Source organism: Mesorhizobium sp. C120A, from assembly GCF_030323105.1.
GTDB lineage: Bacteria > Pseudomonadota > Alphaproteobacteria > Rhizobiales > Rhizobiaceae > Mesorhizobium.
Window position 1 is genome coordinate 4,309,190 of sequence record NZ_CP100476.1, and the last position, 57,044, is coordinate 4,366,233.

The following is a 57,044-nucleotide window of genomic DNA, read 5'->3' on the forward strand; positions in this document are numbered from 1 at the left end:
TCAATGCGAATTTCAACATTCATTCCTCCCTTGGTTGGAGTTGCGCCGCCATGCGCCGGCGGCGCAACCGGCGCTCAAAGCCCGTTGGCGCGGAACTTCCCGTCGAGGAATTTCTTCGCGCGCGGCACGTCGTCTTCCGAGAGATGCTCGATGATGACCGGGATGTTTGGGTGCTTTTCCGCCAGCCGCTGGAGATAGAGATCGTAATTCAGCGAGCCCAGCCCGGGCGCCGGCAGCTCGATCTCGCCGACGCCGCGGAACGTGTGGCTCTCCATCGCATCCTCGTCGCCGATGTCGGCATGCTTTTCCGACTTGTCGCTGCCCGAACGCTTGACGTCCTTGGCATGCGCGATCTTGATCTTGTCGGTCAGCGTATCGAACACCTGGTTCAGGATCTGGTCCATCCGGTCGATGTTGTGGGTTTCGAAATAGTTGGTCGGATCCATCAGCAGGCCGAGGCCCGGATGGTCGACCTGGGCGAACATCTTCACCGTCTCCTCGACCGAACCGACGACATTGTTGACATAGGTTTCGAGCAGGAACACCGCCCCATGGTCGTAAGCCGTCTGGGCAAGCTCCGAGATCACCTTGCGGCATTCCTCGAATCCTTCCTCGGTCTTGTTCCTGGGGTGATGCACCCAGTCGGATTCGGTGTTGTAGGTGCCGGTCTCCGAGATCACGTAGGGCGAGCCGAAGGCGCGCGCATTGCGGATGATTTCCTTGAGATAGCCGACGCGCTTGTCGCGCTCGACTTTATCGGGGTGGATAATGTTGGTGTAGCCCGACACGCAGCAGATCGGCAGGTTGTTGTCGCGGAAGACGTCGCGCACCTGCTTGGCCTTTTCCTCAGTGATCTGCCCGGCCGACAGATCGATATCCCTGAAATGCAGGTCGAGCTGCACCGTGTTGAAACCCAGCCCGCGGATCTTCTTTGCCGTCTCTTCGAGCCCGTACGGGAAATAGCCCGTGAAAATACCTGCCTGCATCATGATGTGAACTCCTCCCTAAGCGATTCAGTTGGCTGACTTTATCGATATCTCGGACAGCTTGACGGTGCGGCCTTGCGCCATCGAGCGGTAGCCGGCCTCGACCAGCGCCATCGTCTTGACGTTGTCGGCAACCGATAATGCCGGCGGCGCGCCTGTCTTTACCGCATGCTGCAATTGCTCCATCACGCCGATGAAGGCATGCGGGAACCACATCGTGTCCCAGCTCGGGCTGACCCACTTGCCATCCGTCGTCTCGGTCGAGGCATAGGTCAGCGTCGAGGCCACGCCTTTCGGCCAGCCGATCGTGCCTTTGGCGACACCGTTGGTGCCGTCGACGCGCCAGTTGATGTGCTGGTCGTCCAGATAGCCCTCCTGGCGCGGTCCGGACCAGACATCCTCCAGCGACACGGCGAGCACGCCGGAGGGAAAGCGCAGCGTCGAGACGGTGATGCCGTCGCTATGCTCGAATGTCGTGCGCGGGTCCTTGCGTGTCAGCGTGGTGATTTCCGAGGGATCGCCGAACAGAAAGCGCAGCACGTCGAGATGATGCACGCTCATATTGGCGAGCGTCAGCCGGTCGTAGTCCTGAAGGAAGGTCTGCCAGTGCGGGATCGCATGCATGTCGATCTGCGCGAAGACGATGTCGCCCAGCGCGCCGCTGTCGATGATCTGCTTCAGGACGCGCATCGACTGGTCGTAGCGCATGTTCTGGTTGACCGAGAGGATCTTGCCGGACTTTGAGGCTTCGTCGCGCAGCTTCACGGCTTCATCGACCGACAGCGCCAGTGGCTTCTGCGCCAGGATCGCCTTGATGTGAGGCTGCTTCAGCGCATGGCGGATCAGCGCCGGCTGCTGGTCGGGCGGAAAGGCAAGGTCGACGATCTCGATCTCGGGATTCTCGATCAGTTGTTCCGGCGTGTCGTGGACGGTCGGGATGTCCCAACGCGCGGCGACCTTCTGCGCATTGGAACGGGTCCGCGAGGCGATCGCCACCACGTTGAACCCCGCTTCGCGATAGGCTGCCAGATGGCACTCGGCCATGATCATGCCGGCGCCGATGCAGCCGAGCCGGTATTCGCTGGTGCGGACCTTCACGTCCGGCTCGAAGCCTTCGCTCGCCATGTCTTCCTCCCGAAATTCTGTTTTCGCAGCCGCGATCATCTCGCCAACGCGCCTCCGTCCTGCCCGAAATAATGCACCCGGGCCGGCTCGCAGGATATCGCTACCACCGCATCCGGCCTGATGTCGGGCTGGCCGCGCAGCAGCGCTTTCAGCCGCGCCTCCCCGGCGGCGAGCGTTACCACCGTGTAACCGCCAAGGGGCTCGACCTCGAATACGCGCGCCGGGCGGCCAGCGCCCCCGTCGACCCAGGGCCGGACCTTGATGTCCTCCGGCCTCAGCCCGATTTCGATCGCGTCGGCCGGAGCAGCGCGATCGTCGATGCTGACCGTGCCTTCGGCGGCCTCGATGCCACCGTCGCCTCGAACGGATTTGAGGATGTTCATGACAGGCGAACCAAGCAGTCGCGCCACATAGGTGTTCGCCGGGCGGTCGTAGATCTCGGACGGGGCGCCGATCTGTCGGATCCTCCCATTCTCCAGAATCGCGATGCGGTCGGCGATCGACATCGCCTCTTCCTGGTCATGGGTGACGTAGATCAGCGTCTTGCCGAGTTCGCGCTGGATGCGCTTGAGCTCGACGCGCGTTTCCTCGCGCAGCCGCGCATCGAGCGCAGAGATCGGGTCGTCCATCAGATAGGCGTTCGGGTCGCGCACCAGGGCGCGGGCTATGGCCACGCGCTGCCGCTCGCCACCGGAAAGCTGCGCCGGCGGCTTGTGAAGGATGTGGCCGATATGCAGCTTGGCGGCGACGTCGGCGACACGCTTTTCGATCTGGGCCTCGGCGACCTTGCGCTCGACCAGCGGGAAACGCACATTGTCGCGCGCGCTCATATGGGGGAACAGCGCCAGGTTCTGGAACACCATGGCGACATTGCGCTCGGCCGGCGAGACGGTGTTGACCGGTTTGCCGCCGATCAGGATCTCTCCGGCATCAGGCGTCTCCAGCCCGAGCACGAGGCGCAGGATTGTCGATTTGCCCGCCAGCGGCGGCCCGAAGAAGCAGAAGAATTCGTTGTCATTGACGGTGAACGAGGCGTCGTCGACGGCGAGCGTCGTGCCGTAGCGCTTGCTGACATTGCGAAAGACGATATCGGCCATGTCAACCTGCCTTCATCGCAATGCCGCTGCGGGCATCGAAGACACGCACGGACGATGCCACGGGGGCGACGACGGCAAGCTCGCCGATCGACAGTCCGACATTATTGTCGAACACCGCCTTCACGGCGGTCTCGCCATCGCCGAGATGGACGACGGTCCTCGCGCCGATCCGCTCGACGAAGCTCACCGGCATGGCGAGGCCCTGCCCGCTCTGCACCAGCGACACCTGTTCGGGCCGGAAGCCGTAAAGCACCTCGGAGCGCGATCCGCGCAAGGTGGCGGCCAGCGCATCCGGCAGCGTCGGCGTGACCCCCAGCGGCCCGAGATCGACCACCAGGCCCCGATCGCTCTCCGCCGGCCTCCCCCTCAGCAGGTTCATGCCCGGGGCGCCGATGAAGCGTGCGACGAAGACATTGGCCGGATTGTTGTAGACTTCCAGCGGCGTTCCCACCTGCTGCAGCACGCCGTGATCCATGACGGCAATGCGGTCGGCCATGGTCATGGCCTCGAGCTGGTCATGGGTGACGTAGACCATCGTCTGCCTGAACTGGCGCTGCAGCTGCTTGAGCTCGGTCCGCATCACCGCCCGGAAGGCGGCGTCGACATTGGACAGCGGCTCGTCGAGCAGAAAGATCGCCGGCTCCATGATTGCCGAGCGCCCGATCGCCACCCGCTGCAGGATGTTGACCGAGAGCCGGTCGGCCTTGCGGTCGAGCAGCGGCGTCAACTGCAGCAGCTCGGCGGTGGCGCCGACGCGGCGGTCGATCTCAGCTTTCGCCGCACCGCGCATCCGCGGCCCATAGCCAAGGTTCTGGCGCACCGTCATATGGGTGAAGATGGCGTAGTTCTGGAAAACGAAGCCGACGCCGCGGCGGCCCATGGGCACGCCGGCCATGTCGCGCTCGCCAAACAGGATCTTGCCGCTGGTCGGCTCTTCCATGCCGGCGATCATGTTCATCGTCGTCGACTTGCCGCAGCCCGAAGGCCCGAGCAGCGCCATGAACTCGCCATCGGCTACATCGAGATCCATGGTCTTCAGCGCCGTGAACTCGCCAAAGGTCTTGACCAGGTTGCGCAGCTGGATCGCGCTCATGCCGGCACCAGCCTTGCCCGCGCCATGCGCTTCATGGCGAATACGGCAACGATCGAAAGCACGACCAGGATGGCCAGCGCGATCGCCGCCACATAGCCCCAGATCAGGTCCTGCGTCGTGACCTTGTAGATGTAGACGGAGATCGTCTCCGTGGCGACGCCGGGGCCGCCGCCGGTCATGATGTAGAGCGTGTCGAAGATCTTGAAGTTCTCGATGACGCGGATCGCCAGCGCGATGATGATGATCGTCTTCATCTTCGGCAGCACGATGGTGACGAAGCGCTGCCACGGGTTGGCGCCGAGCAGGGTCGCCGCCTTGATCTGGTCCTGCGGCACGCCGACCAGGCCGGCAAGCAGGATCAGGAACATCAGCGGCGTCCACTGCCAGATGTCGGCGATGATCACCGCGATCAGCGCCAGCGTCGGGTCAGACAGCCAGGCGATGGTGACGCGGGAACCGCTGAGTGCCGACAGGATGTCGTTCAGCGGCCCGCCCGACTGGAACAGCATGAAGAACATGTAGCCGGCTACCGCTGGAACCACCATCATCGGCATCAGCAGGATCGAATAGAAGATCCGCTTGCCCGGAAAATCGTCCGCGAACAGCGTCGCCAATGCCAGGCCAAGCAGGAATTCGACAGGCACGCACAAGACCATGACGATGGCGGTGCGCCTCAGCGCGCTCCAGAAGCGCGCATCGGCGGCAAGGTCGGTGTAGTTGGCGAAGCTGTTCCACATCTCCCATGCGTTCCACCAGCCGAGGCCGGAGAGCGGCGACCAGTCGGTGACGCTGATGTAGAGCTGCATCAGCAGCGGGAAGACGGAGATGAAGAGCACCAAAACCTGCGCCGGCAGCGTCAGCCGGAATCCCAGCCGCGCTCCCTCGTCCCGCAGCTCGGGCTTGCCAAGCGCGGCCTTTGCGTCCTTTGAGACAGTCACGGTCACCGCGCTCATTGCTTGAGCGCGCCGAACGTCAGTCCGCGCACCAGATGGCGCTGGATAGCGATGCCCATGATGACCGGCGGCACCGCGGCGACAAGACCGAGCGCGGCCTTGGCGCCATAGAGCTGCCCGGTCATCGAGGAGGACAGCGAGGCCATGTAGACGGGGATCGTCACCCATTCACGCGTCGTCAGCAGCAGCGCGATCAGATAGTCCGACCAGTTGAGGATGAAGACGAAGAGGGCGGCGCTGGCCAGCGGTGCGCGCATCATCGGCAGCGTGATGCGCGTGAAGACGCGCAGCCGCGAACAACCTTCGACAAGCGCCGCTTCCTCGATCTCGCGCGGCATGTCGTCGAAGAAGGTCTTCATGAGCCAGAAAGCGAACGGCAGGGTGACGATGCCGTAGATCAGGGCCAGGCCAAACCAGCTGTCGGTGAAGTTCAGGAAGGCCCACATGATCATGACCGGGATCATCACCGCCATTGGCGGAAACAGCCTGAGCTGGATCAGCGCCAGCGGCAGGTTCTGGCCCGAGCCGAAACGCGACAGCCCGTAGGCCGCAGCCGTGCCCGCCGACATTGCGATCGCCGTGCCGAACACCGAAGACAGCAGCGACGACAGGATCGGCTTCAGCGCGGTGCGGTCGAGCGCCACGATCAGATTGTTGTTGGACTCGCCGAAGACGAACTGGAAATTGCCGAGCGTCGGGTTCTTCGGCCACCATGTCAGGTCGGCGCCGGTCGCCGACCATTCGGCGATCGGCTTGAAGGCCATCGACACCATCCACAGGATGGGCACCAGCGTCACCGCCATCGCCGCGAAGATCGCGGCGTAGCGGAATATCTCGAAGGGGACGGAACGCTTCATCTGGCTGCTTTGCTGGTGGCGTTGACTGCGGCGGGGAGGAACAGATGCTCTTCCCCTCCAGCGCTGATCCAGGGAGACGGATCAGCTGATTGGATCGAGAACCGTCGGCCAGGCCTCCTTGTTCGTCCTGATGGCTTCAAGCAATTTGTCCTCGCCGATGCGGCGGGCGATCTTCTTCCACTCCGCTTCCGTGTCGGCCATCGCCTGTTCCGCTGTCTTGGCCTTGGTCAGCGACGCCATCAGGTTTTCGTCCAATGCGTTGTGGAAGGCGGTGGCGCCGGGATAGTTGATCGTCGGCACCGTGCGGGCGACGGTCTCGCGCACCACGTCGATGTGGTAGGCGTGGTAGGTCTGGCGCACCAGCGGATCGGAGAAATCCGAGAGCCGGAACGGATCGAGATAGCCGCCCGGATTGGCGCTCATCCAGGCATAGATGCGGGCGGAGCCCAGCCACTGCAGCAAGAGGTAGGCGACCTCCTGGTTTTTCGACTGAGACGAGACCATGCCGGTCAGCGAGAACCACAGCACGGAACGGCTGATCAGCTTGCCGTCGACTTCGCGGCCGGGCGGCAGCATCGAGCCGATCTTGCCGGTGACGGCGGAATCCTTGTTGCCGGCATTGTCGAGGAATTTCGGCAGGTTCGAGAAGGCGCAGGTCATCGCCGCGCCGCCCTTGGCGAAATTTCCATACTGCTCCGGCCAGCCCCAGGAGATCGCGTCCGGCGAGTGATGAACGAGCGAGCCGACATATTCGTTGGTGGCGGCAATGCCGTGCTCGGAATTGATCAGCGGCTTGCCGTCGTCGCCGAACAGGAACTGATTGGGCGATGCCATCGAGACATAGCGCTGATACCAATTGGTGTAGCCCCAACCCTGGTTGCGCAGGTCGGTGGAGCCGAACAGGCCCTTGTCGGGCCGCTGGAAGAAGCCCGCGATGTCACTGTGCTGCTTCCAGGTCTTCGGCGGCGCCAGATCGTAGCCGAATTTGTCCTTGAACGCCTTCTGCTCGGCAGCGTCGCCGAACAGGTCGGTGCGGTAGACCCAGGTCTGGAAGTCGCCGTCCAGCGACACGCCATAGTTGGACCCGCGATATTTGTTGAGCAGCGACACGCCCTTGGCGCCGTCGACATAGCCGGTCTTGGGATCGTCCCATTCGGGCCTGTACTGGGCGACGAAGTCGTCGAGCTTGGCGATGCCGCCGGTCTCGGCGAGGTCGCCTAGCCGGTTCCATTCCGTCGAGTAGATGTCATAGGCCCCACCCTTGGTGGAGATGTCCTGCATCGTCTTGGTGAATTCCTGGCCGTTCGGCAGGCCGACGATCTCGATCTGGATGCCGGTTTCCTTTTCCCACAGCTCCTTGATCGACGGCGCACCCGCAGGGAAAGGCTGTGTGAGTTGGCCAATCGAGCCATCCGACAGGCCAAGTACGATCTTGGCCGGTGCCTTGCCAGCTCCCTTCAAGGCCTTGGCCGCCTCAACGGCACGGCCTTCCGGCGTGTCGGCGCCATATTGATAGCGCTCGGCGCCCTCGAAACCGGTGGGGCCGCCGACCATGCCTGGCGCCAGCGCGTCGGCCGCAAGCGCACGGCCGGGACGGATGAATTGCGGGGCGATACCTGCCGCGGCCACGAACACCGCCGCCTTTCCTCCGGACGCCAGCAATCGGCGTCGCGATATGCGGATCAGATCAGACATTGGAATTCCTCCCTCAGGGCCAATGTTTCCTCCACGAGCCCATTGAGGGATATTGACGGCAGCACCGGAAGGCTGTCAACATCATAAATACTCAAAATACATCGTAACACCGCAACTGCGGAGAAAATACGTCATGCAAAGGTCGACACACGGGCTCAATGCCTCGATTTGATGGGAAATCTGCCTTTCTGGCACGCGACTATCACGCCGGGCGACGCGATTTAGCCCAACCTCCTTGCGCATCGGCTAAGGCTCGATACATCATTTCCCATCAGAATCGCTGATGGCTGGCAGCTGTGGCCGTCGGACGGGCTAGCGGCATTGTGCGATCTGATGCATTGAGGAGATGAAGACGGTGCGTTCCACCTTGACTGACATAGCCCGGGAAGCCGGCGTTTCGGCCGCCACCGTCGACCGCGTGCTGAACAACAGGCCCGGTGTGCGGGCGCGCACGCGTGAGATAGTGCTCGAAATGGCGCAGCGCCTCGGCTACATCGCGGAGGGCCCGAACGGAGCGCCGCCCAGGCCCTCACCCGGAGAGGTCATCCGTCTCGACTTCGCTCTGCCGGCCGGAACCAATTCCTTCATCAAGATGCTGCATCGACACATCGAAGCGCAGGCCCTAGCGCGCCCCGATCTCGACGTCCACATCGCCACCATAGAGGGCTTCAACCCCGACCGGCTCGCCCGCCTGCTGCAAGAATTGCGTGGACAGACACAAGGCGTCGGCGTGATCGCGCTCGATCATCCAACGGTGCGCGAGGCGATCCGCTCGCTGTCAGCCAATGATGTCAAGGTGGTGACCATCGCCTCCGACATCCTGCATGTTCCGAGAGTGGCCTATATCGGCATCGACAACCGCGCCGCGGGGCGGCTGGCCGGCTATCTGCTCAACCGCTTCATGGGATCGGAACGCCCAAGCAAGGTGGCGCTGTTCGCCGGCTCGCTGTCCTATCGCGGCCATGAGGAACGCGAGATGGGATTCCGGCACATCTTGACCGAGGAGTCGCCCAATCTCAAGATCGTCGAGATGCGCGAAATGCTGGATGACCGAGAGAAGGCTTATTCGGAAGCATCAGCGCTTCTGGACCGGCACCCCGATCTTGCCGCGATCTACAATGTCGGCGCCGGCAACACCGGCATCGCTCGGGCGCTCAAGGAGCGTGGACGCGCCAAAGACATTCTCTTTCTCGGCCACGAGGTGACAGACGGCACCAAGGAACTTTTGTTGGATGGGACGCTCGATGCGGTCATAGATCAAAATCCGCGCGTCGAGGCGCGGGAAGCCCTCAACATTTTAAGCCACTCCGTCAGGCACCTGACCTATGAACCGCATCAACCACGACTTCAGGTGATCTTCAAAGAGAATATACCTGAAATCTGATCAATGGATCCGTGATCTTATCGCAAAGCACAGCGTTGGCGTCGCCACCGGTCACAAATACGAACGAGAGCCCGAATGATCTCGTCAAAGCCGCCGATCTGGCACTATTCCGTGCGAAGTCGGAGGGACGAGATCGGGTCGTGGTTGATGGTGCATGAGAAGGCCGTCGCCCGTTGCAACTCGGTCAGCCTTTCCGAACCTAAAAAGACCAAGTCCACTCATAGCACCGAGGTCGCGAACGATTGGGGCGAAGACGGTTCTGGATGTCGCCGGCACGAAGCCGACGAATGGCATACGCCCGTCCGTCCGCCACGATCACCTGAAGCATCGCCCCGATCAAAGGCGCTCGAGCAGATATGTTGCAGGCAACCTCGTGTGTTATACACGCACGCTGACTTTTTGGGTCGGACACGAGATCGATGGACCAGGAAACGCTTCTTGCCGCAGTCCTCTTAGCTGATGTCGTGGGCAGCACGCCACTCTATGAGCGGATCGGAGACGATGCCGCTCTACAGCAGGTCTCGGATTGCCTGGACACGATGCGCGAGATCGTCGCCAAGCACGGTGGTGATTTCATTTACTCGAAAGGCGATGACATACTCAGCCTCTTCGAGAGCCCGGAAATGGCGCTGAGGGCCGTCTGCCAAATTACCCATCAACTGACTAAAGGGCCGTTGAGCGCCCGTATCGGATTGCATTTCGGGGCGGTTATTCGCGCGCGGGGCGCGATATTCGGTGACGTTGTCAATGTCACCGCAAGGTTGTCCACCACGGCGAACCCCGGAGAGGTGCTGATCAGCCAGAGCTTCTGCGAAGCCCTTTCCCCGAGAAGCCGCAAGGGCCTGCGGCTCCTCGACAAAATGGCCTTGAAAGGGAAGCAAGAGTTCTTCGATGTCTATACCCTGTGGAGCGACGATGGGGCCCCCGGTACGCAGATCACCAGCCATGGCGCCACTACAGATAGACGCTCGGTCCTGCCGCGGCAGATTCATCTGGTCATCCGCTACAGAGATCAGCTGCGATCCTGTCGAAACGGCGAATCCGTGACAATCGGCAGATCGGCGGAATGCGATATCATCGTCGAGCTGCCCTGGGTATCGAGGCGCCACGCCGCCTTCACCATATTGAATGGCAGAGCTCGGCTTCTCGAACGAAGCTCTTCGGGCACATTTGTGTCCATGGGACTCGGCCATGAAGTATTCGTACGCCGTGAAGATATTGTCCTCTTCGGCTCCGGCGTCATCTCGCCTGGAGTGAAGTCGGCACTCGACGAAGCCCAGCTTCTTCACTACGAAATTGTCTCGGATTGACCCGGCCCGGCTACTAGCTCGACCGGTTTCGAGCTGGTTCGCTGGCGCCCTCAATGTCGCGCTGTATTCTTTGACAGCCATTGGAATCGACCGTTCATAAATGTGCCAAGGCCAATCCAGGAACGTCTGCTCTCGAAGTTGGGCTGCGAAGAGCTGACTTCCGTTTCCCTCGCTGAGTTCGACGGAGCCGCGGCCGGTGCATCTCCCTCGCAGGATGCGGAGTTCTACCTGCTCCTAGGCGACATTCTGCAGGTGGATGGCTTCGGCAGCAAGCTGGCCCGCTCGATCGGTGACGCGATAGGTCTTGCCGCGAAAAGGCCGGTGCGTGGGAATTGTGCTGGACTGTCGGCCAGACAATGAGCTGGCGACGGGAGCGGCCGGCTGAAGCGGGATGCCCGGACCAATTCCCTGCCCTGTGTCGCCTTGATATCCCTAGGTGCTGAAGGTCAGCACAGGCTGTTGCAGCCCGGGGTCGACGAACGCTTCATCAGACCATTGCGCCGCAATAGCTCCTCGACCACCTGCGAAGGCTCGCGATTGGGCTACCGTCACGAAATTGGCGCAGAAGCGCAGACCACTGACATATCGCGACGTCGAGATGGAGCTCGATGCCACCGTGTTTGCAGCACCGGGGAGATTCCTCTTGGGCCGATCGAGTTCAAGTTGGTGCGCCACATGCTCGAGGATCCTGAAAGGTGATCAGCCGTGATGAATTCATCGCAGCTGGCTGGTCGCTGAAAGCCAGTGTGAGCGCCCAGGTGGTCGACGTTCACATGAGCCAGTCGCGAAAGTTGTTGAAGCAGTCGTCGCAGAGTTGCCATTCGCACCGTGCGGCTTGCCGGCTATTCTCTCGAAGACACTGCGGGCTGACAATCTCGGCGGTTGGGTTCAGAAAGGTCGCTGCGAGACGCCGCAAGGGGACCGACCCGATGGGAAAGGTCTTGGCAGCTAGGGGACTTAGCGCCACCAACATTGCAGCCGTGGCGCTGCTCTAATCGAGGCGTATAGAACAAGCGACATGAGCGTGTCAGATTGTTTGCATTCAAACGACCTTTGCGACGTTATCCGTGCCTTCGCCTTGCTGGTGCCGGAGGAAATCATGACGTCGCCCGACAATTCAGTCGAACTCGTTCGCGACAAGAAGTGGACGGTCCGCATCACCGCCTACGGCAGCACCCTGACGTTTCCGTTCGAAGCAGAAAGCTATGCACGTTCTTATGCCGATGGTCAGGCATTCCGTCTCGGCGTTCAGGTGGCGGAACTGAAGCGATGCGGCTGACAACTTGTCGACGTGTTGGCGGATAGCCTGCATCGCGATCGGAACGAACGGGTCGCTGATTGCAGCCTCGCGATTTTTCCATCAAATCCCGCCTGCAATCTTGACAGCAACTCGGCAAAATCCCTCGCCGACTAGCGTTGTCATATGAGCTGGAGCTTTCCTCGCCGCCGGTGGTAGGCGGGATACGCTGCCGGGAGAGCCCTCTTTTCGCATAGACGAGAACCTTGTGCTTTTCCATCTCAAGGCTGATTGGCGGCTGGATGCGCGCGCCGTCTTTCATGTTCTGCCATCAGCCCGCGCGGAGCGTGGAATCAACGGCGGGGAAGCGGATGATGTTTCCTGTTTGCGCTCGCGTAGCGCAAGAAACGCTGCGAAGAGCATGATAGCCATGCCGATGATGTCGATCAGGCTAACCTCCTCGCCGTAGGTGATGATGCCAAGCACGACGGCAATGACGGGTGAGACGAAGGCAAATGCTCCGGCGCGCGAGGCGCCGATTTCGTGCAGGAGCCGGATAAAGAGAGTGTAGCCTATGAACGAACCAAACAGCACGAGGAACAGCCACCCGACCCAGGCCGGCCAGCCCCAATCGCCTTTTAGAGCCGCGGCCGCGCCTGGCTCCACAACGAGTGAGATGAGAATTAGGAATGCGCCCCCGAAAAGGGTGGTGAAGCCGGCGATGAAGTCCGATGAATATACCTCAAGAAGCGGCCGCGCGAGCACCGAACCCCATGCATAGATTAAAGCTGCCGACGCCACCGCTGTCATCGCCAGCAGCCGGAGCCCCCTGCCCTGCTGGTCTGCGTGTGTCCAACCAGCATAGGCTTCGGGCCCGAACAGGACGCACAGACCGGCCGCACCGAGCAAAATCGCAAAGAGCCTGCGGCCGTCATAGCGTTCGTCCCCCAGAAGCAACGCAAACCCAAGCAGCGTGACGGGGGTCAGCGAAAGCTCAAGAACAGCCGCGGTGCCCGTATCGACGTAGAGCATGCCCCAAAAGAGTGGGCCATAGCAAAGCGGAATCATGAACAACGTAACAACGAAAAGGCGCGGCCAACTCCTTTTGGCCACCCGTGGTAGAGCAGCGCCCCTTAGGCGCGTCGCACTTAGGATCAGCAAGCCGGCTACTGTAAAACGCGTGCCTGCGAACATCAGAGGCGGCACGGTGGCGATCCCTGCCTTGATACCGATCCACGTGGTGCCCCAGATCACACATAAAACCAAAAATGTCGCTGTGTTGCGGTTCATCGGAAGCAGCCTTCGCTGGGCGTTGTTGGTTCGTCGTAACGGCCAAAAGACGGTTATTTCGTTACAACGGCCTCTTGCCAATACGGTTCCGCCAACCGATGTTTCCGGGATGGATTTTGCGAAGACTATCGTCGACATGCGCATGGTTGGCGGTCACGCCTGCCTGGACTTCGTCAACACGGTCGACGCGCGACGCGATGTATGGGGCCCAGACCTCTTGCAGACCTATGCCGACCTGGTCGTCTGGGCTGGACGTGCCGATTTGATCGACGTCGATGAGGCGCGAGCACTGCTCGCGGAGGCTTCCGCCCGCCCGCTCCTTGCGGAGGCGGCATTGGAAAAGGCCAAGATTTTGCGCGAGGCCGTTTACGCGGCTCTCCAGGCCGAGGCGGCAGGCGCCCGGGTGCCGCACGATGCCTTGAAAATCGTGCGCGATGCAGTCGCCCTAGCCCTGCCGAAGCGCTCGCTTTTCCCGTCCGGCGACCGCCTCGCTTGGCAGTGGACCGACGCAGCCAGTCTAAACACGATCGGCCACCGCGTGGCCTTTGAGACAGCCGAGTTTTTGGTGTCCAGGAATGACCGCCGCCGCGTGCGCGAGTGCACCGGGCCGAACTGCGGTTGGCTTTTCATCGACACCTCGCGTGGCGGGCGCAGGCGGTGGTGCTCGGATGAGAGCTGCGGCACACGCAGCCGGGTAAGGCGCTTCAGGGCAAAAGCCGCAGGGAACATGGCTCCCAACTGCAAGAATTAGTATCTGACGCCAGGCTTGGATGACCAACGCAGCATAGTTAGCTTCACGCTATCCCTGTCGCTGTTTGTCCAACGAAGCTGGTCTCGCGAGCGACTGTGGCCAAGACTGTGGAGAACACAGCCGGCGCGGCAAGCCATCATCGCGTTCCAGAGCGGGTTGCTTCGGGGCCGCCTACCTCGCCACGCTTCGATCGGTCGATCTGCTCAAACTTGACGGGAACTCCGCTAGCCTGACGGCGTTTTTCTCAGTCCGAAACAAACAAGGATAGGTGCCATGGACTGGAACCGTGTCGAAGGCAATTGGAAGCAGGTAAAGGGCAAGGTCAAGGAACAGTGGGGCAAACTCACAGACGATGACCTGGACCGTATTGCCGGTAACCGCGATCAGTTGGAAGGCAAGATTCAGGAGCGCTACGGCATTGAGAAGGACCGCGCTCAGCGCGACATCGATGACTGGTATGGCCGGCAAGGCTGGTAGGTCGCCGGTTCCAAACTGAACTTGAAAAAGGGCTCCGAGAGTACGGCGCCCTTTTTTGCAGCGTTCCTGTCACCTTTTCGTGAGTCTCACGACAAGAGCGCTCACCGAGAGACGTGGAACCGCCAAAGGTGCCCGTCGTTATCTGGTTCTCGAAATTACATTGGGGGATTAGTTGGACAGAGACGACGCCTCAGCGATCGCAACTGGAGTTAGCGGGCTCGACTACATTCTTCGTGGCGGCTACGCCAGGAACCGCTCCCATCTGATCGAAGGGAAACCAGGTTCTGGAAAAACCACTCTTGGCCTCCAGTTTTTGATCGACGGCGCCAAGAAAGGCGAGACATGCCTTTACATCACTTTGTCAGAAAGCAAGCGCGAACTGCTCTCGGTTGCTGGCCGTCACGGCTGGGACCTGAAGGGGGTGCAAATTCTTGAACTTGTGCCGCCGGAGCTCAGTTTCGATCCGGCGCAGCTACAGACATTGATCCATTCCTCGGAATTGGAACTCGGCGAAACCGTGCAGTCTGCCATGGCCGAGATCGGACGCGTCAGACCGGATCGCGTGGTGTTCGATTCGCTCTCTGAAATTCGACTTTTATCGCAAGGGTCATTGCGGTATCGGCGCCAGGTGTTGGCATTGAAGAGCTTCTTCATGCTCAACAATGTGACGGTGCTTATGCTCGACGACCTGACGGCTGAGCAGGATGATCTCAATTTGCATTCGATCAGTCACGGCGTCATACGGATGGAGCAGCTGTCGCCCGTCTATGGTGGAGAGCGCCGGCGGCTACGCGTGATCAAAATGCGCGGGGTGCAGATCCGGGGCGGCTTTCACGATTTCGTAATTCGCCCAGGCGGCGTTATCGCCTATCCGCGGCTCGTTGCAGCCGAGCATGAGGTGGCCGAGCATGATACGCCGGCCATGAGCAACAACCGGATCGACACCCTGCTTGGCGGCGGGCTGGCCCGTGGTACCAGCACGATGCTGATGGGGCCGTCTGGCGTTGGCAAGTCTACCATTGCCTGCACCTATTGCTATGCCGCACTCGAGCGTGGCGAGCGTGTGCTGGTGCTGTTGTTTGACGAGACAAAGCGCATCTTCTTGGCGCGCGCCGCCGGGCTCGGCATGCACCTGGAGCCGTTTGCCGAGGACGGCACGCTGATGCTTGAATCTGTCAATCCGGCTGAGCTTTCACCAGGCGAATTGTCTTCGCGCATCCAAGCGGCCGCCGAAGAATCGAATGTGCGGATCGTCGTGATCGACAGCCTAACTGGCTATCTCAATGCCATGTCCGAAGAACAACATCTGGTGCTTCAGATGCACGAGATCCTCACCTATCTCAATCAGAAGGCAGTGGCGACCATCCTGCTGTTGGCCAATCACGGGCTGTTTGGGCAAACGGCAGCGCCGGTCGACATGACCTATCTCTGCGATTCCATCATGCTTCTGCGCTTCTTCGAGAACGCAGGTCAGTTGAGACGCGCGATTTCGGTTGTCAAGAAACGTGTCGGCCCCCACGAAGAGACGATTCGTGAGTTTAAAATCGGCGGTAACGGCGTGGCCGTAGGTGAGCCACTGGAACAATTCCGCGGCATCCTGATGGGATCTCCGGAATTTGAAGGCAAGCCGACAGACCTTCTGAGGGATAAGGCGCTGTGATGTCGTCCAGCCCCGCCGTTCTCGTGCTGGCGCCGCTTGGCCGTGACGCGAGGATCGCGGCCTCCATCCTGGCTACAAACCAGATTGCCTCGCGTGTGTGCGGCAGCTTGGAAGAGGCAGTGCCGCTTCTCGACGAGGCTCAGTGCCTTGTCGTGGCCGAGGAAGCCCTGCTCAGTTCCGATCGAACGCAGTTTGCGGCCTGGCTTGAAGCCCAACCCGCATGGTCGGATTTTCCGATCGTGCTTCTGACGATGCGGGGGAACGAAGTCGACACCCGGATGGCATTTCTGGACCGCTATCTGATCGTGCTTGAACGGCCATTTCTGGCTTCGAGCCTCGCCAACTCGGTGCGCTCCGCCTTGCGTGCCCGCGCCCGCCAGCGTGAGGTCCAGTCCTACATCGAACAGAAGCGGGAGGTCGCCGATCGGCAGAAATTGCTCATCCGCGAGCTGCATCACCGCGTCAAGAACACGCTGGCCAACGTTCGCGCCATGATGGGCGCGACGGCCAAGTCGAGCGGCAACGTCGATGATTTCGTACGCGATTTTTCAGCCAGGCTCGTTTCCCTGGCCCAGACCCATTCGATGCTTACCGACGATTATTGGCAGACTGCCTCCCTGCACAAGCTGCTCGAAAGCGAGCTTGACCACTATGAGACGCGCGACAGGCCGCGTATCGCTATGGAAGGCCCGAACGTAGCGCTAGTCGCCGACATTGCGGTCCCCGTCGGGATGGCTTTCCACGAACTGGCCTCCAATTCGTCGAAGTTTGGCGCGCTTTCGCAAACGGGAGGCCGCCTTGATGTCCGCTGGTCGTTAGGCGGGTCCGGCGATACACAGATCGTCAATCTTGACTGGCGGGAACGAGATGGGCCGAAAGTCGAGCAGCCCAGTCGCCGGGGGTTTGGCACGACACTTCTGGAAAAAGTCGTGACCGTGCAATGCAACGCAAAGATCGAATTGAACTACCATCGTGACGGCTTGCAGTTCACCATGGCCTTGCCGTTGCGAAACACGCGCCTTGTGCCGGCTTACTGAGCGGCAACGGAAAGGCAGGCTGGGCGCCGCGATCGGCATTAACTGAGCGTCACTCGGCAGGCTGGTCTAGCGCTCTGGCCGAGCCATCAGTTCCGAAAAGACCGCCTCTCGATCTCCCATATGCCTCTGCAACATTGCGAGAGCTCCAGCGTGGTCTATGCGGCCGACCTTGGTGATGAAGTCGAACACGTGCCGCGGCACTGTGACCCGGGTCATGCGTCCTAGACGAAACTTTGGGCTTTCCCGGAGCGCAGCTTTGTCGCCTTCGTGGTCACCCCCCGCCATTTTGCTCACGATCCTCGTTGATAGCCCGGATGGGCATCTGAATCATCTGCGACCCGTCGGGGTTCCGACTGGCGTCGTAAAAAAACAAGAGGCCCGCAGGCAGGCTCGATCGACGGTCAGCTATCCCGAACAGCAAACGAAATCACCCTCGCCTTTGGCCAACCAACTTTCGCCAGATCACCTTCGCAATGCCTGCGGCCCCAGTACGGTCGGACAGCCCGCGCCTCTGGCGGCCGAAGTGAGGCGCCGGGAACATACAACGACGGTCGTTGTTTCTCTGATCAGGAGGAAAGATAATGGCAGACGATAAGAGCAAGCGTGATTTTCGAGATCGCAACCGTGTATCAGTCGATGAAGATTATGAGGTTGGCTATTTCGCCAAACAGCATCGTATCACGCCAGAATAGGTCCGCGAGCTAATCAGAGAACACGGCAACGACCGGAAGAGGCTCGAACGCGAGGCAAGAAAACGGGCTGATATCGGCTGATGGTCGCGAAGCACTACGCGGCTTTCCGACGAGCGGGTTTGAAAGGCTCCCCGAGCGTGAAAACGTCTGGCCGGATGCCCGCCTCGACTTGCTTCCATGTGACCGGGTGGGCAATTGGGAAGCCGGGCCGCGCTCGCGGGGAAAAAGCGCCTATTGCGGTATTGCCCCGTCCGTTGCGGAGATAATCGAGAAAGATCCGGCCTCCTCGGGCTGCGGGGTCAGCTGACAACAGGTATCGGTCAGGATCGGTATCAACCAGACGATGGGCGAGCGACTTGGCCAGTTTCCGGGCGCTGTCATGGGTCATCTTCGCAACGAGCGGGGCCATCAAGTGGATGCCTTTGCCGCCAGTGACCTTTGGCCAGCTCTCCAAGCCTGCCGCTTCCAAGATGCCCCGTAGCGCCAGCGTGGCCTCGATCACAGCGTCCCATGGGACGCCTTCTCCGGGATCGAGGTCGAGGACGAGCCGGTCCGCATGTTCGATGTCGTCAATCGTCGCGTTCCAAGGATGAAGCTCAACGGCATCCATCTCGACCAAGCCAAGCAGACCATCCATGTCATCTATCCATACCCGAATGCCTTCGCCGCCTTCGCGCTTCTGAACGCGGAGCTGGTGCACGGACGCCGGTATCCGAGGTAGCGGTCCCTTGTGATAGAAGGTTGCGCCAGAGGCGTGGCGGACCAGCTTCAGCGGTCGCCGAACGAGATGAACTAGAGCTTGATCAGCGACCCGCCGCCAATAGTCTGCCAGCTCTTCCTTGGAAGGTGCGACGGCATCGGGTAGCAGCTGGAGAATGTTCTCGCGCGGGACGCCGTGTTGGCCTTCCGACCTCCGCTTGGAGGGCGATGGAGGCTTGGGCGGGATTGCCTTAAGATCCTCGCGTAGTCCCTTAAAGACCGCCTCCCGCAAGATGCCGCGGTCAGACACGCCACTGAATTGTACCTCGGCAAGAACGTCTGGTTTGACCCATGTCGCCTTGGGCTTCTTGATCGGCTCCGACAGCGGTGACTTGGCGACAACAAGCGGATTAAGCCGCTCCCTAACGCGCCGGGCTGCGTCCAGCGTATAGCCGGTCTGGGCCTTCCCGGCATAAAGCAGCCGGTCGCCCTCTCGCCTGCCGATGTACAACGATGCGATGCGGCGCGGCTGCGCGCCAAGTTTCTCGACGAAAGCCACGATTGGAAAAGTGTCGCTCTTGACACATTTGACCTTGACCCAACTGGTCTGGACGCCCGAGCGGTAGTGAGCATCCGCTCGCTTCGATACGATTCCCTCTATGCCCATCCGGCAGGCATGGTCGAACATATCCTTGCCGTTCACCTCCAGATGCTCGGCATAAGTCAGGGTTGGCTCGGTTTCGGTCAGCAGCTTCTTCAGCGCAGCCTTGCGCTTCACTAACGGTTGTTCCCGTAGATCACGGCCATCGAGGTACAGGAGGTCGAAAGCGTAGAGAGTCATCCGCAGCGAACTTGGGTTGCCCAGCTCCCGTTCCAGGGCTTGATAGTCCGGCAGGCCGGTGTCGCCCAGGACGACAGCTTCACCATCGATGATAGCGGATTTGACCGGCAAGCTTGCCGCGGCCTGAACAATCCTCTTGTAACGGTGGGACCAATCGTAGCCGCGACGCGTGAATGCTCGCGCCTTTCCGCCTTCAACGACCAGCTGCGTCCTGTAGCCGTCATATTTGATCTCGTGAAGCCAATCTCCGCCTTCGGGAGCTTTCTCGACCAGTGTGGGCGATTGGAACTCGATGAACGAAAGCCGGTCAATGGCACTGGTCATATGCTCGCGACTCCAGGAATCGCGACTCAAGCCCCAGCGCCCCTGTCGGTTCCGAGCCTTTTAGAAGAATTGCATCGCGACGATTGGTTATCCGCCTCACTTGTTGATGTGACGGCGCAGCAGTCTGATGTTGCGATTGTTCGCCTTAAAATAGACGTCGAAGATCGAGCCGAGAATTGGAACACTTCCTACGAGCGTATCCAGCAGCACGTTGCCTAGCATGCGGGCGACCAAGCCGTTTCCGGCACCGACGTTTCGAGCTCGCAAGACGATGTAGGCCGAGACAATGCCCGTCGCCGCATCTCCGAGTACGGGGACCAGACCTATGAGCGCATCCAGTCCAAAACAAATTGATGTGCCTGGAATGCGCCAGCGGGAATCGAGTAGCGCGGCCAATAGATCCAACTCGGCAAGTACGTTTGCTGTATGACCACCGTGACCGCCCTGCCCGATCATGCCAACTCGCGCGCCAGTACGATTTAGTATCTCTCCCTGATGGGATAGCCGTCACCTTAGATATCGCTTTGACCGCCTGAATTCGCTTGCGTCCTGTGCGATGGCACGTCGTCGAGCAAGGTCGTCTCACCGGAGCTTTTCGGCGCCTCAACGGGCAATTCACCAGTAGGCGTCATTTTGCTGACGGCCTCAGGCAAATCTCGCGTGATCCGGCTTATGAGCTCCTCGCGCGAAAGGCCGGTCTGCATCGAGAGGGAAGTCAGCGTGTCTTCGTCTATGGCTGCTTCCACCTCGCTTGGCTGGATCGGCTCGTTCGGCCCGGTGCCTACCCACGAATCGACCTTCGATCCGGCGCCTGCCCCTCTGAACCGGTCGAGAATATCGCCAAGCGCGGTCCCCGAAACGCCTTTTGAAAGCTGATCCAGAATCCCGCCTTGCGGATCATTTGGGTTGCGATCACCCGCTCCACGGATCATGTCGCCGATCTTGTCGCGATTTTGGTATGCCAAGACGCCGAGCATCGCGATCGCCAATTTTCCCAGGTTAGCCATTGGTACCTCCACTGTTCAATGGACAAGGGCTCAACATCACAAAAGTTCCGACCGGCGACGATCTAATTGAATAAGGGCTGGCGTATCGACACAGACGTGAGCGGTGCTGCCTAACCGGCTTGTTTCCGTTTGCGGTGCGGCTTCGGCCTCGCAGACGCTGATCGTGCAAAGCTCGTTGCCTGCCTGATCGCGCATGCGCACTAACCATCCGGTCATATCGTCATCGCCCAGATCAGCCAACAGGCCAATTCCGCAACGGATCGCTTCGGCGCGAGCGGCCTCAAAACTTGGCGTCTCGGCAGGCGGAACCTGGCGAGCCTGGTCGCCGCCATACTAGAACGTATATGTATTGCTCTCCCGGCGCGGGCATTGTCCGATTCCGGGGCCCAACCGCCGTTTCTGAAGAGTCGAAGGGGCCGTAGATCCGGGTCAGGCACTTGGCAGGTTCGCCGTATGCATTGAATTGACTGATGATGGGTTTGGAGTCGAAGCGAGATGGATCCCACGCACTGCCTTAGAGCTTCATGGAACTACCACCCTCATCCTTGACGGGGGTTTGGCCAAACAGCGAACATCGGCTAGGCCTAAGACGATCGATCGAGGTCGACTCGCGCGACGGCGTAGGCGCCAAGCGAGATGCTTTGATCATACAGCGGTCTTGCGGAACTTTCCATGAAGTCGGGATCGGTTGCCGCCCGCTCGAACTGCTCGGCGCCGAGAAGAGCAATGCGGGCGCTGCTCGGCGAATCCGAAAGCCGCACAGATTGCGTCTTGGCGGTAAGGTTAGCGACCCACAGGGTCACGCGGCGATCTTTTTCAGCCGCGATCGTGGCGACGGCGTCAGCGCCGGAAGTTCCTACGGACAGCAAGGTGGCTCCGCCGAGCTTTGAGAGACCAGCCAAGACATGGAAAGCGGGATAGACCGTTGGGCCATCCTGCTGGTCATACCATGGCTGCACGAAATCAGCCTTCCTATGGATTTGGCCAAAGGGGCCGGCGAAGTCACCGAACGCGACGGCCTCGATTCCTTCGCGAGCGCAGGCCGCGAAATATCCGACAGTCCAAGCCGCATTGAACAGCCCGCGCTGACGAGGATCAATTCGCGATAGACAGACGCGAGCGTTCGCTTCATTCGGCGCAGTGGATTTTCCGTATGGGTTCTCACGGCAGCCGAGCTGGATGGGACCGATACGCAGTGGCAAGCGTTCCCCCATGAAAGCATGCGCGGAGCGGATTAGATGGGGGATTGCCTGAAGTGTCTCCATCACCGAGACATCATCTGCGGCGTGCACGCTTGGACAGGTGGTGAAGGTCACGTAGTCGAGCGCTTCGGCTGGCGGACGCTTGCGGTTGAGTTCGGTGAAGTAAGCGGCCATGCCGCCGCCCAGCGCGATGCCCGGGAAAGCCCGGCGAGCGGCGGAGTAGCTTTCGTGGAAGCTGGGCATAGTCGGCCACGGTGCTCCCGGCTGTACGGATGTCATGTCCTGCGCCGGAAATACGGAGACAGCTTCTAGTTTGAGGCCGAGTGAGTGGACAGCATCCGCGACCGGCGCCAATTCGCCGAATGGATCGCGCGTGCCCTTGGTGACAATCTCAAGGACCACGCCAGCGCCGGTCAGCCGTGCGAGCGCGGCGTAGCTTTCTAGTTCGTCCTGGCCGTGTGCGATCCGGAGATCGACCTGGCAGACCATCCACTGCGGAGCCATTCGTCGTAGGAGCTCGGGGGTTTCGAGCGCGTGCTTTGCCTCGTCGACGGCGACGCCGACGCCAGTGCGGGGCAATCGGCCGACCGGTCCGCCGATGGTCAGGTTGATGAGTGGATTGCGATTTTCAGACGTCCCGGCAGGGAGCGTTCCTGACACGTGAAGCCGGACGGCCTGCGTGAATTTCTGGCCCCTGGGCAGTCTGTAAGGCCACGGGCGACGCAGAGGGCGGACATATGTTTTATACGAGGCGTCAGACCAATTGCGTTGGTCCTCCATCTCAAAGGCATCACCCTCCATGGTGCATGTCGCCCAGATCCCAGGCGCGATCTCGTGCGACAACGCCCGGATGTCGGTGAACGGACATTTTGGATCGATTTGGTCCGGAAAGAACGATAGCTCGTCGTGACCATCCTCATGCAGCACCTTTATCGGCTTGCCGGCTAAGCCCTCGATCGGATGAAGGACGACGAAGCCGGTCCGATTCGTCAAAAGGTCAGTCTCGGGCTCTGCCTCCGCCACAAACGACAGCGCACCATCGCCACGGCCTGAGACGCGCGCCCGGTAAATCAGGCGGCCGGATGTTGCAGCACATGTTGCACGGTATTCAATGGCGAACGCATCCGGCCTCTCGTCGATCCGGAGATCATCGAGAACGGGGGTACATGTTCCCCAGTTTTCGTCCCGTACAAGAAACGAGATTCCGCGCAAGACCTCGATCGTCCCGACGTGGATGTAACGCAACGCCCCATTGTCGAACGCGACCGACAAGGATCCGGCGCGCAGTGTGCGCAGCGGTGCCTCGAGCTGTTCGGTGCCACACAAGCGGACTGCCAGGGAAGCTGCCGAGGTCAAATTGCGCGCTCCGTCGTGGCGTCGAAGATCGAGGCCCGGTTCATGTTGATGTCGATCGCAAGCTTCTCGCCCGGACGGCTGACATCGTGCGCCTGCAGCTCAGCCATCACCGGCGCGCCGGCCAGTCGGAATGTCGCGTAACTGCGCGAGCCGGTCGGCTGCAGCAGGTCGATCGTTGCCTCATAGCGAAACGTGCCCTGCTCCGGCGTTGCAGTGTGCGCACGAGTGAGGTGTTCTGGCCTCAACCCGAGCAGCACCTGCTGTCCGTCCGCGACGCCCTTCAGCCCCCTGCCGCGCGCTAAAGGCAGCAGTGCATCCGCGAGCCGGATGGCAGCGGCGCCTGCGTCCAAGGCAAGGGTACCTGGCAGGAAGCTCATCCGCGGCGAACCCAGGAACCCAGCGACGAACGTTGAGGCCGGGTGCTCGAACAACTCGAGTGGCGCGCCCTGCTGCTCTATCAACCCGTCGCGCATCAGCACGATGCGGTCAGCCAACGTCATCGCTTCGATCTGGTCATGGGTGACGTAGATCATCGTTGTCGCAATGTCCTGGTGAAGGCGTTTGATTTCGCCGCGCATTTCGTCGCGAAGCTGTGCGTCGAGGTTGGACAGCGGCTCGTCGAACAAAAAGATGCGGGGGTTGCGGACTATGGCGCGGCCGATGGCGACGCGCTGGCGCTGGCCGCCGGATAATTGGCGCGGAAAACGCCCCAGCAACGGAGTGATCCCAAGCATGCGTGCCGCCTCGGCCACGCGCACCTCGACCTCTGGCTTCGGCATCTTGCGAGCCTTGAGGCCGAAGCCGATGTTCTTGGCCACGCTCATATGCGGATAGAGCGCATAATCTTGAAACACCATTGCCACGTCGCGATCGCGCGGCCGGAAATCATTGACCACCTCGCCGCCGATCTCGATCGTGCCTTCCGATATCTCCTCCAGGCCGGCGATGGTCCGGAGCAGCGTGGACTTGCCGCAGCCGGACGGTCCAACCAGAACGGTGAACTGGCCGTCGCGAATGTCCAGGTCGATGCCGCGCACGGCATGGAACGCGCCGTAGCGCTTGTGCAAGCCGGTAATTTTGACTTCGGCCATGCGGGAGCTTTCCTAACCGCGAACGGCGCCGAGCGTCAGCCCGCGCACCAGATGACGTTGAGCAAGGACCCCAAGGGCGATCGATGGCACAAGGGAGACGATGGCAAGGGCCGCGGCTTCGCCATATTGCGCGCCCTGGAAGCCGATGAAGGCGCGGAAGACCGTTGGCAGTGTAAAGGCAGTTCGGCTGGTCAAGATCAGAGCGAAGAAGAACTCCGTCCAGCATGCAATGAAGGCGAAGACAGCCGCCGCGACGATGCCCGGTGCTGCGAGCGGCACGGCAACGCGCCAGAACGCCTCCCATCTCGTGCAGCCATCGACGAGGGCCGCCTCCTCCATCGACTTCGGCATGCCGCGGAAATAGGCGAACATCATCCACACCGAGACCGGCAGCGTGAAGACCGTATAGGCGATGATCAGGCCGACATGAGTGTCGTAGAGCCCGACCTGGCGATAGATCAGGAACACCGGCAGCACGATCCCGATCGGCGGCAAAAAGCGCTGCGACAGCACCCAGAAAGACAGATGCTTGCCGCCGGTGTCGTAGCGCGCCAGGCTATAGGCCATCAGCGTGCCGAGCAGCGCCGAAAGCACCGTGGCCGAAAGCGAAATAATCAGGCTGTTGATGAGCCCGTCGAGACCACGATAGGCGAACAGCGCAGCTTTGTAGTGGACAAGCGTCGGAGCGGCGGGGAACCAGACAGGCGGTACGGTGAGGTAGTCGTCGCTGGGCTTGATGGAGGTGTTGAACATCCAGTAGAGCGGCCAGAGCACGAACACCAGGAAGAACCCCAGCAGCACAATTCTGCCGATCGGCAACGACCGGCGTTTCCTGCGGCGGGCGGGCGCGACGGCGGCCATCAGACCGGTTCCACCTTCAAGAGCCGACGCACCAGCAACGTCACGATGAGCGCCGTAAAGATCAGGAACAGCCAACTTCCTGCTGTTGCCTGCGACAGATGAAACTGCGTGAAGCCTATGGTATAAAGATAATAGGAGGCCGTGTAGGTTTGTGTTCCTGGGCCACCCCCTGTCATGATGAAAATGGTATCGAACATACGGATTGCGTCGAGCAGACGGAAGGTCAGCGCCAGCAGCATCATCGACCCGAGATGCGGGAGCGTGATCGCCCAAAAAACCTGCCAGGCGTTGACGCCGTCGAGTTCTGCCGCCTCATAGAGATTGGGTGGGATTGCGGTCAGCCCGGCGAGCAGGATGACGAACATGAACGGCGTCCACTGCCAGACATCGGCGATGATCAGCGAGACGTAGAGCCACGGGCGCTCCGTCATCCAGCCGATCGTAACCTCCTGCCCCAATAGTTGCGTCAGGACATAGTTGGTCGGTCCAAAAGGCCGCTGTAAGAGCAGCGTCCAGGCTTGGCCGACGATGACCGGGCTGATGAACAGCGGCACGATCAGGATCGACATGATCACACCGCGGCCCGGAAAGCTGCGCACCATTGTCAGCGCCACCAGGAGGCCGAGAACGAATTCTATAGCGACGCTGATGCCCGACAGCGATGCTGTCAGCAACAGCGACCAACGTGCTACGGGATCGAACACGACCCGCTCGAAGTTCTTCAATCCGACAAAGGCGTGGCCCGGCACCTGGAAGTCGTAGTTGATGAAGGATACCACCAGCGAAAACAGAAGCGGATAGATCGACAGTGCCAATATCAGCAGCACAGCGGGGGCGACCAGCAGCCACTTGAAATGACGGTCTGCCCATTGGGCAAAGGCAGACAGCCGGGGCGGTGCGCCGGCGGCCTTCAAATGACGGATCGTGGCGGTGGGCTGCATAGGCGTATCCTATCGCCGCTTAGCGGGGAGGTGTTGCGAGCCAAGCGCCCGCAACACCAATTGCTCCAGAGAGTCCGCCTCCCTTCAGAGGGTGACCGCCATGCCAAGTTTTTCCACCGTGTTGTCGGCGGTGGCGCCAGGCAGTTTCAAGAACTCGGTGTAGAAGCCCTTCTGCGAATCCACACCCAGTCGGTCGGTCGTCTCGTTCCACTCGGCGGCCGCCGTTTCAAGCGACGCCTTCGGATCCGCACCAGCCCACACCGCCGTGCACATGCGATCGATGCTCAAGAAGTAGTCCTGCGCGCCTGGCATGATCGGGTCGAGCAGACCGACGTTTGCCGAGTTGTTGAGGTTGGCAAGGTACTCCTTGGCACTCGGGAAGAGCGCGCCGTAGAGCTCGGACTTGAAGTGCGAGATGCGGTACGGGTCGCGTAGCGCGTAGGGCAGCATGCAACGTGCCAGCGAGACGGGTGGCGAGCATACCCACTGCATGAACAGATACGCCGCCTCAGGGTTGGGCGAGTCGGCCGACAGTGCCTTGTTGTAGCCGGTGGCATGTTCCGGATTTCCCGGAACCACGGCATAGCCGACCTTGCCGGCGATTTGGGACTGCGGAATGAAGTTGATTGCCGTGGCCGACTGCGAATAGTTCGCCGCCATACGGCCGCTAGGAGGCCAGGAATAGATCATCGCGACTTTGCCGGTCAGGAAAGCCGCCCACAAGGAGACGGCGTCGAGCTCGTTGTTGCCGGGGATCGAGGCCTTGTTTGCGGCGAGCATGTTTGTCAGCGTCTTGACGCCGGCATCCGAAACCAAACCTGCCTTCATGTCGTCGCCGAAGAGTTTTCCGCCGTTGGCCCGGTACTGCTGCAGAAAGTCGAACTGATTGCCGGGGCTGCCCGCCTTGCGGAAATGTCCCGCGCCATAGACCTTTGGCGCCATCTGGTCGGTGATGAACTGGGCGATCTGGGCATATTCTTCCCATGTCTTGGGCGGCCCAAGCTTGGCGTTGAACTTCGCCTGGTAAGCCTCCATCATTTTCGGATCCTCGAAAATGTCCTTGCGGTAGTAGAGAGCGAACATGTCGCCGTCGTCGAAGAACCCCCAGATCTTGCCCTTGTAGGTCGGCAGCGCCTTGTACAGGGGATGATAGTCCTCGAGGTCTGCCGGGTTCATGTATTTGGCGATGTAGTCGTCTAGCGGGGCGATGACGCCGCCATCGGCAAGCGACGGCGTCCAGGCCGGCGAGATGTCGAGGACGTCATAGGCACCCGAGCCGGCGATGTGCTCGGCGACCGCCTTGGAGTACTGGTCCGGGTTCGACAGCTCGACGACATTCGACTTCATCCCGGTAAGCTGCTCCCACATCGGCCCACTGAAATTGCGCGGGTCGAGTGCCTGCAGGCCAGCCTCGTAGGTCATGTTGAGGGTGACGCCCGAATGCGCCTTGGCCGCCTGCGCCGCGCGAAAGGCGGAACCGTCCGCAGGCCCTTCCTTCGATGCTTTCAGGGCTGCGGCCTGCGCCTGGCCGAGCGGCGACGTGGCGTCCGCCAATTCCAATGTTTGCTGCGCCAGCGCCCAATCGGTCATCATCCCCAGCAGCGGGCCGGACACGGCCAACATGCCGGTCATCTGACCGAAGCGGGTGATGAAAGTTCGGCGGGTGGTTTCGCCGCGCATGAAGGCGTCGACCTCTGCTTCGAGACCTGCCTGAAAGTCACGTTTTTCACGATCGTTCATAGTGCTTGGTCCTCCCATTTTCCTTTTGCTTCACTCGTCCGCCGGCGCAGCGGTCAAGCATTTCCTCCCGTAAGGTCGCCGCAAACAGGCCGCGGCGGCGCGCCGAAAATCAGTGTCACTCCTAGGTTCCAAAGCGGGCGGCGAGCCCAGACAGCCTGGTCTTCCACAGCTCGCTCGAAAGCACCTCGCGATTGACCACGCCGCGCGGCTCGCGACCGCGCTGCACCTCCATTACCGCTTTGACGTCCGCCGCACCGTTGCCGGCAAAGCACTGGTCGGTCCAGCAAAGCGCGTGCGGCGCCAGGATGACATTGTCGAATTTGAGGATCGCATCGTCTGCGTCGGGAGGCTCTTGTTCCAGCACGTCGAGACCGGCGCCGGCGATGCGGCGCTCCTGCAGTGCTTGCGTCAGCGCTTTCTGGTCGACGATCGGGCCGCGCGCGGTGTTGATCAGGTAAGCTGTCGGCTTCATCAGGGCGATCCGCTCGGCATTGACGATGTGGTGGGTCTGGGGTGACAGGGGGCAACTCACCGACAGCACGTCGGCGCGGCGAAACAGATCCTCCAGCCCTACCAGCTCGACGCCCAGGTCGGCAGCGACCCCCTTGTCGGCAAACGGGTCATGGGCAATGAATTGCATGTCAAAGGGCTTCGCCAAGCGGAAGACCTCGGCACCGATGTTGCCGATGCCCAGCGACCCAAGCGTACGCCCGACGAGGCCGACCCCCATATGTTCGGAGCGCTTCTCAAAACCAACAGACCCTTTGCGGGTGAGCGCGTCCTTTGTCAGCAGCTTGCCGGTCAGCGCCAGCATGAAGGTGATGACGGATACGGCGACGGGCCGTCGCACGCCATCGGGCGTGATGACCAAGGCAATACCGGCTGCGGTGCATGCCTCAACGTCGACAGTGTCGTAGCCGACCCCGAAGCGGGCAACGACGGCCAGGCGGCCGCTCCTGGGGACACTCGTGACATCGAAACGATGGGCGAGGAGGATCAGCGCATCGAAATCCTCAAGTTGGTCGGCGCGAAGCGGACTGTTTGACTCCAGGAACACCATCTCGACAGCTGTCGCATTGCGCAGCGGCTCCAGATCGAAATCTGGGTAGGTCGGCGAGCCGTCCGGCCTGCGGAAATCACCGGAAAGCGCCACCCTGAATTTCACGCTGTCCATCGTCTCCTCCGCTCCTATTGGCACCCGGCCCGGATCTTGGAAACCGCGTCGGCGATCGCGTCGTGCAGGACCCAAACGTCGCCTGAATAACAAATGAAATCGAAGCCCTTTGCGTAGAACTCGTGTCCCTGGGCGACGTTGGGCACCAAGCGTCCAAGCGATTTGTTGTGCTTCCTGGCGGCGGCAACGATTTTGGCCATTGCAGCAGTGAAAGTGGGGTGGGCGAAGTCGCCAGGAATGCCGAGCGAGACGGACAGATCGAAATGCCCGACCCACAGACAATCGACCCCGTCCAGTCCCGCGATGCCGTCAATGTTCTTGACGCCGTCGGCGGTCTCGATCAGGCAGATGAACGTCGAGCGCTTGTTGGCGGCCTCGAATTTGTCAGCGACCGAGCCCGGACGGTAACGGTCATGAGCGATCTGCAGCGCCACGCCGCGGGCGCCGGCAGGGTGGTATTTCATGGAGTTGATGATGTGCTGCGCCTGTTCGACGCTGCTCACCATCGGCGCGATCAGGCCTTCGGCGCCCATGTCCATGGCGCGGGCGAGGAAATGGTAGTCCTGCGACGGCACACGCACCATGACCGGCAGATCGGCCGCCTCGAAATAACGGATCGCACTCTTCAGCGTTTCCAAGCTAAATCCCGAATGCTCCATGTCGAAAAAGACGAAATCGCAGCCAGCGGACTTCAGGATGTGACCGATTCCCGGCGTGGCGAACTCGGCGACGAGCGTACCGAGCTTGACCCGCCTGTGAGAAGCTAACGCCCTGAGACTTGGCTCCGACATGCACTTCCTCCCGTTCGCCCCAATGGGCCAATCCGCCTATGTTCGCTTCAATGCGTGGCTTCAAGAACGAGGTCGCAGGTCGTCACCAACTTGGTCACGACGAGCGCCGCGCTCTGCGTATTGAATTCGTCGAAATGAGCGGTGCGGCAGTGGTCCTCGAATGCGGCCTCGCTATCGTAAATCTCATAGAGCAGGACCCGATCCAGTTCGCCGCGCGCCTCCGTCACGTCAAAGCGGCGACAGCCGGCCTCGGTGCGCATCGAGGCGGTCGCATTGGCGTCGACAAGTTCTCGGAATCTGTCCCGGGCACCAGGCCTCAGGCGGAAATCGACCCAGACGACAAATCCGGTCATCACTTGGGCCTCGCAAGTTGCAGATACCGCTTGGCCACATATTCGAGATGGCTGCGCATGGCCGTCTCTGACGCGTCTGGATCGCGCGCGGCGACGGCCTCGAAGATTTCGCGATGAGCCTGGTAAGCCTTGCGGTCTTCACCCTTGGCCAATGTGGTGCGACGCTGTTCGAGCAACCATTCAGCCAAGGCCGCGTGAATAGCTGTAAAGATCCGATTGCGGGTGATTACCGCCAGCACGTAATGGAAGTCTACGTCCGTGCGCTCGAAGCGCGCCAGATCGCCGATCGACTGCCGGTTGAGTTCGAGCGCCTCCTTGAGGCTGTCAATGTCTTCCGGGGTAGCATGCACAGCGGCGTTGCGGGCAAGACCGACCTCGAAAAACAAGCGCGCGCTCTGGAAGTCGTGAACGCCTCCCGGCGCCGAAATCATGTGCCGAGCCGGCCCTGAAAGGGCGTCAATCACGAATTGAGGAGTGGGTCGAGTGACGCGGGCACGCTCCCCCGATTTTACCTCGACAAGGCCCATTTTGCTCAGATGCAGCAGCGCCTCACGGATGGAAGGCCGCCCTACCCCGAACTGCCGCATGAGTTCCCGTTCAGATGGGAGACGGTCGGCTTCGGCCAACTCTCCCTCTCGGATCATCCGTTCGAGGTGCGCTGCCACCTCGTCCGAAAGCTTCCGCTGCTTGATCAGAACTCCGATCATGTGGCATACCTGTTATACCAATCAGGTACGTTATGATCCCATAGTACCCTTGTCAACGATGTCTAAGCATCCGGTAGCCGAGCCGTTTAATCACTCCGCCGATGTCGAGGCGTCCTTTGCACACGCCTTCAACGTCTTCACCAAGGATATCGGTGACTTGAGGAGCGCGAGCACACTCTGCTCGGTGTTCCGATCGGGGACCGTCTTCGAACCCTGGGTCGGGTGGTCAGTTTCAACTGCGGTGTGGACCGCAGTGAGTGCCACCGGGCCGTGTGCTGGCCGAGACCTACCCAACCGCCTGCTTATGAGCTGCAACATGAGCCCTCGATGGCAAAGTAGACCTCGACCTGAGCAAGACCCGCGAATGGAAGTGGGGTTCACAGCCGAGGCGGAAAACGCGAACTCTCGCTGGTGGACCCATTTGGCAATACGCCTGCTCCATCTCGTAATCTTTTTGCGCCGCCGCAATGCCGCAAAGGAAGGTGGTGTCGGGTCAGTTCTCTCTAGGCTCCAGAGCGCTCGTCACGTTGTGCCCATCCTCGTGCGGTGGGCGGCCGCCGCTTGAGGATGCGCATTTGAAACTGGTTTTCTCAAGATCTTTTAGTCCTGAGGGCCTCAGGCGGGGGCGCTTGCCATTTAGTTATCGTCACCTGCGAATGCCGAACCCGCACTCGACGCCAATCTACACGTTGGCCAGTTTGCGACATCTGGTTTCGGCGATTCCGCTTTCGGTAGCGACGATCATGCTGGACGGCTGATATGAGGCGCGTTCCCGCCTGGCAGCTTAGGGGCAGCAAGCAGGACGTCGGCTTTCTTACCTCGACCTGGCCTAAGCAGTCATTCAATTGTGGCCTCAGGTAGCTCATCCACGCTCCTCCTGACGCGGCGTGCCACCCAGCCGATGTCGGGCTGATGTGCGTGGACGGCAGTCGTCCTTTGACCACCGCTTCTGGCGGCGCCGATTGGCGAGCCGCCTCGCCATCATTAGCTATGGAACGGAAAAGAAACCATTCAGCATCAGACTACCGCTTTTCGACGCACCTTTTCGAATATGTCGGAACGAGCGCTTGTCGCGCAGCCCACGATGCCCCCCATTGGTGAACCGGTTCCATGAAGAGTCTGACAATACGCCACCGCATCCTCGTCAGTTTCGCAGCCGTTCTGGTGGTCATGTCCGTGATAGCCCTCATCGCGTACGCCTGGTTTCTTCAGGCGGGGGAGGAGGCGACTGAGGTCGAGAAGGGCATCCTTCCGGACCTTTATCACAGTACCGAGATCATGACGGGCCAGATGGCGGCCCATAGTCTGCTTCAGGAATATGCCCTTCAGGACAACCCGTCAGACAGAAGCACGGTTGAAAACGCGATCACGACCAATCGCAACCAGGTGCAGCGGTCGATGGACGACTATGAGGCAACGATCGTCTCCGATATCGACAAGCAGAATTATGCAGCCGTCAAACAACTCGCCAACCAATTCCGTCTGGCTGAAACTGCTGTGCTGGAAACAAGCCGGGCTGCCTTGTCGAAAGGTGAAACTCCCAATGAAAGCCCAGCTATCAAGAACGAAGTAGAGCCGATCTTTGTAAAATTGCAGTCCGCTCTGCAGGCCATGGTTGAGGATCACAGAGGCGAGGCAAACAGCGCGACGCAGCGGATCAGCTCGATCGTCAGAACGGCCGAAGTCGGTTTGAGCGTTGGCTTGTTGATAGCCCTCGGGCTAGCCCTTCTTTTGGGTTACCAGCTGTTTCGCGCCATTACAGGTCCGCTCACCCGTTTGGTCGACGCGGTTCAATTGATGCGGCAAGGCGACTTCAGCGAACGGCTCGATCTGAGGCGCCGAGACGAATTCAGCGTGCTTGCCGACGGCTTCAACGCAATGGCGGACGATCTCACAACCCTCATTGGTCAGGTTCAAAGGTCCAGCATACAGGTCGGCACGTCGATAACTGAGATCGCCGCCACCTCCAAGCAACAGCAGGCAACTGCGACTGAAATCGCAGCGACCACAACAGAAATCCGAGCGACAGCCAAGGAAATCTCCGCCACATCAAACGAACTGGTCCGCACGATGAACGAGGTCTCCACAGTTGCCGAACAAACCGCTGCCGTGGCTGGCGGGGGGCAAGCGGGGCTGACCCGTATGGAAGAAACCATGCAGCAGGTCATGGAAGCGGCTGGCGCGATCAATTCCAAACTGGCGATCCTGAGCGAGAAAGCCGGCAGCATCAATCAGGTGGTGACGACCATCACCAAAGTGGCCGATCAGACGAACCTGTTGTCGCTCAACGCTTCCATCGAGGCGGAGAAGGCAGGCCAATATGGCCGGGGTTTTGCAGTGGTGGCGACGGAAATCCGAAGGCTCGCGGACCAGACAGCTGTCTCCACCTACGATATCGAGCAAATGGTCAAGGACATCCAGTCGGCAGTCGCGGCCGGGGTGATGGGCATGGACAAGTTTTCCGAGCAGGTCCGTCGGGGTATGCAGGACATCCAGCAGGTCGGCGGGCAACTCTTCGAGATCATTCAGCAGGTTCAGGGGCTGGTGCCACGTTTCGAAGTCGCCAATGAAGGCATGCAAGCACAGGCGACCGGCGCGGGGCAGATCAGCGACACGCTAACCCAGCTAAGCGAGGCAGCTCAGCAAACAGTCGAGTCCCTTCAGCAATCGACGCTCGCGATCGACGAGCTCAATCAAGTCTCAGGCGGCATGCGAAGTAGCATATCGAGGTTCAAGCTACGAGCATAGCGAGCCGGCAGTAGGAGGTGACAATGCTATTCCTCGCCTTCAGCATGGGTCCGGATCGCTACTTGATCGATGTCCACAAAATTGAAGAGGTGCTGCCCTATATCGACGTGAAAGTTCTTCCGGGTGCGCCAACTGGTGTGGTGGGTTTGGTCAGCTATAACGGAATACCCATCCCCCTGATCGATGTCACCCTTCTTGCGCTTGGCCGACCATCGGAGCGCCTGTTGAGCACCCGGATCGTTGTGACGCGCTATCCGGCGGATGATGGCGAGCGACGCCTGCTGGGGCTGATCGCGGAACGGGTGACGGATACGATCGAGCGAGACCCGGCCGATTTCGCGCCGTTCGGACTGGAACCAGGAACCCCGCCCTATCTTGGGCCGGTGGCTTCCGATGGTTTGGAGGTCATTCAGTGGGTCAAAGTGGAAGCGCTGCTTTCGGAAGAGATTCGTACCGCTTTGCTCCGCCAGGCGGCAATAGGTGATCAATGACCGGAGCAATAGAAAAGCTCCTGACGGAAACCATTGGACTGGACAGTGCCAGCGTTGGTCCGACAGTGGTTCGTCAGGCGGTCAGAGAACGGATGGAAGCATGCCGGATAACCAACCCTCAGGCCTATAGGCAACACTTGGCCGGTTCCTCGCAGGAGCTGCAGGAGCTGATCAATGCGGTGGTGATCCCAGAGACCTGGTTCTTTCGTGACCGAGAAGCGTTCACGATGCTGGCGCGGCATGCGAGCGCGCACAAGCCTGCTCAGCCGCTAAGAATCCTGAGCCTGCCATGTTCAACCGGCGAAGAGGCTTACTCGGTCGCCATGGCCATGTTCGATGCCGGCTTTGAGGCGCATGAGTTCAAGATCGATGGCGTGGACGTCAGCAGCCGCAATATCGCGACGGCTGAACACGCCATCTATGGCCGCAATTCGTTTCGCGGCAGCCATTTAGAATTCAAGGATCGCTATTTCGAAGCGGCCGAGGGCGGGTTGCGGCCTGTTGCTGGGGTGCTGAAACAGGTTCGGTTCATGGTAGGAAACCTGTTCGGTTCTCACGCGCCTTTCGGGCAAGAGGTCTATGACATCCTGCTTTGCCGCAATTTGCTGATCTATTTCAATCGAGAGCTGCAGGATCGCGCATTGATCTGCCTGAAGGACTTGCTGGCCAAAGACGGACTTCTTCTGGTCGGTCCGGCGGAAGCAGCTCTTCCAAGGGTGCATGGCTTTCTTTCCGCTGAATGGCCATTGGCCTTCGCCTTTCTGAAATCGGAGCCCGTCAAGACCACGGCGCCAAAGGTTTCGGCCGCCGTCCCGGTGCGGACGCCAAGCCCTAAGGTCAACAAGAGCGAGCCTCTTCGTCCGTTCCGACCGACAATTGGCAATGAAGGCCGCGGGCAGGCTCCGGCCAAGCCGCTTGCACACGCCTCGGAAAGCCTCATCGCGGTTGAACGGATCGCCAATGCAGGACGCGTAAAGGAGGCACAGGAGGTCGCCCTGGCGCATCTCAGGGAGTTCGGTCCTTCCGCAGAAATCTTCTACCTGCTGGGCCTCGTCCAGGATGCGGATGGTTCTGCACCCGAAGCCGCGCAAAGTTATCGCAAGGCGCTCTATCTCGCGCCAAATCATCGAGAAGCTCTTGTCCATCTGGCCTTGCTGCTTAGCAAGCAAGGCGACCATAACGGCGCCGAGGCGCTGGCCGGCCGGCTGGGTCGGGTCCAGAAAAGGAGCGGCAGTTGATGGCGGCTTCGACAAGGATCGCTCAGCCGGTGGAGGAGATCGAAATCAACGACTGCTGGCGGCAAATAGGCGTACGGGGTGACAAGTCATGTCCGCTACTAGAGCAGCATCTCCACTGCCGCAATTGCCCGACCTACAAGAAGATCGCACGACGCCTCCTCGACCGTGCAGCTCCCTCGGCATCTCGCGACGAATGGCCTGACAACGCTGGTCGTGCAGGGATCGATTCGGCAGACAGCGACGCGCTGCAGACGGCCGTTCTCTTCCGTTTGGGGGAGGAATGGCTGGCACTTCCGGTCGGTATTTTTCATGAAGTGGCTGAATCTCGTCGCGTTCATTCACTTCCACATCGCAGGAACAGTGCACTGCTCGGCATTGCGAATGTCCGTGGTGAATTGCTCATTTGCCTGTCCCTGGCCGAATTGCTCGGGATAGACGAGCGCAAGGAAGGGGAACAAGGCACACGAACCAAGGTATTTCGCCGCCTTGTCGTGGTAGGCGAGCGCGACAAGCGGGTTGCTTTTATGGTTGATGAGATCCACGGCTTACATCGGTACCAGGAACGCGACACTCTCGCTGTTCCGGCCATGATTGGCAAGGCACTGTCGGCCGCTACGGTTGCCGTGCTGCCATGGCAAGGACGAGCCGTTGGCTGTCTCGATCCACGACAACTGCTCACGATGCTGGATCGGAGCATCGCATGACAGATGAAGACTTCAGCCAGGTTTCGATGCTCAGCCTCTTCCAGGCCGAACTGGAGACGCAGTCACGGGCTCTAACCTCTGGACTTCTGGCACTCGAACGCGATCCTATCGCCGCCGACGCCCTGGAAGCATGCATGCGTGCCGCGCATTCTCTGAAAGGAGCTGCCCGCATCATCGACCTGATGCCCGCAGTCAAAGTTGCAAATGCGATGGAAGACTGCCTGGTCGCAGCGCAACGCGGGCATCTGAGGGTGCGACGGGAGCATATAGATGCGCTTCTGCAAGGTTCTGACCTTTTGAAATTGATCGCATCGGGATCATCGAGCGAGAGCGCCAACTCAGAAGTCGAAACCTTTCTCGCGAAGTTCGAGGGGTTGTCCCTCCCCCAGGCAAAGCCCGGGCCCCAAGATTCTGCAGCTGATTTCGCAACTCCAGATCATGCCCAGGAGCAACTGACGACGAGCTCTTCCGCGAACCTCCTCGTTGCGGCGGTACCGCAAGCCCACGGCAGCATCGGCTCTGATAGAATGGTTCGGGTGACGGCAGACAGCCTGAACCGATTGCTCGGGCTGGCTGGCGAGTCGCTGATGGAAGCTCGGCGGCTCAGGCCATTCGCTGACGGGCTGCTACGGCTGAAGCGACTTCAATCGGACCTCGCAAGTGCGTTCGACAATCTCCATGCAGTGCTGCCGCCGGTTTCAAACGATGCGGCGGTGGTGGAGGCGCTGGCTGAAGCGCAGCGAAAGCTTCGGTTGAGCCAAGCGTTCCTGGCGGAGCGTTTCGATGAGTTGGATTCAGTGGATCGGAAAGCGACCGATCTTGCCAACAGATTGTACGACGAAACGTTGGCGAGCCGGATGCGGCCTTTTGAGGACGGCGTGCGACACTATGCGAGAATGATCCGCGACCTCGGTCGTGCCCTTGGCAAGCGGGTGCGACTGGAGATCGTAGGCGGCTCGACCGGCATCGACCGCGATATCCTCGAGCAGCTCGATGCCCCTTTGGGGCACCTTCTGCGCAACGCTGTAGACCATGGGCTTGAACCGCCTGAGGAGCGCCTCGCGATGGGCAAACCCGAAGAGGGGCTCATCAGGCTCGAAGCGAGGCACAATGCCGGGCTGCTGCAGATAGCCGTGGTGGACGACGGCAGGGGGATAGAGCTCTCGAAGCTGCGCGAGGCCGTCGTCGCCCGGCAACTTGCAACCAGGGAAAGTGCTGAAACACTCAGCGAAAGCGAATTGCTCGCGTTTCTGTTTCTGCCAGGCTTTTCCATGAAAGCGGGCCTTACCGACGTCTCAGGTCGCGGTGTGGGGCTCGATGCAGTGCAAGCCATGACGAAGGAAGTCCGGGGAGTCGCAAGCGTCTCCTCAGAATTTGGCCACGGAACCCGATTTCAACTGCAATTGCCGCTGACACTGTCGGTCCTCCGCACGCTGCTCGTCGATGTCGATGGAGAGCCCTATGCTTTTCCACTCGCTGCCATTTCCAAGACTTTGAAACTGCAACGGACGGAGATCAACGTCCTGCAGGGCCGGCCGCATTTTCGATTGAACGATCGACAGATCGGGCTGGTCACCGCTCGCGAGGTGCTCGATCGAGGTGAGCCCGGATCGGAACCGAACGAACTATCGGTCGTCGTCGTGGATGCGGGTCGGGGCGATGCGTACGGCCTGATCGTTGACCGTTTTCTCGGGGAACGCGAGTTAGTGATCAGACCTCTCGATCCACGGTTTGCCAAGATCAAGGACATCAGCGCAGCGGCCCTGATGGAAGACGGTTCGCCTGTTCTGATCTTCGACGTCGACGATCTGATCCGATCGGTGGAAAAGCTTGCATCGTCCAGCGGATTTCGAGCTCTTCGGCGCGCCGCGGGCGGTCCCGAAGCGAGCAGGCGCAAGCGCGTGCTCGTGATTGACGATTCACTGACGGTTCGCGAACTCCAGCGCAAGATGCTCGGCAATTACGGTTATGAGGTCGAAGTGGCGGTAGACGGCATGGACGGGTGGAATGCCGTCCGGTCTGGTCCTTTCGATCTCGTCGTCACCGACATCGATATGCCTCGCATGGATGGCATCGAGCTGGTGAGTTTGATCAGAAAGGATGCTGATCTCAAGAACACACCCATTATGATCGTTTCATACAAGGATCGGGAAGAAGATCGCGCGCGCGGGCTCGACGCAGGTGCGGACTATTATCTGACCAAGAGTAGTTTTCAGGACGAGGCGCTGATCCATGCCGTCGTGGACATGATTGGCGAGGCGGCTGAATGAGATCGAGATTGGAAGCCAGCGAATGAGAATCGGCGTAGTTAACGACATGCCGATGGCGGTTGAACTTCTGCGTCGACTGGTTCTGTTGACCGGCGAACATCAGGTCGCGTGGATCGCGACTAATGGGCGTGAGGCGGTCGAGGTCTGCAGACGTGATCTGCCGGATCTGATACTCATGGATCTAGCGATGCCAGAGATGGACGGCGTGGAAGCGACCCGCAGAATCATGGCGGAAACCCCGTGCTCAATCTTGCTGGTGACCGCCAGTATCGAAGCCAACCTCGCCGGCGTCTACGAAGCAATGGGTCATGGCGCGCTTGACGCAGTCGATATTCCGTCAGTGGGCATCGAAGGCAACGCATCCTCGCAATCCGCCCGGCTTTTGACGAACAAGATACTAACGATAGGCAAGCTGATCGGCGATGCGCCTACCCAGGCAAAAAGGCGGATGTCACGTGCGGCTGAGCCGTCAACTCGACGCCTGATAGCAATCGGCGCCTCTGCGGGCGGGCCGGCTGCCGTTGCCGCAGTCCTGAGCGCGTTTCCCGTTGATTTTGGCGGCGCGATTGTGCTCGTCCAGCATCTCGATGCTCAGTTCGTTCCAGGCCTTGTTGATTGGCTAGGGCAGCATACGCGTCTCCCGATCCGTCCGGCGGGGGAAAGGGATAGCCCTCAAGCGGGCACCGTTCTCGTTGCCAGTTCTACGGATCATCTGGTTTTCAAGTCAGCTCAGCAACTTGGCTATACGCCCAGCCCCAAGGACAATGTTTATCGGCCGTCCGTAGATGTGTTCTTCGAAAGTGCGGCGCAATGGTGGCCTGGCCCGGTGATTGGTGTTCTGCTCACAGGCATGGGCAGGGATGGTGCGCGCGGGCTGAGACAGCTCCGTGACAAGGGGCATCTCACAATCGCGCAGGATAGAGCAACCAGTGCCGTCTATGGCATGCCGAAGGCCGCCGCCGACATCGGCGCGGCTGTTGATATTCTTCCTTTGGGTGCGATCGGCTCACGTATAATCGAAGCCTGCGAGCGCTCCACGTGAAAGGCCCCTTCCGATGACGCAAGAACCAGAGTTGGTCCCGCCACTCGCAGATAACTATTCATCCATGGTTCTGCTCATCGATGATCAGATCATGGTTTGCGAGGCGGTCAGGCGCGCTCTAGCCAACGAGCCCGATATTTCCTTACACTTCTGCACCGACCCGTTGAGAGCGATGACGGTCGCGGATGAGGTAAAGCCAACCGTTATCCTGCAGGATCTCGTGATGCCAGGGGTCGATGGGCTGCATCTGGTGCGAGAATACAGGAAGCATGCGTCGACACGCGCGGTGCCAGTCATTGTGCTGTCGAGCAAGGAAGATCCAGCCACCAAGGGCGAAGCCTTCGCTGCGGGCGCGAACGACTATCTCGTCAAACTGCCGGATCGTATCGAGTTGATTGCACGCATTCGATATCACACGCGGGCCTATCTGGATCACGTCCAGCGAGACTCGGCACACCGAGCGCTGAGGGAAAGCCAGCGACAGCTGATCAGTGCAAATCTAGAGCTTGAACGTCTGACGCGGATCGATGGCCTGACGGGTCTCGGCAACAGGCGCTATTTTGACGAATATCTGGCGGCTGAATGGAAACGCGCTTTTCGCGCACAGTCCCCACTGTCGCTGTTGATGATCGATGCCGACAACTTCAAACGATACAACGATACCTATGGCCATATGGCCGGCGACGATGTGCTCAAGCAAATCGCCCGCGTAATCCAGAGCGGTTCCGGCCGCTCCACCGATCTCGCTGCGCGGTACGGAGGCGAAGAGTTCGTCATCGTGTTGGTCGACACTATACTGGAACAATCCAGTGCGATCGCCGAGCGGCTCGTCCAGAGCGTGCGGGAGTTGAACATACCCCACGGCCCGGATCGCGTGACCATCAGCGTCGGCGTCGCAACAGCGGTGCCCACCGAGAACGAGACGCCAAACGATTTCGTCAATGCCGCCGATTTGGCTCTGTTTCGTGCCAAATCGGAAGGACGAAATCGTGTTGCGCTTCATATGTCCCGCAGCTAGAGAAGCTCACATCTCAGTCAACGAAGCGCGCCCTGTTCGATTTGAGGACGACCTTGGCAAAGTCGGGCACTTCAAGACCTTGGCGCACGAGCGCATCAAGTGCCTGCTCGGACGCCCTGATGGCGGCGAGCCGCGCCAGCACAGTCTCAGCCTCCAGGCGGGGGACCACGGCGATACCGTCCCGGTCGCCGACCAGTATGTCTCCCGGCGAGATAGTCACTCCTCCAAGCACCACCGGGAATCCGACCGTGCCTGGACCATTGCGCGCAGGCGAATTCGCAATGACCCCGGCACAGTAGACCGGCAACCCGACAGCCTCGATCCCGACAACGTCGCGCACGAGGCCATCAGTGATGAAGCCGGCGACGCCCTTGTTGCGCGCCATGCCGAGCACGAGATCGCCAGTTACCGCCGTACCGGCAAAGCTGTCGGTGGAAGCGACGATGACGTCGCCACTTGCTGCGGCATCCAGTGCTCCAAACAGGGCGAGGTTGTCGGCGGGGCCGCAGTGACAGGTCACGGCGACGCCGACCATCGTCGCAGTAGCTGGCGACAGTGGCTTGATCGCATAATGCAAGGCGCCGCGTCCCCCCATCGCGTCTACGACCTGGCTAACCGGCACGCCCGCAAAAGCACTGATGATTTCTGCTGCGGGCCGTTCGAAACGGCGCTTGATGGTGAGCAGTGGTGGGTCTTCAATCATGTAGCGGCCCCATTCCCTGAACGAACGAAATACAGTCCGGCCCGAGGTCGCGCAGGCTCCGCGCGCCCATCAGTCCCATGACGCGGTCGATCTCCTTGCGGTAGAGTTCGAGCACGTGGCGTACCCCCTCCTCGCCGGCGACCGCGAGCCCCCACAACTGCGGCCGCCCGATCAGACAGCACGAGGCGCCGAGCGCCAGCGCCTTGACGACGTCGGAGCCTCGCCTGATGCCGCCATCGATAAGCACCGGTATGCGGCCTACGACAGCCGCGACAACCGCCGTCAACGCGTCCAGCGATGCGGCGGCGCCGTCAAGCTGACGGCCCCCATGATTGGATACGATGATGCCGTCGATTCCCCGCGCTACAGCCTCCGCGGCTTCGCTGGGATGCAGGACGCCTTTCAGCAACAACGGTCCGGACCAGACAGTGCGCAGCCAGTCGACATCGGCCCAGGAGAGTCCGGGATCGAGCATTGCGGCCATGCGGCCCGCCAATGCACCGACCGTCGCCGTATCCCCGGGGCGCGCGTAGTTGCCGAAGGTCAGTTTCGGGAGTCGGGTGCGCATACGAACAAGCCACGCCGCCTTGGTGGCGGCCGCGAGGGTTCCGGCCAAACCGAAGCGCGGCGGGATGGCAAAACCGTTGCGGATGTCGCGTTCACGGTTGCCAAGCATCTGGTTGTCGATGGTGAGCACCAGCGCGTCGTAGCTTGAGGCACGCGCCCGATCCACCATTTCTCGGGTGAAGCCGCGATCGGTATAGACGAACACCTGCATCCACCGTGGGCTACTTCCGGTGGCTGCTATATCCTCCAGCGTGCAGACGGATCCGTGGCTGGCGCAGTAGAATGTCCCTGCGGCCGCTGCGGCTCGGGCGGCTGCGCGCTCGCCGTCGGGCCAGAACAGCCCAGCCAGGCCGGTTGGCGCGATGCCCAGCGGGATGGCAAGTTTCGCGCCGAAGAGGTCAAGGGAAAGGTCTCGCGTCGTTGCACCGTTGAGTGGTCGCGGCAGAATGGCAACCTCGTTAAAAGCTTGCTCGTTCCGGCGCAGCGTTCGCTCATCCTCGGCACCGCCATCGGCGAAGTCGAACACCGGGCGTGGCAAAGTCCGCCGCGCGGCGACGCGGACCGCGGCCACGCTGTACAGGCGCTTCAACGCCGCCATCGAAGCAGACGATGCCGCACCGCCGGCACCGCGGTCATCGCCTGTGTTTGAGGCGGACGAGGAGCTACTCACGGTTGCTTTCCGCCGATGCGACCATGATGCGTCGGTCCACCGCCTCCCGGAACACGCACGCAGGAGAGTGTTCCCTCAAAGGAGGGATCGCTGCCGGTCGCCAGCACGCCGGCATTTGTCACCCAAAGCATCTCGCCCGAGAAGACGCAGTTGGTCGTTGCCTTGCCGCAGACGAAGAAACCCTCCGCTGTCCCGTTGGGCTTCAGAACGTGAATGCCGTTGGCGGCAATATCCGTGACATAAAGGCGGCCATCGGCTCCGACCTTCAGCCCGTCCGGGATCGGATTGGCCCCAGGCAAGCGGCCCAGGTCTTCGACGCAACCATCCGGACGCTGCCGCTTGACGCGACCCGTATAGGACTCCCCCCAAATGATCGAGCCGTCGGCTTCGATCGCCACACCATTGGGGAACGTCGGCTTGTCGAAACCGAGAGCAAGGTACGCACTGCCGTCGGGGTTGACGGCAAAGATGTAGCTGGGGTCCGGGTTCCCCGGGTTGTATGTGCCGGGATCGCTAAAGATAAGCCGGCCGTCAGCAGCAAATACAAGATCGTTTGGACCATTGAGCCGAATGCCTGCGACTTCGCTTAGCAGGATTTCCGGCTTTCCGCCTTCGGCAACCCGCTGGATGGATGGTGTCGTCATCTCCGCGGCCCGCCAAGGTCCGGTCGTGCCGCCGTTTTGGCAGACATAGAGCAGGTCATCCGATCCAAGAACACAGGCGTTGGGCGCTCCGGCAACATACGCTAATTGGCGAGCACTTCCGTCGCGATCTATGGCCGTCAGCTGGCTTCGATAGCTTTCGACGATGACAATTCGGCCATCGGGCAGCACCGTCGGGCCCTCGGGCCAGCCAAGGCCGGTCGCGACAACCTCGACGGCCAGCTTTTCAACCTCGTTCATCGTGCGACCCCCAGAACGGCAGCCTATCAAGATTTGTTGAGCATAATCCAGCCTGGCGGTCACATGACCCGGCGACTCGAAAGATAACTAGACTGACGTGCGCGTTAGGTGGCCCACTTTTGCGTCGGGGCTCCGCCACTCTTCAGATCAACAGCAACCAGCACCAATACGCACCAATCACCATTTGCACAGCGAACGCGGTGAACCTGAGACTGACCGCGAGTTGGCTGGTTGAGACGAGGTGGATCACCGACTGCACTATACGTGCGCCTAACATCGTGGAGGCCAAGGGATCCGTGACATCTGTCTTTGAAATGATGATCGCGACTCCGAGCAGACCTCCGAAGATTGGAAGCCCTTCAATGCAGTTGGCGTGGGCACGGGCTAACCTCCGCATAAACGGGGAGAGGGCTCCGTTATCTGGCGTAAAGCCGTTTGCCGGGACTTGCCCAGAGATCACCAGGTAGCTCCGGATAACTTCCATCACGATCAGCAGGGCCAGCGCCCACGAGATGAAGCCAGTCAATGCGTAAGCACTCGCCGACATGTGCCCTCCCCGTTGCTAGCACTCTAGGTCGTTGTAGCCGAGCAACTAGTCTAATGCTATTCGACGAGGAGGGGCGGCCTGTAGTGGGGCCGAAACGGAATAGCAGCTTTTGGACGTTGTGCCCGGAATAGCTGCCGTTCAGCCAATCAGCAGGATTGACCGCTTTCGCCCTTTAGCGACCCTTCCGCGCCAGATCAGTCGATGCTTGAAGCTGCCATTCGCAGAGTGAAAGCGGCGTCGAGCATGGTCAGAAAGGCGCGCACGGCGGGGTTGGCGCGTCGGCTTGCCGGCCAGAGCACGGTGACATTGTTTCGCTCGACCGCGAACGTGGACAGCACTGGGATCAGTTCGCCGCGCTTCACATAGGGAGCCGCCATGAAGGAGGCGCCTATGCCTATCCCACCGCCGGCTGCCAGCATGATGAGCACGGCATCGCTGGCATCGGCGACCACACCGGAATTGGGCACGATCTCAATTTCACGGTCGCCAATCCGGAAGGGCCAGCGAAAGGCCTGGCCTGTGCTCTGATATCGAAGGTTGACGGTGTCGTGCCCTTCCAGGTGATCGGGATGGGTCGGTGTGCCGCGTTCCTCGAGATAGGCTGGCGAGGCGAAGCAGCAAAGCCGATGGGGTGCGATCTTGCGTGATAGTAGCCGGGTGTCAGCCAGATCACCGATGCGTATGGCGACATCGATCCCTTCCTCGATCATGTCCACCATCTGGTCACCCAGCCTGAGATCGACGATCAGGTTCGAATGGAGCCGACGGAAAGCCGGTAAAGCCGGAGCGATCAGATGCAGTCCGATCGGCAGCGACGCGGCCACGCGCAACGTGCCCGATGGTTCGGAGCGCGCGGTCATTGCCGCCTGCTCTATTTCCTCCGCCTCGCGTAGCAGACGCAGCGCGCGCTCATGCAGGTCGCGCCCTTCGGGCGTGAAGGTGAGCGAGCGCGTTGTACGGGTAAACAGCGACACTCCTAAATGCCGCTCGAGCCGCTGGACGCTCTTGCTGACCGCCGAAGGGGAAATCGACAGCGCGCGCGCCGCTGCCGTGTAGCTGCCCAGCGATCCCGCACGCGCGAAGGCGATGATGCCAGTGAGCCGATCCAAAGTGATATGTTCCACCATGGCATTACTTAACCGCCATCGGCACCGATTATCAACCGGCGGTCATGCCGCTAGATTCGCTCCAATGACATGGATGAGCGGAGATTTCACCAATGAGCGATAAGATGAAGGCAGTCCGTCTGCACGCATTCGGTGGTCCCGAGATGCTGGTGTACGAAGACGCGCCTAGGCCGGGTGTGAAGCCCGGCGAGGTGCTTGTCCGAGTCCAGGCGGCCGGGCTTAATCCGCCCGACTGGTATCTGCGGGATGGCTATCGCGCACTGCCGCCAGAATGGCGACCCAACGCGTCCTTCCCACTGATTCTCGGCACGGACGTGTCGGGCGTCATTGAAGCGGTTGGCGCTGACGTCGCTGAGTTCAGCATCGGTGACGAGGTCTACGCAATGGTTCGCTTCCCCGATAACTTGATGACGGGTAGCAATGCCTACGCGCATTATGTCAGTGTGCCGGCATCGCATGTTGCGTTGAAACCAGCCGGCATCGACCATATTCATGCGGCTGGTGCGCCGATGTCGCTTCTGACGGCATGGCAGTTCTTGATCGAACTTGGCCACGACGAGCCGAATCCGTTCCAGCCCTTACCGCATGAGCCGGTGCCCCTCGACGGCAAGACGGTGCTCATCAATGGTGCCGGAGGCGGTGTCGGGCATCTGGCCGTCCAGTTGGCGAAATGGCGGTGCGCGCGCGTCATCGCGGTGACATCGGCCAAGAACGAGGCGCTGATGCGCGATCTCGGCGTGGATCAATTCATCGACTACAAGACAACCGCGGCGGAAGATGTCGTCCGAGACGTCGACCTTGTCCTCGACGCGGTGGGCGGCGCGGACATGGAGCGCTTCTTCCATGTTCTGAAGCCGGGCGGCGCGCTGTTCCTGGTCAACCCACTGGGCTTCGCTGGTCACGAAGAGACAGAGAGGCTGGGGATCACGGTCTCATCCACACAGGTTCGATCCAATGGCGCGCAGTTGGCAAAAGCCGCCCGCCTGATCGACGACGGCCTTGTGCGTGTCGTCATCGACAGCACATTCCCGCTGGCCGAGGCATCGCGCGCACATGAGCGCGCCGCCGACGGCAGTATTCAAGGCAAGATCGTGCTGGCCGTCTGAATTGTTGCTTTCAGTCCGACCGACCATCGGGAGTGCAGACGATCGGGCGGGATTACGCCGTTTAGCCGACGAAGACCACCGACCGACGTCCGGCTGAATCGTGCTCGACTACAAGTGCCGCGATGGCTGCCGCGATCTTCGCGCCGCCTTGCACTGACGGTTCGATAGGATTGGCGAAGTCCGCGTCCTCATTCGATACCAAGCGCAGGTCGACGAGCGGCAAACCGCGCGAGAACGCCGCCCGGGTGATGACGTCGTTGAGGACCGTCAGGGCAGTTGCGGCAAGTCTACGACGCTGTGGGTCGGGAAAGCGCGCCTCGTAGATCGTGCAGACAGCGGTGGGTAGGTTTTGGCCCAGCGCCCCCTCGAGCATCGTACAGTAGTCGTGCTCGAATTCCTCCCGGATATCGCTGATCCTGTCCAGAACCTCGGCCACCGAACGGGCCCCCTGCTCCAGAATCCCTGCATGACGAAGAGCATCATTGCCACCGACGCTGACGACAAGATGGCTAGCATCCTGGGGGAGCCGTTCAAGCTGCCGCTCGACGCCGCTTGTGACGGCGCCGTCGACGGCGTTTAGCGTTGCACGCCACCCCTCCGGCAAGCGCTCCCGCAGCTGCCGCACTACGTCAGGCCCGCGCGCGACATAGGCAGCGTTGTCAAAGATCGAATCCCCGAGAAGGACGACGTGTGGCATCGGATGCTCCGTTGAGGCCTCTGCCAATGCTGCATCAGCAGAGGAGGTAAGGTGGTGGGTTGTGACTGCGGCAGCGAGCACGGTCAGGAGATCACGGCGAGTCAGGCCACCTGCAGAACGGAACGGCATCTCAGCCGTCCAGGAACGCCAGAAGCGCGGCATTCACCGCGCTGGCCTCTTCGCGCTGTACCCAATGCGTCGCCTTCTCGAACGTCTGCAGGCCCCGATCGTTGCAAAGGGCCAGACTGCGCTCGGCCAGGCCATATTCCGGAGCTTGGTCCTGCATCCCCCACAGTACAAGGGTCGGTGTCGTGATCCGCTGCTTCAGGCTTGGGCGGAAGCGCAGCGCCCGATACCAGTTGAGCATGCCGGTCAGCGCCCCCGGCCGTCCCCAGGCCTGCCGATACTCTGCGATTTCCTCCGCCGTGAAGGCATCTGTTCGGCTGGATTTGATGAGCGCCCGTGCCAGCAGAGCCGAGTGCCCTGCTCCCAGAACAGCCTCCGGCAGCAAGGGGAACTGGAAGAAGGCCGCATAGCTGCTCCGCAGGAACTTGGTCGGAGATCGCAAGGAATGGGCAAGCAGCACCTCGGGGTGGGGCGCGTTCAGGATGACGAGCCTTTCCAGGCGGTGCGACAGCTTTGCGCCTGCCGCCCAGGCGACGATACCGCCCCAGTCATGACCGACGAGGTGAAACCTTCCGATGCCGAGCGCGTCGGCGATGGCAACGACATCGCCGACGAGCTTGGGGAGCGTGTATTCACGGATGGCTTTCGGCTTGTCACTGGTGTTGTAGCCCCGCTGGTCGGGAACGATGACCCGGAATCCGGCGGAAGCGAGCTCATCGATCTGCCGTCTCCAGAGGCGCCGAGTTCTGATAAGCAAGTTTCAATTTCGCGCTTTTCCCGCAAATTCGAGAGCGTGAGGAATTGAAACCATTCGTTGATTAATCAGGCGTTTTCGCCGGCCTGTCACGCCGGAGGTCGCGGGTTCGAGCCCCGTCACTCGCGCCATTTCTCCTCAGGAGAAATGTGACATAATCGTCTAGAATCATGGTCTTGCATGAGGCAATTCAGATCCGGTCGGATCTGAACTCGATCTCTCCCGCAACGACCTCACCCCTCGGCCAGCAGCGCCTCGACCTCATGCAGCGTCGGCATGGATGGCGCCGTACCCGGCCGCGTCACCGAAATGCCGGCGACGGCGCAGGCGAAGCGGACGGCTTGCAGCGGCTCCACGCCTTTGGCGAGTGCTGCGGCCAGGCCACCATTGAAGGCATCACCCGCACCAGTGGTTTCAACCACCGGGCCAGCACTGACCACGGGAACATGGTCGGAACGGTTCGCCGTGTGCAGCAGCGCGCCTTTTTCGCCGAGCGTGACGATGACCGAGCCGACGCCCTTTTGTAGCAGGCTGTCGGCGGCGCGGCGGGCGTCGTCGATGGAGGCGACCTTGATGCCGGTCAGTTCCTCGGCCTCGGTCTCATTGGGGGTGACATAGTCGCAAAGCGTATAGATGCGGTCCGGCAGTTTTGCTGCCGGCGCCGGATTGAGGATGGTGGTCACCCCTGCCCCGCGCGCGATCTCGAGTGCGCGCAGTGCCGCGTCGATCGGCTGTTCGAGCTGGGTGACGAAGACGCCGGCTCCACGGATCAGGCCGGCATTGGCCTCGATGTCTTCAGACGAGATCAGCATCGCCGCACCCGGGCTGACGATGATGGCGTTGTTGCCGGTTGTCTCCTCGATGAAGATATAGGCCGCGCCGGTATAGCTTTGCGGCGTCTCTATGACGGCGGATTTGACGCTCGCCTCTGCCCAGGTCGCCTTGGCCATGTCGGCGAAAGCATCGACGCCAAGCCGGGTCAGGAAGGTGACGTCCGCGCCGAGCTTGCCTGCCGCCACCGCCTGGTTCGAGCCCTTGCCGCCCGGTCCCAGCTTGAAGGAATTACCAAGAATGGTTTCACCCATGCGCGGCTGTCGATCGGCGCGGTAGGCGGTGTCGGCGACGAAAACGCCCAGAATGACGACAGGTTTGCCCGACGCCATGGCCCTACTCGGCGTCCGGCGGCACGACGCCCTTGCGAAAGGCGAAGCAGCCATAGAAGCGGCGCTCGCCGGTCTGGATGACGCAATAGGCTTTCTTGGCGCGCTCGTAGAAGGCATAGCGCTCGACCGAGATCATCGGCCAGGCCTTGCCTTCCGCCTTGTCGATCTCCTTCTGCACCTCTTTTTGCACCGGCGGGATCTCGTCCGGCTTGCCGACGATCTCCATGCGCGCGGCCGCGTCGTCGACGAAAGTGTCGAGCGGATAGAGCGACAGCACCGCCTTGGCGACATCGGCCGCCGGCGCATCGATGCGCAGCAGCTTGCCGAGCACGGTCTGCTTTGCCACCGAATCGGCGGGGAAATTGGTGTCGGCGATGATCAGATCGTCGCCGTGTCCCATTGCCCTGAGCGCTTGGAGCACATCGGCATTGAGCAATGGGTTGATCCCTTTGAGCATGGCAGTCCTCGTCAAACAGTTTGGTCAAAGTCGATTGGAAATCAGAGCCGGTTGCCGGTCTCGGCGTCGAAGAGATGGACCTGGTCGAGGCGCGGCTTGAGATTGAGCGTGTCGCCGGGCTTGAAGTCGTGGCGCTCGCGAAACAGCGCCACCATCTCGCCGCTGTCGCCGAAGCGCACGAAGACCAGCGTTTCGGAACCCGTGGGTTCGACCACCGAGATCTTTGCCGGCACGCCGTCGGGATGGATTTCGAGATGCTCGGGCCGCACGCCATAGACCACGGCCTGGCCCTCCTTGGCGGCGCTGCCGGCCGCGACCGGGAACAGCGTGCCTGCTATCTCGACCTTGTCGCCCTTGCGCACCACGCCTTTGAGCAGGTTCATCGACGGCGAGCCGATGAAGCCGGCGACAAACAGATTGGCCGGCCGGTCGAACAATTCCAATGGCGCGCCGACCTGCTCGATACGGCCATCGCGCATGACGACGATCTTGTCGGCCATGGTCATGGCCTCGATCTGGTCGTGGGTGACGTAGATGGTGGTGGTCTTCAGCCGCTGGTGCAGTTCCTTGATCTCGGTGCGCATTTGCACGCGCAGCTTGGCGTCGAGATTGGAGAGCGGCTCGTCGAACAGGAAGACTTGCGGATTGCGCACGATGGCGCGGCCCATGGCGACGCGCTGGCGCTGGCCGCCGGATAGCTGGCGCGGATAACGTTTCAGGTACGGATTGAGGTCGAGAATGTCGGCGGCGCGCTTGACCCGCTCGGCGACCACGGCCGGATCGGTCTTGCGCAGCTTCAGCGCAAACGCCATGTTCTGCTCCACCGTCTTGTGCGGATAGAGCGCGTAGTTCTGGAACACCATGGCGATGTCGCGCTTGGCCGGCGGCAGATTGTTGACGATGCGCTCGCCAATGGCGATCGTGCCGCCGGACACGGTCTCCAGCCCGGCCACCATCCTGAGCAGCGTGGACTTGCCGCAGCCCGACGGGCCGACCAGCACCACGAACTGGCCATCGGCGATATCGACGCTGACCTCGTGCAGGACCTTGACGGTTCCGAACGCCTTGGCCACATTGCTGATCGCGACTTGAGCCATCGTCCCCCCTTTTCTCGCGGTGAAGCTAGCCATTGCCAACGGCAAGGGCAAGTCGGTATGTTATCGATAAAAAGCCATTCGTGTTGACAAGGTAATCGATTACGCAAATATTGGCTGTTGCCAATCCGGCAGTCGGATTTTTATCCGAAAATCGGAGCTCCAGGCGACGCAGGGTGGGGTCCCACGTCCCCGTATGATAAAGGAGAACCGCCGACGTTTCGGCGTCGGAGGGATTGGCATTTTAATTCACGACTGTTGTTCTGGGAGGAATAGATGAGAGTCGGTCTGTACGAAAAACTCGTCCGCGCGGGTGCCACCCGGCGTGACATACTCAAAGGCGCGGCCTCGATGGCCGCGATCGCCGCCGCATCGGGTGCTGGGCTCGGCGCTTTCACCCGCCCGGCTGAAGCCGCCAGCGAGCTACGCTCCAAAATTCTGCAGATCCCCGGCGTCGGCAAGGGTCAGCCGACGGATGCCGATTTCCAGAAGGTCGGCGAACTCTGCCTGGAAGCCACCAAGGCCAACGTCAAGGAAGGCGAATTCGCCGGCGTCGAGCTCACCTTCATGGGCCTCAACAACCAGAACCTGCACAATGTGCTGTTCCGCGGCTTCCTGAAGCCGTGGGAGGCCTATACCGGCGCCAAGATCAGCTGGATCGACCTGGCGCAGGCCGACTACAATGCCCGCCTGCAGCAGTCGATCGCCACCGGCACCGTCGACTTCGACATCATCGAGATGGGCGCGCCCTTCGAAGGCGATGTCTGCGGCAAGGGCCTGACGTCCGAGATGCCCGACTGGGTCAAAGAGCAGATCGACATGAAGGATGTCGTGGCCTATCTGCAGCCGCCGGTCGGCACCTGGGACGGCAAGCAGTACCGGATCACCGTCGATGGCGATGCGCACAACTTCAATTACCGCACCGACGTTTTTGCCGATGCCGACCTCGCCAAGGCGTGGAAGGACGGCGGCGCGGCCACCGAATGGGGTGTGCCGAAGACCTGGCAGGAAGTCCAGGCCGTCACAAAATTCCTCAAGGGCAAGAAGTTCAAGGACCAGGACGTCTTCGGCTATCTCGATGCGCCCAAGGCCTGGGGCGGTTTCGGCTTCTACTTCCTCGGCAGCCGCGCCACCGCCTATGCCAAGCATCCCGACGACAAGGCCTGGCTGTTCGATGCCGACACGATGAAGCCGCGCATCAACAATCCGGCCTGGGTGCGCGCCATCCAGGACGTCATCGACGCGCTGCCGTCGGAGCCCGCCGACCAGATCAACGCCGACCCGAACACGACAGCCTTCCAGCAGTTCCTGGCCGGCACCGGTTCGATGGTCACCTGGTGGGGCGACGTCGGCTCCAACGTCAAGACCAACGATAGCTCGGTCATCGGCGACGTCACCGGCTTCTCGATCCTGCCGGGGTCCGACGACGTCTACAATGCCAAGACCGGCGCCTGGGACAAACTCGCCAGCGGCCCGAACTATGCGCCGAACTGCGCCTATCTCGGCTGGGGCGTCTACGTCATGGCCCGCGTCGATACTGACGAAAAGAAGAAAAAAGCGGCATGGTCGGCCGCCGCTCATCTCGGCGGCAAGGACCTGTCAATCTGGACGGCGATGTATCCGTCCGGCTTCCAGCCCTACCGCAACTCGCATTTCGACATTCCCGAATGGGTGGCGGCAGGCTACGACGAGGCGTTCATCACCTCGTATCTGAAGTCGGAAGCCGACAGCTACAACCATCCGAACGCGGCGATCGAGCCGCGCATCCCCGGCATCTTCCAGTATTATTCGGCTGCCGAGGACATTCTGGCCAACACATTCGCCGGCAAGATGAAGGCGCAGGAAGGCGCCGACGCCATTGCCGCGGCCTGGGAGAAGCTGACCGACCAGATCGGCCGCGAAAACCAGATCAAGCTCTACAAGGCCTCGCTCGGCGTGTAGGCTGATCCTATCGTGACAACAGGTCCGGCGGTGCAAGCCGCCGGACCTGACCGGCTCGGGCCGGTCGCAGGCTTGATTTTTTAAACGGACGGGGACGCGTGGCAGACCAGACCACCAATGCATGGCCGGCCAACGCCGGCCCAGCCGATCTGATCTCGCCGGCCCGCAAGCGGGCGGGTTTTGCCCTGATGGCGGCCGCCACGCTTGGCCTGCTGGCGGTGATCGCGTTTGAGATCCTCTACAAGAACGAGATCACCACGCTCGGCTTCGAGACCTGGCGTCCGATCGTCTACGCCTATGTTCTGTGGGGCGTGGCGCTCGGCATCGGCCAGGTGCTGACGCGCGGCGAGGACGGCCAGCGCGCGCTGTTCCTGCTGCCGGCGCTGCTGTTCACCATCGCCATGGTGATCTTCCCGACGCTGTTCGGCTTCTATATCGCGCTGACCGACTGGAACCTGTCGTCCTTTTCCGGCCGCAAGTTCAACGGGCTCGACAATTTCTGGCAGATGCTGGCCGATCCCTACTACCGCAACGCGCTGTTCAACATGGTGCTTTATGTGCTCGCCGTGCTGGTTGAGTATGTGATTGCCTTCGGCCTGGCGCTGCTGCTCAACGCGCAGATCCGGGCGCGCAAATTCTTCCGAGTCGTCTTCCTGATGCCGCTGATGCTGTCGCCGGTCGCGGTATCCTGGATGATCGGCAAATCGCTGATGGAGTACCGTTTCGGGCCGGCGGCGACGCTGGCGCGCCATCTCGGCTGGGAGAACCCCGCCTTCTTCTCCAACCCGATCACCGCCCGCATCTCGATCATGGTGCTCGACGCCTGGACCTTCATCCCGTTCATGATGATCATGCTGCTTGCCGGCCTGCAGGCGATGTCGCGCGACGTGCTGGAAGCGGCGCGCGTCGATGGCGCCACGCCCTGGCAGACTTTCTGGCAGGTCACCTTCCCGCTGATGCTGCCGGTGTCGGTCACGGCGGTGATCCTGCGCATCATCTTCAAGTTGAAGCTCGCCGACATCATCATCACCGTGACCTCCGGCGGGCCTGGCGGCGCCACCGATTCGGTGTCGAGCTTCATCTACCGCGAATACCGCGACCGCTCGAATGTCGGCTACGGCACCATGCTGGCGATGGCCTATCTCGTCATCATCGTCGTGTTCGTGACCTGGCTGTTGAAATTCGCCAATCGCTTCGTGCGCAACGTGAACTGACGAGGCACAATGAGCGTCCAGACCACCGACTATGCTGCCTCGGAAATCCGCTCACCGCTGGGTTTTCTGGCCAATCGCATCTTCATCTATGGCGCGCTGGCGTTCTGGGCCTTCATCTGCCTGTTCCCGATCTACTGGACCATCACCACCTCGTTCAAGACCGCGGTCGACGTCACGCAAGGACACCTCATCCCGTTCGTCGACTTCCAGCCGGACTGGAAGGGCTGGCGCTCGCTCGGCCTGTCGCCGGATTCGATCTTCCAGACCTCGACGGTGCGCGAGGAGTTTTTCAAGCGCTTCATGAATTCGGTCATCACCTCGGTCGGCGCGTCGAGCCTCGCCATCGTCATCGGCAGCCTCGCCGCCTATGGGCTGACCCGCTACCGCTATCAGTTCGCCTGGTTCAAGAACGAGGACATCTCCTTCTTCTTCCTGTCGCAGCTGATCCTGCCGCCGGTGGTGCTGGCCCTGCCCTTCCTGGTGCTCTACCGGGAAGTCGGTCTGCTCGACACACGCATCGGCCTGATCCTGCTCTACACGCTGATGGTGCTGCCGATCGTCATCTGGATCATGCGCGACCAGTTCAACTCGATCCCGGTCGAGCTCGAGGAGGCAGCGCTGGTCGACGGCCTCTCGATCTGGGGCGCTTTTTTCCGCATCGTCATGCCGATTGCGCTGCCGGGCATGGTCGCCGCTTTCATCCTGGCGATGGTGCTGTGCTGGAACGAGTATTTTTTCGCCGCGCTGCTGACCTCGACCGACGCCAAGACCATCCCGGTCATGGTGGCGAGCCAGACCGGCTCGCAAGGCATCAACTGGTGGTCGATGGCGGCGCTTGCCACCGCCGCGATCGCACCGCTGGCGGTCATCGGGATTGCGCTTGAGCGGTATCTGATCATGGGCATGACGGCGGGCGCGGTGAAGTAGGGCGAGAGGCGGCGTGCCCCTCTACTGTTGACCTCGGCGGGACAGCACCCCCCCTCTGGCCTGCCGGCCATCTCCCCCGCGAGGAGGGAGATCGGCAGCTTTGGCTGCATCGCTTTTCTTGCGACGTAGGTGATTGGCGAAAGCGGAAATGACATCTGATCTCCCCCCTTGCGGGGGAGATGTCCGGCAGGACAGAGGGGGTGTGAAGGATCGCTACAGAGCGACTTTGTCTGCTAGCGCCCCAATATCGCCCTCAGGTGATCCATGATCATCGCGACGCCCTTCTGCCCTAGCTCCGCCGAGGCCTCCGGCGCACTGGCCGTATACCACGCGGTATTCTCGCCAAAACGCCCGGCATCGACCGCTTCCGGACACAGTGCCAGCATCAATGATGTCTCGCCAACACCGGCGTGATCGAACGGATACTTCCCGTTCATGGCAGCCGACATTAGCGGGTGCACCTGCACCCAGTTGAAGAAATTCTCGCCGGCGGCGTGCCCGGCATAATAATCGGCCATCTCGTCTGAGCCCCACCAGCCCTCGCCGCGCTGCTTCTCGAGGAAGCGGAAAATCGCCTGGCGGCCGGCGGCCTTGAAGGCGAGATCGGTCGGCATGCCGGCGGCAAAGTTCTCGGTCTGGTGGTGGATGATGGCGTTGATGTTACGAAAGCCGATGCGCAGCAGGCTGTAGAACAATTCTTCGGCGAACGGCGCCAGCTGGTTGCCGCCGACCTGCACCGAGCCGTTGCCTTCAGGTGCTGCCACCACATAGCTCGCCGCACCGTAGTAGAAAGCCGGCAGGATGACGATGTCGGCCTCCTTCTCGTAGAGCTCCAGCGTCTTGACGACGGCCAGCGTGTCCATGCCGACAGCCATGTGCTCGCCGTGATATTCGAGCACGCCGAGCGGGAGAGCGACCGGCCAGTTCTCGGCGATCGCCTTGCGGATCTGGTGCGGCAACATCAGTTCGTAGCGCATGATCTATTCCATGTTGGTGTGGCGGGTGCGCATGGCCTCGGACGACTGGCCGGTCAGCGCCTTGAGCTTCAGCACCATCACCTCGAACAGCAGGAACAGCGCCCCTTCGAAGACCGAGCCCATCGGCAGCAGCGATGTCTTTTGTGGCCCCTGGTCACGCGCCATGGTCTGCGCCGGGATCAGCAAGGTGAAGTCGGCAAGCGCGACCGCACTACTGCCTGCCTCGGCGGTGAGCAAAAGCACGGTGGCGCCGGCCTGGCGGGCGACTTGCATCAAGGTAAGCACCGTCGTCGTCTCGCCCGGGCCGGAACTGACCAGGAAGACATCGGCTGGGCGAAGCGGTGGCGTGTTCATGTCGCCGGCCACCGACACCTCAAGGCCAAGGTGATAGAGGCGCATGGCGAAACCCTTGAGCTGCAAGGCCTCGCGGCCGCAGCCATAGACGACGATCTTTTGCGCGCGGGCCAGGGTTTCGCAGGCGGTGTCGATGCCGGCTTCGTCGACGCGCGCCAGTACGGCGCCCAGCTCTTGCAGGGCGGTCGAAAACATATCCGAGCCGGCATTCGTCATGAGAGTCCCATCTGTCCGGCTGGGTTTGTGGCCGGTGATTTCGGGTTGCGCGCTTTCGGAAAAAGGCTTGTTTTTGTTCATGCTATCACCGCGAAAATGCCTGTCCAACGGCCATGGCGGCTTTTGCTGAGCCAGCGGCGTGACAGTGTCATGTCAGACAATCAATCCAGGAAATCAGCACGACATGAAGACACGGCATTTCGACCGCATCGGCAATGGCGGCCTCGACTTCACCGAGCTTGGCTTCGGCAGCGCGCCGCTCGGCAACCTTTACCGCGCCGTCCCCGACGCGGATGCCAACGCCACGCTGGAGGCGGCGTGGGCGACCGGCTGCCGTTACTACGACACCGCGCCGCTCTATGGCCTGGGCCTTGCCGAAACACGGCTCAATGCCTTCCTGCGCGGCAGGAAGCGCGACGATTATGTGCTGTCGAGCAAGGTCGGTCGCCTGTTGCGCGCCTGCCCGCCGGAGGAACGAACCGGCATCGGCAAGTTCTTCGACACACCGACGCGCAAGGAGGTCTACGACTACAGCTACGACGGCGTCATGCGCTCGTTCGAGGCGTCGCTGGAACGGCTTGGCGTCGACCGCATCGACATCCTTTTCGTCCATGACCTCGACATCTTCACCCATGGCAGCAAGGAGGCGTCAGACCAGCGCATCGAGGAATTCATGGCCTCGGGCTACAACGGACTGGTTGCGCTGCGCGACCAGGGCGTGATCAAGGCCTTCGGCGGCGGCATCAACGAATGGGAGGTTTGCCAGACGCTGGCGGAGCGTGGCGACTTCGACCTGTTCCTGCTGGCCGGGCGCTACACGCTGCTGGAACAGGAAGCGCTTGCCACCTTCCTGCCGCTCTGTGAGCAACGCGGCATCGGCATCGTTCTCGGCGGTCCTTACAATTCCGGCATCCTGGCGACCGGGCCGAAGCCAGGCGCCTATTACAATTACTCCGAGGCGCCAAGGGACATCATGGAACGCGTCGGGCGCATCGAGGCCGTCTGCCAGCGCCATGGCGTCAGGCTGATCGAGGCGGCGCTGCAGTTTCCGCTGCTGCACCCTTCCGTGGTGTCGGTCATCCCCGGCGGCCAGCGGCCGAGTGAAGTCGAAAGCAACCGCACCCTGCTCGATGCCAAGCTGCCCGCGGCGCTGTGGGCGGACCTCAAGCAGGAAGGCCTGATGCGCGCGGATGCGCCGGTGGGCTAACGGCCTGCCTCAGCGGGCTGACGGCCTGCCGCCATCGAGGCAAAAGAAAAGCC

53 protein-coding genes and 1 pseudogene (1 of these 54 cut by a window edge) are annotated in these 57,044 nt (G+C 61.2%); 20 read left to right on the forward strand and 34 right to left on the reverse strand.

Features of this window, described 5'->3' with window-relative positions; genetic code table 11:
• From NL532_RS20950 to NL532_RS20985, 8 genes are all read right to left on the reverse strand, one after another.
• Positions 1–19, reverse strand: the start of a protein-coding gene (locus tag NL532_RS20950) for a sugar ABC transporter substrate-binding protein (RefSeq protein ID WP_023673173.1). 923 nt of this gene lie to the left of the window's left edge; 19 of the gene's 942 nt are visible here — the first part of the coding sequence; the start codon lies at positions 17–19; its stop codon lies off the left edge, out of view.
• A gap of 55 nt (positions 20–74) precedes the next feature.
• Positions 75–989, reverse strand: coding sequence for a sugar phosphate isomerase/epimerase family protein (locus NL532_RS20955; protein WP_023829480.1), 915 nt, complete (start codon positions 987–989; stop codon positions 75–77).
• Between the two features lie 24 nt (positions 990–1,013).
• Positions 1,014–2,111 (reverse strand): Gfo/Idh/MocA family protein, encoded by a 1,098-nt coding sequence (locus tag NL532_RS20960; protein WP_286487440.1) that lies wholly within the window; start codon positions 2,109–2,111, stop codon positions 1,014–1,016.
• 35 nt (positions 2,112–2,146) lie between these two features.
• Complete coding sequence (locus NL532_RS20965; RefSeq protein WP_023829478.1) at positions 2,147–3,208, reverse strand: ABC transporter ATP-binding protein; 1,062 nt, start codon at positions 3,206–3,208, stop codon at positions 2,147–2,149.
• Position 3,209: 1 nt separating this feature from the next.
• Positions 3,210–4,301, reverse strand: coding sequence for an ABC transporter ATP-binding protein (locus NL532_RS20970; RefSeq protein WP_023829477.1), 1,092 nt, complete (start codon positions 4,299–4,301; stop codon positions 3,210–3,212).
• Positions 4,298–5,254: a carbohydrate ABC transporter permease gene (locus tag NL532_RS20975; RefSeq protein ID WP_023829476.1), complete on the reverse strand. Its 957-nt coding sequence runs from the start codon at positions 5,252–5,254 to the stop codon at positions 4,298–4,300. The genes NL532_RS20970 and NL532_RS20975 overlap by 4 nt, the downstream gene beginning before the upstream one ends.
• Positions 5,251–6,111 carry a carbohydrate ABC transporter permease gene (locus tag NL532_RS20980; RefSeq protein ID WP_023819383.1) on the reverse strand — a complete coding sequence of 287 codons (861 nt, stop codon included), beginning with the start codon at positions 6,109–6,111 and terminating at the stop codon, positions 5,251–5,253. The genes NL532_RS20975 and NL532_RS20980 overlap by 4 nt, the downstream gene beginning before the upstream one ends.
• 81 nt (positions 6,112–6,192) lie before the next feature.
• The gene (locus NL532_RS20985; RefSeq protein ID WP_023829475.1) at positions 6,193–7,806 is read right to left on the reverse strand and encodes an extracellular solute-binding protein; all 1,614 of its coding nucleotides are present in this window, start codon (positions 7,804–7,806) and stop codon (positions 6,193–6,195) included.
• Positions 7,807–8,161: 355 nt separating this feature from the next.
• Between NL532_RS20985 and NL532_RS20990 the strand changes: the two genes are divergently transcribed.
• The 3 genes from NL532_RS20990 (at position 8,162) to NL532_RS21000 (ending at position 11,779) form a co-directional block, all read left to right on the forward strand.
• Entirely contained in the window at positions 8,162–9,190 is a 1,029-nt protein-coding gene (locus NL532_RS20990) for a LacI family DNA-binding transcriptional regulator (RefSeq protein WP_286487442.1), read from the forward strand.
• A 419-nt stretch (positions 9,191–9,609) separates the two neighbouring features.
• Positions 9,610–10,500 (forward strand): adenylate/guanylate cyclase domain-containing protein, encoded by an 891-nt coding sequence (locus NL532_RS20995; RefSeq protein ID WP_023829473.1) that lies wholly within the window; start codon positions 9,610–9,612, stop codon positions 10,498–10,500.
• Positions 10,501–11,599: 1,099 nt separating this feature from the next.
• Complete coding sequence (locus NL532_RS21000; RefSeq protein ID WP_023669469.1) at positions 11,600–11,779, forward strand: hypothetical protein; 180 nt, start codon at positions 11,600–11,602, stop codon at positions 11,777–11,779.
• 276 nt (positions 11,780–12,055) lie between these two features.
• On the opposite strand, the gene NL532_RS21005 is transcribed toward NL532_RS21000, so the two are convergent.
• Entirely contained in the window at positions 12,056–13,027 is a 972-nt protein-coding gene (locus tag NL532_RS21005; protein WP_023829471.1) for a DMT family transporter, read from the reverse strand.
• Between the two features lie 109 nt (positions 13,028–13,136).
• Here NL532_RS21005 and NL532_RS21010 point away from each other — a divergent pair, with 109 nt between their 5' ends.
• The 5 genes from NL532_RS21010 to NL532_RS21030 all read left to right on the forward strand — a co-directional run bounded on the left by NL532_RS21010 (position 13,137) and on the right by NL532_RS21030 (position 17,644).
• Positions 13,137–13,778: a CGNR zinc finger domain-containing protein gene (locus NL532_RS21010; RefSeq protein WP_023829470.1), complete on the forward strand. Its 642-nt coding sequence runs from the start codon at positions 13,137–13,139 to the stop codon at positions 13,776–13,778.
• 273 nt (positions 13,779–14,051) lie between these two features.
• Complete coding sequence (locus tag NL532_RS21015; protein WP_023682266.1) at positions 14,052–14,255, forward strand: CsbD family protein; 204 nt, start codon at positions 14,052–14,054, stop codon at positions 14,253–14,255.
• Positions 14,256–14,427: 172 nt separating this feature from the next.
• Complete coding sequence (locus NL532_RS21020) at positions 14,428–15,915, forward strand: ATPase domain-containing protein (protein WP_023829469.1); 1,488 nt, start codon at positions 14,428–14,430, stop codon at positions 15,913–15,915.
• Positions 15,915–16,952, forward strand: coding sequence for a sensor histidine kinase (locus tag NL532_RS21025; protein ID WP_031203322.1), 1,038 nt, complete (start codon positions 15,915–15,917; stop codon positions 16,950–16,952). The genes NL532_RS21020 and NL532_RS21025 overlap by 1 nt, the downstream gene beginning before the upstream one ends.
• A 581-nt stretch (positions 16,953–17,533) precedes the next feature.
• A complete protein-coding gene (locus NL532_RS21030; RefSeq protein WP_081731019.1) occupies positions 17,534–17,644 on the forward strand; it encodes a DUF3606 domain-containing protein in 111 nt (36 codons plus the stop codon).
• Positions 17,645–17,738: 94 nt separating this feature from the next.
• Here NL532_RS21030 and ligD read toward each other — a convergent pair whose 3' ends face one another.
• From ligD to nanR, 13 genes and pseudogenes are all read right to left on the reverse strand, one after another.
• On the reverse strand, positions 17,739–19,508 hold the full coding sequence (gene ligD, locus NL532_RS21035; protein WP_023829466.1) for a DNA ligase D: 1,770 nt from the start codon (positions 19,506–19,508) through the stop codon (positions 17,739–17,741).
• A 96-nt stretch (positions 19,509–19,604) separates the two neighbouring features.
• A complete protein-coding gene (locus tag NL532_RS21040) occupies positions 19,605–19,964 on the reverse strand; it encodes a DUF4112 domain-containing protein (protein ID WP_081731018.1) in 360 nt (119 codons plus the stop codon).
• 56 nt (positions 19,965–20,020) lie between these two features.
• The gene (locus tag NL532_RS21045) at positions 20,021–20,515 is read right to left on the reverse strand and encodes a YidB family protein (protein ID WP_023682271.1); all 495 of its coding nucleotides are present in this window, start codon (positions 20,513–20,515) and stop codon (positions 20,021–20,023) included.
• A gap of 36 nt (positions 20,516–20,551) precedes the next feature.
• A pseudogene (locus tag NL532_RS21050) lies at positions 20,552–20,800 on the reverse strand (hypothetical protein); the annotation flags it as partial.
• Between the two features lie 299 nt (positions 20,801–21,099).
• A complete protein-coding gene (locus tag NL532_RS21055) occupies positions 21,100–23,073 on the reverse strand; it encodes a D-apionate lactonase family protein (RefSeq protein WP_023829465.1) in 1,974 nt (657 codons plus the stop codon).
• On the reverse strand, positions 23,070–24,164 hold the full coding sequence (locus tag NL532_RS21060; RefSeq protein ID WP_023669457.1) for an ABC transporter ATP-binding protein: 1,095 nt from the start codon (positions 24,162–24,164) through the stop codon (positions 23,070–23,072). The genes NL532_RS21055 and NL532_RS21060 overlap by 4 nt, the downstream gene beginning before the upstream one ends.
• Before the next feature lie 12 nt (positions 24,165–24,176).
• Entirely contained in the window at positions 24,177–25,025 is an 849-nt protein-coding gene (locus tag NL532_RS21065) for a carbohydrate ABC transporter permease (protein ID WP_031203317.1), read from the reverse strand.
• Entirely contained in the window at positions 25,025–25,966 is a 942-nt protein-coding gene (locus NL532_RS21070) for a carbohydrate ABC transporter permease (protein ID WP_023669455.1), read from the reverse strand. The genes NL532_RS21065 and NL532_RS21070 overlap by 1 nt, the downstream gene beginning before the upstream one ends.
• An 84-nt stretch (positions 25,967–26,050) precedes the next feature.
• Positions 26,051–27,706: an extracellular solute-binding protein gene (locus tag NL532_RS21075; RefSeq protein ID WP_023829464.1), complete on the reverse strand. Its 1,656-nt coding sequence runs from the start codon at positions 27,704–27,706 to the stop codon at positions 26,051–26,053.
• A 121-nt stretch (positions 27,707–27,827) separates the two neighbouring features.
• On the reverse strand, positions 27,828–28,880 hold the full coding sequence (locus NL532_RS21080; RefSeq protein ID WP_023829463.1) for an NAD(P)-dependent oxidoreductase: 1,053 nt from the start codon (positions 28,878–28,880) through the stop codon (positions 27,828–27,830).
• Between the two features lie 14 nt (positions 28,881–28,894).
• Positions 28,895–29,671 carry an HpcH/HpaI aldolase family protein gene (locus NL532_RS21085; protein ID WP_031203315.1) on the reverse strand — a complete coding sequence of 259 codons (777 nt, stop codon included), beginning with the start codon at positions 29,669–29,671 and terminating at the stop codon, positions 28,895–28,897.
• Between the two features lie 47 nt (positions 29,672–29,718).
• Positions 29,719–30,024, reverse strand: coding sequence for a putative quinol monooxygenase (locus NL532_RS21090; protein WP_023829461.1), 306 nt, complete (start codon positions 30,022–30,024; stop codon positions 29,719–29,721).
• The gene (gene nanR, locus NL532_RS21095) at positions 30,024–30,731 is read right to left on the reverse strand and encodes a transcriptional regulator NanR (RefSeq protein WP_023682279.1); all 708 of its coding nucleotides are present in this window, start codon (positions 30,729–30,731) and stop codon (positions 30,024–30,026) included. The genes NL532_RS21090 and nanR overlap by 1 nt, the downstream gene beginning before the upstream one ends.
• A 1,110-nt stretch (positions 30,732–31,841) precedes the next feature.
• On the opposite strand from nanR, the gene NL532_RS21100 reads away from it, so the two are divergent.
• The 7 genes from NL532_RS21100 to NL532_RS21130 all read left to right on the forward strand — a co-directional run bounded on the left by NL532_RS21100 (position 31,842) and on the right by NL532_RS21130 (position 40,242).
• Positions 31,842–33,479, forward strand: a complete 1,638-nt coding sequence (locus NL532_RS21100) for a methyl-accepting chemotaxis protein (RefSeq protein WP_023689447.1) — start codon at positions 31,842–31,844, stop codon at positions 33,477–33,479.
• Positions 33,480–33,502: 23 nt separating this feature from the next.
• Positions 33,503–33,970, forward strand: coding sequence for a chemotaxis protein CheW (locus tag NL532_RS21105; RefSeq protein ID WP_023829459.1), 468 nt, complete (start codon positions 33,503–33,505; stop codon positions 33,968–33,970).
• Positions 33,967–35,208 (forward strand): CheR family methyltransferase, encoded by a 1,242-nt coding sequence (locus NL532_RS21110; RefSeq protein WP_023829458.1) that lies wholly within the window; start codon positions 33,967–33,969, stop codon positions 35,206–35,208. The genes NL532_RS21105 and NL532_RS21110 overlap by 4 nt, the downstream gene beginning before the upstream one ends.
• The gene (locus NL532_RS21115) at positions 35,208–35,912 is read left to right on the forward strand and encodes a chemotaxis protein CheW (protein WP_023819373.1); all 705 of its coding nucleotides are present in this window, start codon (positions 35,208–35,210) and stop codon (positions 35,910–35,912) included. The genes NL532_RS21110 and NL532_RS21115 overlap by 1 nt, the downstream gene beginning before the upstream one ends.
• Positions 35,909–38,182 carry a hybrid sensor histidine kinase/response regulator gene (locus NL532_RS21120; protein ID WP_023829457.1) on the forward strand — a complete coding sequence of 758 codons (2,274 nt, stop codon included), beginning with the start codon at positions 35,909–35,911 and terminating at the stop codon, positions 38,180–38,182. Before NL532_RS21115 ends, NL532_RS21120 begins: the two co-directional genes overlap by 4 nt.
• 22 nt (positions 38,183–38,204) lie before the next feature.
• Positions 38,205–39,224 carry a chemotaxis response regulator protein-glutamate methylesterase gene (locus tag NL532_RS21125; protein WP_023829456.1) on the forward strand — a complete coding sequence of 340 codons (1,020 nt, stop codon included), beginning with the start codon at positions 38,205–38,207 and terminating at the stop codon, positions 39,222–39,224.
• A gap of 64 nt (positions 39,225–39,288) precedes the next feature.
• Positions 39,289–40,242 (forward strand): response regulator, encoded by a 954-nt coding sequence (locus NL532_RS21130; protein ID WP_023669440.1) that lies wholly within the window; start codon positions 39,289–39,291, stop codon positions 40,240–40,242.
• Positions 40,243–40,255: 13 nt separating this feature from the next.
• Here NL532_RS21130 and NL532_RS21135 read toward each other — a convergent pair whose 3' ends face one another.
• The 5 genes from NL532_RS21135 to NL532_RS21155 all read right to left on the reverse strand — a co-directional run bounded on the left by NL532_RS21135 (position 40,256) and on the right by NL532_RS21155 (position 44,758).
• Positions 40,256–40,945 carry an RraA family protein gene (locus tag NL532_RS21135; protein WP_023715423.1) on the reverse strand — a complete coding sequence of 230 codons (690 nt, stop codon included), beginning with the start codon at positions 40,943–40,945 and terminating at the stop codon, positions 40,256–40,258.
• Positions 40,938–42,110: an alpha-hydroxy acid oxidase gene (locus NL532_RS21140; protein ID WP_155923837.1), complete on the reverse strand. Its 1,173-nt coding sequence runs from the start codon at positions 42,108–42,110 to the stop codon at positions 40,938–40,940. Before NL532_RS21140 ends, NL532_RS21135 begins: the two co-directional genes overlap by 8 nt.
• A 68-nt stretch (positions 42,111–42,178) precedes the next feature.
• Entirely contained in the window at positions 42,179–43,084 is a 906-nt protein-coding gene (locus NL532_RS21145; RefSeq protein WP_023819371.1) for an SMP-30/gluconolactonase/LRE family protein, read from the reverse strand.
• Positions 43,085–43,226: 142 nt separating this feature from the next.
• The gene (locus tag NL532_RS21150) at positions 43,227–43,631 is read right to left on the reverse strand and encodes an MAPEG family protein (RefSeq protein WP_023682292.1); all 405 of its coding nucleotides are present in this window, start codon (positions 43,629–43,631) and stop codon (positions 43,227–43,229) included.
• A 194-nt stretch (positions 43,632–43,825) separates the two neighbouring features.
• Entirely contained in the window at positions 43,826–44,758 is a 933-nt protein-coding gene (locus NL532_RS21155) for a LysR family transcriptional regulator (protein WP_023829454.1), read from the reverse strand.
• Positions 44,759–44,850: 92 nt separating this feature from the next.
• Between NL532_RS21155 and NL532_RS21160 the strand changes: the two genes are divergently transcribed.
• Entirely contained in the window at positions 44,851–45,864 is a 1,014-nt protein-coding gene (locus NL532_RS21160) for an NADP-dependent oxidoreductase (RefSeq protein WP_023829453.1), read from the forward strand.
• A 61-nt stretch (positions 45,865–45,925) separates the two neighbouring features.
• Here the strand turns inward: NL532_RS21160 and NL532_RS21165 are convergent, their stop codons facing one another.
• The 5 genes from NL532_RS21165 to NL532_RS21185 form a co-directional block, all read right to left on the reverse strand.
• Positions 45,926–46,561, reverse strand: coding sequence for an SGNH/GDSL hydrolase family protein (locus NL532_RS21165; RefSeq protein WP_023829452.1), 636 nt, complete (start codon positions 46,559–46,561; stop codon positions 45,926–45,928).
• A gap of 130 nt (positions 46,562–46,691) precedes the next feature.
• Positions 46,692–47,444, reverse strand: coding sequence for an alpha/beta fold hydrolase (locus tag NL532_RS21170; protein ID WP_023829451.1), 753 nt, complete (start codon positions 47,442–47,444; stop codon positions 46,692–46,694).
• Positions 47,445–47,674: 230 nt separating this feature from the next.
• On the reverse strand, positions 47,675–48,604 hold the full coding sequence (gene rbsK / locus NL532_RS21175) for a ribokinase (protein WP_023829450.1): 930 nt from the start codon (positions 48,602–48,604) through the stop codon (positions 47,675–47,677).
• A 4-nt stretch (positions 48,605–48,608) separates the two neighbouring features.
• Positions 48,609–49,061, reverse strand: a complete 453-nt coding sequence (locus NL532_RS21180; RefSeq protein ID WP_023693301.1) for an RbsD/FucU family protein — start codon at positions 49,059–49,061, stop codon at positions 48,609–48,611.
• A 41-nt stretch (positions 49,062–49,102) separates the two neighbouring features.
• Positions 49,103–50,158 carry an ABC transporter ATP-binding protein gene (locus NL532_RS21185; RefSeq protein WP_023689461.1) on the reverse strand — a complete coding sequence of 352 codons (1,056 nt, stop codon included), beginning with the start codon at positions 50,156–50,158 and terminating at the stop codon, positions 49,103–49,105.
• Between the two features lie 273 nt (positions 50,159–50,431).
• Here NL532_RS21185 and NL532_RS21190 point away from each other — a divergent pair, with 273 nt between their 5' ends.
• The 3 genes from NL532_RS21190 to NL532_RS21200 all read left to right on the forward strand — a co-directional run bounded on the left by NL532_RS21190 (position 50,432) and on the right by NL532_RS21200 (position 54,237).
• The gene (locus NL532_RS21190) at positions 50,432–52,096 is read left to right on the forward strand and encodes an ABC transporter substrate-binding protein (RefSeq protein WP_023669429.1); all 1,665 of its coding nucleotides are present in this window, start codon (positions 50,432–50,434) and stop codon (positions 52,094–52,096) included.
• A 98-nt stretch (positions 52,097–52,194) separates the two neighbouring features.
• Positions 52,195–53,310, forward strand: coding sequence for a carbohydrate ABC transporter permease (locus NL532_RS21195; RefSeq protein WP_023689462.1), 1,116 nt, complete (start codon positions 52,195–52,197; stop codon positions 53,308–53,310).
• Between the two features lie 9 nt (positions 53,311–53,319).
• The gene (locus NL532_RS21200; RefSeq protein ID WP_023669427.1) at positions 53,320–54,237 is read left to right on the forward strand and encodes a carbohydrate ABC transporter permease; all 918 of its coding nucleotides are present in this window, start codon (positions 53,320–53,322) and stop codon (positions 54,235–54,237) included.
• 233 nt (positions 54,238–54,470) lie between these two features.
• On the opposite strand, the gene NL532_RS21205 is transcribed toward NL532_RS21200, so the two are convergent.
• Positions 54,471–55,214 (reverse strand): creatininase family protein, encoded by a 744-nt coding sequence (locus NL532_RS21205; protein ID WP_023689463.1) that lies wholly within the window; start codon positions 55,212–55,214, stop codon positions 54,471–54,473.
• 3 nt (positions 55,215–55,217) lie between these two features.
• Entirely contained in the window at positions 55,218–55,784 is a 567-nt protein-coding gene (locus tag NL532_RS21210) for an SIS domain-containing protein (RefSeq protein WP_023829449.1), read from the reverse strand.
• A gap of 184 nt (positions 55,785–55,968) precedes the next feature.
• On the opposite strand from NL532_RS21210, the gene NL532_RS21215 reads away from it, so the two are divergent.
• Positions 55,969–56,991: an aldo/keto reductase gene (locus tag NL532_RS21215; protein ID WP_023829448.1), complete on the forward strand. Its 1,023-nt coding sequence runs from the start codon at positions 55,969–55,971 to the stop codon at positions 56,989–56,991.
• Positions 56,992–57,044: the final 53 nt, after the last annotated feature.

Excerpts from the sequence above, each read along its gene's own strand:
- NL532_RS21010 (WP_023829470.1), top strand. The coding sequence starts at position 13,137 with ATGGATTTTGCGAAGACTATCGTCGACATGCGCATGGTTGGCGGTCAC.
- NL532_RS21200 (WP_023669427.1), top strand. The coding sequence starts at position 53,320 with ATGAGCGTCCAGACCACCGACTATGCTGCCTCGGAAATCCGCTCACCG.
- NL532_RS21160 (WP_023829453.1), top strand. The coding sequence starts at position 44,851 with ATGAGCGATAAGATGAAGGCAGTCCGTCTGCACGCATTCGGTGGTCCC.
- NL532_RS21065 (WP_031203317.1), bottom strand. The coding sequence starts at position 25,025 with ATGGCCGCCGTCGCGCCCGCCCGCCGCAGGAAACGCCGGTCGTTGCCG.
- NL532_RS21085 (WP_031203315.1), bottom strand. The coding sequence starts at position 29,671 with ATGTCGGAGCCAAGTCTCAGGGCGTTAGCTTCTCACAGGCGGGTCAAG.
- NL532_RS21070 (WP_023669455.1), bottom strand. The coding sequence starts at position 25,966 with ATGCAGCCCACCGCCACGATCCGTCATTTGAAGGCCGCCGGCGCACCG.
- rbsK (WP_023829450.1), bottom strand. The coding sequence starts at position 48,604 with ATGGCGTCGGGCAAACCTGTCGTCATTCTGGGCGTTTTCGTCGCCGAC.
- ligD (WP_023829466.1), bottom strand. The coding sequence starts at position 19,508 with ATGACCAGTGCCATTGACCGGCTTTCGTTCATCGAGTTCCAATCGCCC.
- NL532_RS21110 (WP_023829458.1), top strand. The coding sequence starts at position 33,967 with ATGACCGGAGCAATAGAAAAGCTCCTGACGGAAACCATTGGACTGGAC.
- NL532_RS21100 (WP_023689447.1), top strand. The coding sequence starts at position 31,842 with ATGAAGAGTCTGACAATACGCCACCGCATCCTCGTCAGTTTCGCAGCC.
- NL532_RS21090 (WP_023829461.1), bottom strand. The coding sequence starts at position 30,024 with ATGACCGGATTTGTCGTCTGGGTCGATTTCCGCCTGAGGCCTGGTGCC.
- NL532_RS21000 (WP_023669469.1), top strand. The coding sequence starts at position 11,600 with ATGACGTCGCCCGACAATTCAGTCGAACTCGTTCGCGACAAGAAGTGG.
- NL532_RS21180 (WP_023693301.1), bottom strand. The coding sequence starts at position 49,061 with ATGCTCAAAGGGATCAACCCATTGCTCAATGCCGATGTGCTCCAAGCG.
- NL532_RS20965 (WP_023829478.1), bottom strand. The coding sequence starts at position 3,208 with ATGGCCGATATCGTCTTTCGCAATGTCAGCAAGCGCTACGGCACGACG.
- NL532_RS21115 (WP_023819373.1), top strand. The coding sequence starts at position 35,208 with ATGGCGGCTTCGACAAGGATCGCTCAGCCGGTGGAGGAGATCGAAATC.
- NL532_RS21045 (WP_023682271.1), bottom strand. The coding sequence starts at position 20,515 with ATGGCTAACCTGGGAAAATTGGCGATCGCGATGCTCGGCGTCTTGGCA.
- NL532_RS21060 (WP_023669457.1), bottom strand. The coding sequence starts at position 24,164 with ATGGCCGAAGTCAAAATTACCGGCTTGCACAAGCGCTACGGCGCGTTC.
- NL532_RS21145 (WP_023819371.1), bottom strand. The coding sequence starts at position 43,084 with ATGAACGAGGTTGAAAAGCTGGCCGTCGAGGTTGTCGCGACCGGCCTT.
- NL532_RS21215 (WP_023829448.1), top strand. The coding sequence starts at position 55,969 with ATGAAGACACGGCATTTCGACCGCATCGGCAATGGCGGCCTCGACTTC.
- NL532_RS20995 (WP_023829473.1), top strand. The coding sequence starts at position 9,610 with ATGGACCAGGAAACGCTTCTTGCCGCAGTCCTCTTAGCTGATGTCGTG.
- NL532_RS21120 (WP_023829457.1), top strand. The coding sequence starts at position 35,909 with ATGACAGATGAAGACTTCAGCCAGGTTTCGATGCTCAGCCTCTTCCAG.
- NL532_RS21040 (WP_081731018.1), bottom strand. The coding sequence starts at position 19,964 with ATGATCGGGCAGGGCGGTCACGGTGGTCATACAGCAAACGTACTTGCC.
- NL532_RS20985 (WP_023829475.1), bottom strand. The coding sequence starts at position 7,806 with ATGTCTGATCTGATCCGCATATCGCGACGCCGATTGCTGGCGTCCGGA.
- NL532_RS21130 (WP_023669440.1), top strand. The coding sequence starts at position 39,289 with ATGGTTCTGCTCATCGATGATCAGATCATGGTTTGCGAGGCGGTCAGG.
- NL532_RS20970 (WP_023829477.1), bottom strand. The coding sequence starts at position 4,301 with ATGAGCGCGATCCAGCTGCGCAACCTGGTCAAGACCTTTGGCGAGTTC.
- NL532_RS21210 (WP_023829449.1), bottom strand. The coding sequence starts at position 55,784 with ATGACGAATGCCGGCTCGGATATGTTTTCGACCGCCCTGCAAGAGCTG.
- NL532_RS21075 (WP_023829464.1), bottom strand. The coding sequence starts at position 27,706 with ATGAACGATCGTGAAAAACGTGACTTTCAGGCAGGTCTCGAAGCAGAG.
- NL532_RS20960 (WP_286487440.1), bottom strand. The coding sequence starts at position 2,111 with ATGGCGAGCGAAGGCTTCGAGCCGGACGTGAAGGTCCGCACCAGCGAA.
- NL532_RS21135 (WP_023715423.1), bottom strand. The coding sequence starts at position 40,945 with ATGATTGAAGACCCACCACTGCTCACCATCAAGCGCCGTTTCGAACGG.
- NL532_RS21205 (WP_023689463.1), bottom strand. The coding sequence starts at position 55,214 with ATGCGCTACGAACTGATGTTGCCGCACCAGATCCGCAAGGCGATCGCC.
- NL532_RS21125 (WP_023829456.1), top strand. The coding sequence starts at position 38,205 with ATGAGAATCGGCGTAGTTAACGACATGCCGATGGCGGTTGAACTTCTG.
- NL532_RS21155 (WP_023829454.1), bottom strand. The coding sequence starts at position 44,758 with ATGGTGGAACATATCACTTTGGATCGGCTCACTGGCATCATCGCCTTC.
- NL532_RS21140 (WP_155923837.1), bottom strand. The coding sequence starts at position 42,110 with ATGGCGGCGTTGAAGCGCCTGTACAGCGTGGCCGCGGTCCGCGTCGCC.
- NL532_RS20975 (WP_023829476.1), bottom strand. The coding sequence starts at position 5,254 with ATGAGCGCGGTGACCGTGACTGTCTCAAAGGACGCAAAGGCCGCGCTT.
- NL532_RS21015 (WP_023682266.1), top strand. The coding sequence starts at position 14,052 with ATGGACTGGAACCGTGTCGAAGGCAATTGGAAGCAGGTAAAGGGCAAG.
- NL532_RS21150 (WP_023682292.1), bottom strand. The coding sequence starts at position 43,631 with ATGTCGGCGAGTGCTTACGCATTGACTGGCTTCATCTCGTGGGCGCTG.
- NL532_RS21165 (WP_023829452.1), bottom strand. The coding sequence starts at position 46,561 with ATGCCACACGTCGTCCTTCTCGGGGATTCGATCTTTGACAACGCTGCC.
- NL532_RS20955 (WP_023829480.1), bottom strand. The coding sequence starts at position 989 with ATGATGCAGGCAGGTATTTTCACGGGCTATTTCCCGTACGGGCTCGAA.
- NL532_RS21105 (WP_023829459.1), top strand. The coding sequence starts at position 33,503 with ATGCTATTCCTCGCCTTCAGCATGGGTCCGGATCGCTACTTGATCGAT.
- NL532_RS21005 (WP_023829471.1), bottom strand. The coding sequence starts at position 13,027 with ATGAACCGCAACACAGCGACATTTTTGGTTTTATGTGTGATCTGGGGC.
- nanR (WP_023682279.1), bottom strand. The coding sequence starts at position 30,731 with ATGATCGGAGTTCTGATCAAGCAGCGGAAGCTTTCGGACGAGGTGGCA.
- NL532_RS21025 (WP_031203322.1), top strand. The coding sequence starts at position 15,915 with ATGTCGTCCAGCCCCGCCGTTCTCGTGCTGGCGCCGCTTGGCCGTGAC.
- NL532_RS21190 (WP_023669429.1), top strand. The coding sequence starts at position 50,432 with ATGAGAGTCGGTCTGTACGAAAAACTCGTCCGCGCGGGTGCCACCCGG.
- NL532_RS21185 (WP_023689461.1), bottom strand. The coding sequence starts at position 50,158 with ATGGCTCAAGTCGCGATCAGCAATGTGGCCAAGGCGTTCGGAACCGTC.
- NL532_RS21030 (WP_081731019.1), top strand. The coding sequence starts at position 17,534 with ATGGCAGACGATAAGAGCAAGCGTGATTTTCGAGATCGCAACCGTGTA.
- NL532_RS20980 (WP_023819383.1), bottom strand. The coding sequence starts at position 6,111 with ATGAAGCGTTCCGTCCCCTTCGAGATATTCCGCTACGCCGCGATCTTC.
- NL532_RS21080 (WP_023829463.1), bottom strand. The coding sequence starts at position 28,880 with ATGGACAGCGTGAAATTCAGGGTGGCGCTTTCCGGTGATTTCCGCAGG.